Annotated in this window: 51 protein-coding genes and 2 pseudogenes (2 of these 53 running past the window's edge); 29 read left to right on the top strand and 24 right to left on the bottom strand. The window is 71.9% G+C overall.

The genetic code is table 11. The annotated features are described in order from the left end of the window. The 7 genes in view from ACUXPL_RS02405 to ACUXPL_RS02375 are tightly spaced (at most 53 nt apart) and all read left to right on the top strand, a layout consistent with a single transcriptional unit that may run on beyond the window. Positions 1–694 carry the 3' portion of a catalase family protein gene (locus ACUXPL_RS02405; protein WP_454181661.1) on the top strand. Its footprint begins 395 nt before the window's first position, so 694 of the gene's 1,089 nt are visible here — the last part of the coding sequence; its start codon lies off the left edge, out of view; it ends in the stop codon at positions 692–694. Positions 695–747: 53 nt separating this feature from the next. Then, complete coding sequence (locus tag ACUXPL_RS02400; protein ID WP_406905383.1) at positions 748–1,443, top strand: hypothetical protein; 696 nt, start codon at positions 748–750, stop codon at positions 1,441–1,443. Between the two features lies 1 nt (position 1,444). Beyond that, positions 1,445–2,851, top strand: coding sequence for a Dyp-type peroxidase (locus ACUXPL_RS02395; protein WP_454181659.1), 1,407 nt, complete (start codon positions 1,445–1,447; stop codon positions 2,849–2,851). Beyond that, positions 2,851–3,237 (top strand): hypothetical protein, encoded by a 387-nt coding sequence (locus ACUXPL_RS02390; protein ID WP_454181657.1) that lies wholly within the window; start codon positions 2,851–2,853, stop codon positions 3,235–3,237. The genes ACUXPL_RS02395 and ACUXPL_RS02390 overlap by 1 nt, the downstream gene beginning before the upstream one ends. A 31-nt stretch (positions 3,238–3,268) precedes the next feature. After that, positions 3,269–3,994: a histidine phosphatase family protein gene (locus ACUXPL_RS02385; protein ID WP_454181655.1), complete on the top strand. Its 726-nt coding sequence runs from the start codon at positions 3,269–3,271 to the stop codon at positions 3,992–3,994. Beyond that, positions 3,991–4,533, top strand: coding sequence for a DUF3090 domain-containing protein (locus ACUXPL_RS02380; protein WP_098470638.1), 543 nt, complete (start codon positions 3,991–3,993; stop codon positions 4,531–4,533). The genes ACUXPL_RS02385 and ACUXPL_RS02380 overlap by 4 nt, the downstream gene beginning before the upstream one ends. Beyond that, positions 4,533–5,315 carry an SCO1664 family protein gene (locus ACUXPL_RS02375; protein ID WP_454181653.1) on the top strand — a complete coding sequence of 261 codons (783 nt, stop codon included), beginning with the start codon at positions 4,533–4,535 and terminating at the stop codon, positions 5,313–5,315. The genes ACUXPL_RS02380 and ACUXPL_RS02375 overlap by 1 nt, the downstream gene beginning before the upstream one ends. Positions 5,316–5,338: 23 nt before the next feature. On the opposite strand, the gene nhaA is transcribed toward ACUXPL_RS02375, so the two are convergent. From nhaA to ACUXPL_RS02355, 4 genes are all read right to left on the bottom strand, one after another. Next, positions 5,339–7,183 carry a Na+/H+ antiporter NhaA gene (nhaA, locus tag ACUXPL_RS02370; protein ID WP_406905378.1) on the bottom strand — a complete coding sequence of 615 codons (1,845 nt, stop codon included), beginning with the start codon at positions 7,181–7,183 and terminating at the stop codon, positions 5,339–5,341. A gap of 86 nt (positions 7,184–7,269) precedes the next feature. Beyond that, on the bottom strand, positions 7,270–7,836 hold the full coding sequence (locus ACUXPL_RS02365) for a mismatch-specific DNA-glycosylase (protein WP_222958452.1): 567 nt from the start codon (positions 7,834–7,836) through the stop codon (positions 7,270–7,272). Between the two features lies 1 nt (position 7,837). Beyond that, positions 7,838–8,092, bottom strand: a complete 255-nt coding sequence (locus ACUXPL_RS02360; RefSeq protein ID WP_454181651.1) for a Txe/YoeB family addiction module toxin — start codon at positions 8,090–8,092, stop codon at positions 7,838–7,840. Continuing rightward, entirely contained in the window at positions 8,093–8,353 is a 261-nt protein-coding gene (locus ACUXPL_RS02355; RefSeq protein WP_002855277.1) for a type II toxin-antitoxin system Phd/YefM family antitoxin, read from the bottom strand. Positions 8,354–8,678: 325 nt separating this feature from the next. On the opposite strand from ACUXPL_RS02355, the gene ACUXPL_RS02350 reads away from it, so the two are divergent. From ACUXPL_RS02350 to ACUXPL_RS02340, 3 genes and pseudogenes are all read left to right on the top strand, one after another. After that, positions 8,679–9,594 (top strand): IS5 family transposase gene (locus tag ACUXPL_RS02350; RefSeq protein ID WP_454181649.1). Its coding sequence is split into 2 segments (ribosomal slippage): positions 8,679–9,053 and positions 9,055–9,594, totalling 915 coding nucleotides; the frame shifts between segments, so codons are not numbered across the junction. Between the two features lie 134 nt (positions 9,595–9,728). Further along, positions 9,729–10,106 (top strand): annotated as a pseudogene (locus ACUXPL_RS02345) (NAD(P)/FAD-dependent oxidoreductase); the annotation flags it as partial. A gap of 218 nt (positions 10,107–10,324) precedes the next feature. Then, a complete protein-coding gene (locus tag ACUXPL_RS02340; RefSeq protein ID WP_454181647.1) occupies positions 10,325–11,446 on the top strand; it encodes an L-dopachrome tautomerase-related protein in 1,122 nt (373 codons plus the stop codon). Between the two features lie 228 nt (positions 11,447–11,674). Here the strand turns inward: ACUXPL_RS02340 and ACUXPL_RS02335 are convergent, their stop codons facing one another. Then, positions 11,675–12,085 carry a four-helix bundle copper-binding protein gene (locus tag ACUXPL_RS02335; RefSeq protein ID WP_454181645.1) on the bottom strand — a complete coding sequence of 137 codons (411 nt, stop codon included), beginning with the start codon at positions 12,083–12,085 and terminating at the stop codon, positions 11,675–11,677. Between the two features lie 720 nt (positions 12,086–12,805). On the opposite strand from ACUXPL_RS02335, the gene ACUXPL_RS02330 reads away from it, so the two are divergent. The 4 genes and pseudogenes from ACUXPL_RS02330 to ACUXPL_RS02315 all read left to right on the top strand — a co-directional run. After that, a complete protein-coding gene (locus ACUXPL_RS02330; RefSeq protein ID WP_454181643.1) occupies positions 12,806–13,168 on the top strand; it encodes a C40 family peptidase in 363 nt (120 codons plus the stop codon). A gap of 492 nt (positions 13,169–13,660) precedes the next feature. Further along, a complete protein-coding gene (locus tag ACUXPL_RS02325; RefSeq protein ID WP_454181641.1) occupies positions 13,661–15,064 on the top strand; it encodes a GntP family permease in 1,404 nt (467 codons plus the stop codon). A 29-nt stretch (positions 15,065–15,093) separates the two neighbouring features. Continuing rightward, on the top strand, positions 15,094–16,248 hold the full coding sequence (locus ACUXPL_RS02320) for a glycerate kinase family protein (protein WP_454181639.1): 1,155 nt from the start codon (positions 15,094–15,096) through the stop codon (positions 16,246–16,248). Position 16,249: 1 nt separating this feature from the next. Further along, positions 16,250–16,678, top strand: a pseudogene (locus ACUXPL_RS02315) (SCO1664 family protein); the annotation flags it as partial. A 532-nt stretch (positions 16,679–17,210) separates the two neighbouring features. On the opposite strand, the gene ACUXPL_RS02310 reads toward ACUXPL_RS02315, so the two are convergent. The 3 genes from ACUXPL_RS02310 to ychF all read right to left on the bottom strand — a co-directional run bounded on the left by ACUXPL_RS02310 (position 17,211) and on the right by ychF (position 20,813). Next, positions 17,211–18,068, bottom strand: coding sequence for a PIN-like domain-containing protein (locus tag ACUXPL_RS02310; protein WP_454181637.1), 858 nt, complete (start codon positions 18,066–18,068; stop codon positions 17,211–17,213). Beyond that, positions 18,061–19,665 carry a DUF262 domain-containing protein gene (locus ACUXPL_RS02305; protein ID WP_454181635.1) on the bottom strand — a complete coding sequence of 535 codons (1,605 nt, stop codon included), beginning with the start codon at positions 19,663–19,665 and terminating at the stop codon, positions 18,061–18,063. The genes ACUXPL_RS02310 and ACUXPL_RS02305 overlap by 8 nt, the downstream gene beginning before the upstream one ends. Before the next feature lie 62 nt (positions 19,666–19,727). Then, positions 19,728–20,813, bottom strand: coding sequence for a redox-regulated ATPase YchF (gene ychF, locus ACUXPL_RS02300; RefSeq protein ID WP_206452118.1), 1,086 nt, complete (start codon positions 20,811–20,813; stop codon positions 19,728–19,730). A 168-nt stretch (positions 20,814–20,981) separates the two neighbouring features. On the opposite strand from ychF, the gene betT reads away from it, so the two are divergent. From betT to ACUXPL_RS02285, 3 genes are all read left to right on the top strand, one after another. Beyond that, the gene (gene betT, locus ACUXPL_RS02295; protein ID WP_454181633.1) at positions 20,982–23,108 is read left to right on the top strand and encodes a choline BCCT transporter BetT; all 2,127 of its coding nucleotides are present in this window, start codon (positions 20,982–20,984) and stop codon (positions 23,106–23,108) included. Further along, positions 23,105–24,598 (top strand): aldehyde dehydrogenase family protein, encoded by a 1,494-nt coding sequence (locus ACUXPL_RS02290; protein WP_454181631.1) that lies wholly within the window; start codon positions 23,105–23,107, stop codon positions 24,596–24,598. The genes betT and ACUXPL_RS02290 overlap by 4 nt, the downstream gene beginning before the upstream one ends. A 68-nt stretch (positions 24,599–24,666) precedes the next feature. Continuing rightward, complete coding sequence (locus tag ACUXPL_RS02285) at positions 24,667–26,262, top strand: GMC family oxidoreductase (protein WP_454181629.1); 1,596 nt, start codon at positions 24,667–24,669, stop codon at positions 26,260–26,262. 105 nt (positions 26,263–26,367) lie between these two features. On the opposite strand, the gene ACUXPL_RS02280 is transcribed toward ACUXPL_RS02285, so the two are convergent. Continuing rightward, positions 26,368–26,850, bottom strand: coding sequence for an Hsp20/alpha crystallin family protein (locus tag ACUXPL_RS02280; protein WP_454181627.1), 483 nt, complete (start codon positions 26,848–26,850; stop codon positions 26,368–26,370). Between the two features lie 227 nt (positions 26,851–27,077). Between ACUXPL_RS02280 and ACUXPL_RS02275 the strand changes: the two genes are divergently transcribed. The 4 genes from ACUXPL_RS02275 to ACUXPL_RS02260 are packed head-to-tail and all read left to right on the top strand — an operon-like array spanning position 27,078 to position 30,734. Continuing rightward, a complete protein-coding gene (locus tag ACUXPL_RS02275) occupies positions 27,078–28,049 on the top strand; it encodes an ABC transporter ATP-binding protein (RefSeq protein ID WP_454181624.1) in 972 nt (323 codons plus the stop codon). Beyond that, positions 28,046–28,840, top strand: a complete 795-nt coding sequence (locus ACUXPL_RS02270) for an ABC transporter permease (RefSeq protein WP_454181622.1) — start codon at positions 28,046–28,048, stop codon at positions 28,838–28,840. The genes ACUXPL_RS02275 and ACUXPL_RS02270 overlap by 4 nt, the downstream gene beginning before the upstream one ends. After that, positions 28,837–30,063: a sensor histidine kinase gene (locus ACUXPL_RS02265; protein WP_406926460.1), complete on the top strand. Its 1,227-nt coding sequence runs from the start codon at positions 28,837–28,839 to the stop codon at positions 30,061–30,063. The genes ACUXPL_RS02270 and ACUXPL_RS02265 overlap by 4 nt, the downstream gene beginning before the upstream one ends. Further along, positions 30,060–30,734: a response regulator gene (locus tag ACUXPL_RS02260; RefSeq protein ID WP_454181619.1), complete on the top strand. Its 675-nt coding sequence runs from the start codon at positions 30,060–30,062 to the stop codon at positions 30,732–30,734. The genes ACUXPL_RS02265 and ACUXPL_RS02260 overlap by 4 nt, the downstream gene beginning before the upstream one ends. Before the next feature lie 20 nt (positions 30,735–30,754). Here ACUXPL_RS02260 and ACUXPL_RS02255 read toward each other — a convergent pair whose 3' ends face one another. Then, complete coding sequence (locus tag ACUXPL_RS02255) at positions 30,755–31,282, bottom strand: O-acetyl-ADP-ribose deacetylase (protein ID WP_129043941.1); 528 nt, start codon at positions 31,280–31,282, stop codon at positions 30,755–30,757. A 56-nt stretch (positions 31,283–31,338) separates the two neighbouring features. Here ACUXPL_RS02255 and ACUXPL_RS02250 point away from each other — a divergent pair, with 56 nt between their 5' ends. The 3 genes from ACUXPL_RS02250 to ACUXPL_RS02240 all read left to right on the top strand — a co-directional run bounded on the left by ACUXPL_RS02250 (position 31,339) and on the right by ACUXPL_RS02240 (position 34,942). After that, complete coding sequence (locus ACUXPL_RS02250) at positions 31,339–31,776, top strand: hypothetical protein (protein WP_063190131.1); 438 nt, start codon at positions 31,339–31,341, stop codon at positions 31,774–31,776. Between the two features lie 65 nt (positions 31,777–31,841). After that, complete coding sequence (gene rmuC / locus ACUXPL_RS02245) at positions 31,842–33,101, top strand: DNA recombination protein RmuC (protein WP_454181616.1); 1,260 nt, start codon at positions 31,842–31,844, stop codon at positions 33,099–33,101. Between the two features lie 140 nt (positions 33,102–33,241). Next, positions 33,242–34,942 (top strand): SLC13 family permease, encoded by a 1,701-nt coding sequence (locus ACUXPL_RS02240; RefSeq protein ID WP_454181614.1) that lies wholly within the window; start codon positions 33,242–33,244, stop codon positions 34,940–34,942. Positions 34,943–35,063: 121 nt separating this feature from the next. Here the strand turns inward: ACUXPL_RS02240 and ACUXPL_RS02235 are convergent, their stop codons facing one another. Both ACUXPL_RS02235 and ACUXPL_RS02230 read right to left on the bottom strand, forming a co-directional pair. Continuing rightward, positions 35,064–36,170, bottom strand: coding sequence for a 4-hydroxy-3-methylbut-2-enyl diphosphate reductase (locus ACUXPL_RS02235; protein ID WP_002857848.1), 1,107 nt, complete (start codon positions 36,168–36,170; stop codon positions 35,064–35,066). Between the two features lie 53 nt (positions 36,171–36,223). Further along, positions 36,224–37,312, bottom strand: a complete 1,089-nt coding sequence (locus ACUXPL_RS02230; protein WP_454181612.1) for a hypothetical protein — start codon at positions 37,310–37,312, stop codon at positions 36,224–36,226. A 187-nt stretch (positions 37,313–37,499) separates the two neighbouring features. On the opposite strand from ACUXPL_RS02230, the gene xseA reads away from it, so the two are divergent. After that, a complete protein-coding gene (xseA, locus tag ACUXPL_RS02225; protein WP_454181610.1) occupies positions 37,500–38,813 on the top strand; it encodes an exodeoxyribonuclease VII large subunit in 1,314 nt (437 codons plus the stop codon). After that, positions 38,810–39,097 carry an exodeoxyribonuclease VII small subunit gene (locus ACUXPL_RS02220; protein ID WP_454181608.1) on the top strand — a complete coding sequence of 96 codons (288 nt, stop codon included), beginning with the start codon at positions 38,810–38,812 and terminating at the stop codon, positions 39,095–39,097. The genes xseA and ACUXPL_RS02220 overlap by 4 nt, the downstream gene beginning before the upstream one ends. A gap of 115 nt (positions 39,098–39,212) precedes the next feature. Here the strand turns inward: ACUXPL_RS02220 and ACUXPL_RS02215 are convergent, their stop codons facing one another. The 5 genes from ACUXPL_RS02215 to ACUXPL_RS02195 all read right to left on the bottom strand — a co-directional run bounded on the left by ACUXPL_RS02215 (position 39,213) and on the right by ACUXPL_RS02195 (position 43,749). Then, a complete protein-coding gene (locus ACUXPL_RS02215) occupies positions 39,213–39,797 on the bottom strand; it encodes a type 1 glutamine amidotransferase domain-containing protein (RefSeq protein WP_454181606.1) in 585 nt (194 codons plus the stop codon). Positions 39,798–39,925: 128 nt separating this feature from the next. Beyond that, entirely contained in the window at positions 39,926–40,846 is a 921-nt protein-coding gene (locus tag ACUXPL_RS02210) for a PPK2 family polyphosphate kinase (RefSeq protein WP_454181603.1), read from the bottom strand. Continuing rightward, positions 40,839–42,077, bottom strand: coding sequence for a pyridoxal phosphate-dependent aminotransferase (locus tag ACUXPL_RS02205; RefSeq protein WP_061867079.1), 1,239 nt, complete (start codon positions 42,075–42,077; stop codon positions 40,839–40,841). Before ACUXPL_RS02205 ends, ACUXPL_RS02210 begins: the two co-directional genes overlap by 8 nt. An 83-nt stretch (positions 42,078–42,160) precedes the next feature. Next, complete coding sequence (locus ACUXPL_RS02200) at positions 42,161–43,276, bottom strand: glycine betaine ABC transporter substrate-binding protein (protein ID WP_454181601.1); 1,116 nt, start codon at positions 43,274–43,276, stop codon at positions 42,161–42,163. Beyond that, positions 43,273–43,749, bottom strand: a complete 477-nt coding sequence (locus ACUXPL_RS02195) for an NUDIX hydrolase (protein ID WP_036381048.1) — start codon at positions 43,747–43,749, stop codon at positions 43,273–43,275. The genes ACUXPL_RS02200 and ACUXPL_RS02195 overlap by 4 nt, the downstream gene beginning before the upstream one ends. Positions 43,750–43,907: 158 nt before the next feature. Here ACUXPL_RS02195 and ACUXPL_RS02190 point away from each other — a divergent pair, with 158 nt between their 5' ends. Further along, positions 43,908–45,743, top strand: a complete 1,836-nt coding sequence (locus ACUXPL_RS02190) for a hypothetical protein (protein WP_454181599.1) — start codon at positions 43,908–43,910, stop codon at positions 45,741–45,743. A gap of 64 nt (positions 45,744–45,807) precedes the next feature. Here the strand turns inward: ACUXPL_RS02190 and ACUXPL_RS02185 are convergent, their stop codons facing one another. From ACUXPL_RS02185 to ACUXPL_RS02175, 3 genes are all read right to left on the bottom strand, one after another. Next, positions 45,808–47,043 carry a phosphotransferase gene (locus tag ACUXPL_RS02185; protein WP_454181597.1) on the bottom strand — a complete coding sequence of 412 codons (1,236 nt, stop codon included), beginning with the start codon at positions 47,041–47,043 and terminating at the stop codon, positions 45,808–45,810. 22 nt (positions 47,044–47,065) lie between these two features. After that, on the bottom strand, positions 47,066–47,974 hold the full coding sequence (locus tag ACUXPL_RS02180; protein ID WP_454181595.1) for a hypothetical protein: 909 nt from the start codon (positions 47,972–47,974) through the stop codon (positions 47,066–47,068). A gap of 77 nt (positions 47,975–48,051) precedes the next feature. Then, the gene (locus ACUXPL_RS02175; protein WP_135019763.1) at positions 48,052–48,678 is read right to left on the bottom strand and encodes a GNAT family N-acetyltransferase; all 627 of its coding nucleotides are present in this window, start codon (positions 48,676–48,678) and stop codon (positions 48,052–48,054) included. Positions 48,679–48,735: 57 nt separating this feature from the next. Here ACUXPL_RS02175 and ACUXPL_RS02170 point away from each other — a divergent pair, with 57 nt between their 5' ends. Continuing rightward, on the top strand, positions 48,736–49,401 hold the full coding sequence (locus ACUXPL_RS02170) for a 5-formyltetrahydrofolate cyclo-ligase (RefSeq protein ID WP_454181593.1): 666 nt from the start codon (positions 48,736–48,738) through the stop codon (positions 49,399–49,401). An 88-nt stretch (positions 49,402–49,489) separates the two neighbouring features. Next, a complete protein-coding gene (locus ACUXPL_RS02165) occupies positions 49,490–49,750 on the top strand; it encodes an FmdB family zinc ribbon protein (RefSeq protein WP_454181591.1) in 261 nt (86 codons plus the stop codon). Positions 49,751–49,770: 20 nt separating this feature from the next. On the opposite strand, the gene ACUXPL_RS02160 is transcribed toward ACUXPL_RS02165, so the two are convergent. The 4 genes from ACUXPL_RS02160 to ACUXPL_RS02145 form a co-directional block, all read right to left on the bottom strand. Next, entirely contained in the window at positions 49,771–50,001 is a 231-nt protein-coding gene (locus ACUXPL_RS02160) for a hypothetical protein (protein ID WP_336638968.1), read from the bottom strand. Next, entirely contained in the window at positions 49,991–53,749 is a 3,759-nt protein-coding gene (locus ACUXPL_RS02155) for a DUF4011 domain-containing protein (RefSeq protein ID WP_454181589.1), read from the bottom strand. The genes ACUXPL_RS02160 and ACUXPL_RS02155 overlap by 11 nt, the downstream gene beginning before the upstream one ends. A 98-nt stretch (positions 53,750–53,847) precedes the next feature. Then, positions 53,848–55,467 carry a glutamine-hydrolyzing GMP synthase gene (gene guaA, locus ACUXPL_RS02150; RefSeq protein WP_285170519.1) on the bottom strand — a complete coding sequence of 540 codons (1,620 nt, stop codon included), beginning with the start codon at positions 55,465–55,467 and terminating at the stop codon, positions 53,848–53,850. 22 nt (positions 55,468–55,489) lie between these two features. Then, on the bottom strand, positions 55,490–55,899 hold the 3' portion of the coding sequence (locus tag ACUXPL_RS02145; RefSeq protein ID WP_010080440.1) for a DUF3817 domain-containing protein. The gene runs 139 nt beyond the window's last position; 410 of the gene's 549 nt are visible here — the last part of the coding sequence; its start codon lies off the right edge, out of view; its stop codon occupies positions 55,490–55,492.

Raw genomic sequence — 55,899 nt, 5'->3', positions numbered from 1 at the left:
CCCCACGCTGGCCTTCGGCACCGTGGGCCGTTACCAGGAGATGCTGGGGCTGCTGGAGAAGAACTCCCAGAACCCGGAGCTGCTGCAGCGGCTCGCCACCGGCGCCGCCCGGGTGGTGCGGGGGGCCGTGGAGGCCGTGGGCGGGACCCCCGGCGCCACCCTGCAGGGCCTGGGGCGGGACAACGCCCACGTCCTCGGCGAGACGTACTTCACCCAGGGCGCCCTGCGCTACGGCGACCACATCGCCAAGGTCTCGCTGGCGCCGGAGTCCGCGAACGTGCGGGCCCTGACCGGTCAGGACATGGACGTGGAGGACTTCTCCTCGATCCGGGACGTGGTCGCGGACTTCTTCTCCCACGAGGGCGCGGAGTACACGCTGCGCGCCCAGCTGGCGACGGACCTGGAGCAGATGCCCGTGGAGGACGCCTCCGTGCTCTGGGACGAGGAGCAGGCCCCCCACCAGCCCGTCGCGACCCTGCGGATCGCCCCGCAGGACACCTACAGCCCTCGCCGCCGCGTCTACGGCGACGACGTCCTCACCTTCAACCCGTGGAACGGCGTGGTCGAGCACCAGCCGCTGGGCTCGATCATGCGCGTCCGCCGGCACGCCTACGAGCAGTCCACCCGCTACCGCCACGAGTTCAACGATCGCCCGGCCCCCGAGCCGGCGACGCTGGACGAGATCCCGGACTGATCCCGGCCTCGCCCCTCACCATTCATCCCGAAGGCTTCTCGAAGGAGGACCTCATGAACGACCGCCCCGACCCCCGACTGCAGGACGAGAGCCGCCTCGACGCCGTCAAGCGCGCCGTCGAGGACGTCGCCCAGGACGCCCCCACGCTGGCCAAGATCGCCCTCGAGGCGATGATCCGTGAGCACAACCCGGACCTGTCCGGCACCGCCGACTCCGCCGGCCGCGTGGGGATGCGCTCGGGCAAGGTCTCGGAGCTGACCGCGATCGCCCGCCTCAAGCCGGGCGGCGCCGAACGGCTGCAGCGCATCTTCGACCTGACCCGCGGCAACATGGACGGCGCCCAGCGCGTGTCCACGCTCCACGACATGCGCTTTGTCTTCTTCGACGACAACACCCGCATCCTCTTCGCCACGGCCTACGACGGCGACTGGGACGCGTACATCAACGACTTCGCCACCAAGATCCCCGAGCTGATGGACCTCCTCTTCCAGAACGTGGAGGGGTGGCCGGGCATCGACAGCCCGACCGTGAAGGACTTCATCGCCGAGCACCAGATCACCGCCTCCGGGTGGTTCGTGGCGAACCCGCAGGTCACCGTGGTGGACACGCGCCGACTGCAGCGCACCGAGGACGCGGTGAACACCTTCCTGGACCAGATGGCCGGGCGCACCGACCTGGACGAGGACACCGCGGCCGCCCTGAAGCAGCTCACCGACACGATCTCCACCCCCGAGGCGGTGGACTACTGAGATGGGCGTGCTCAAGGACCTGAAGGAACGTTTCGATCGGGAGCGGGTCGAGCTGGACCTGGACGACATCCAGGGCCTGGTGCTGCGGTCGCGGCCCGAGCCCTACGTCGGCGCCCACGCCATGCTGACCGTGGACGAGGCCGAAGGCGGCCGGGACTTCGTCCGTCGCCTGGCCGAGCACGTGACCTCCGCGCAGGACTGGGCCGACGACCTCCAGTCCTGGACCGGTGCGGCGATCAGCTACGCCGGCCTGCGTGCCCTCGGGCTGCCCGAGGACTCCCTGGCCAGCTTCCCGCTGCCCTACCAGCAGGGGATGGCCGCCCGCGCTCAGCAGCTCATGGACACCGGGCCGAACGCCCCGGAGCACTGGGACGAGGCGTTCACCCAGGACGCCTGCCACATCGCGCTGACGATCTACGCGGCCGACGCCGACGCCCTGGACGCCGCCCTGGACCAGGCGAAGGAGGTGCTGGAGCACTCCACCGGAGTGACCCTGGTGGCCACCCACCGGTTCGGGGTCGACGAGCTGAACAAGAACCCCTTCGGCTTCCGGGACTCCATCTCGCAGCCGACGGTGGCCGGCAGCGGGGTCCGGCCGCAGCCGGGCCAGGAGCGCTCCATCTCCGCCGGCGAGTTCATCCTGGGCGAGAACAGCGAGACCGGCTCCCCGCTGGCCGTGCCGCAGCCGGATGTGCTGGGCCGCAACGGGACCTACGTGGTGCTGCGCAAGTTCGCCAGCCGGGTGGGCGCCTTCAACGAGTACCTGGCCTCGCAGAGCCCGGACCCGGAGGAGCAGCACCGGATCGCCGCGAAGATGTTCGGTCGGTGGCGCAGCGGCGCCCCGCTCGTGCTCTCCCCGGACCACGACGACGAGGAGCTGGGCAACGACCCGGAGCGGCGCAACGACTTCACCTTCGAGGACGACCCGAAGGGCCTGATGTGCCCGCACTCCAGCCACATGCGTCGCCTCAACCCGCGGGACAGCGATCTGTCGATCATGACGGACGTGAACATCAAGCGGATCATCCGGCGCTCCTCGACCTACGGTCCCGGGTGGTCGCCGGAGGTGAGCTCGGCCGACGACGCGAAGGAGGACCGCGGGATCTACTTCATCTTCATCAGCGCCCGGGCCTTCGACACGATCGAGTTCATGCAGCAGGAGTGGATCAACGGAGGCAACTTCGTCGACCTCGGCTCCGAGCGGGATCCGATCGTCGGTCTGCACGAGGACGACCCGACGCAGGGACGGTTCACCATCCCCGCCGAGCCGGCCCGCAAGCGCATCGACGGCATCACCACCTTCAACCGGATGGCCGGAGGCGAGTACCTCTTCATGCCCTCGCTCAGCGCCCTGCGGTGGATCGGTGAGGCGGGCTGGACCTCGGACCAGTTGGACGCCGAGGCGTGATGCATTCTCCGTCCCCGGGCGGTCCCGCGGGCGCCCAGCCGTGGCAGGTGGACCTGGACTGGCTGTGGGGCACCCCGCCGGGCAACGACGGCTCCCCCGCGACCCTGCGGCTGGACGTCGTCGGCCCCGGGGCGGCCCGGGCGGCCGCCGCGTGGCTGCACTCCCTGCCCGGGGACGAGGACGGCGTGCGAGGCAGGGGCGGCTGGCGCGCCGACCCGGGCGAGCAGCCCGACGCGGACGACCACGCCGTCCTGCTGCTCACCTCGGCGGGTGAAGACGTGGCGGACGGGCTGGAGGACGCCGCGGACGACGCCCACGCGGCGCTGGCCGCCATCGGGGGCCTCACCCTGCGGTGGACTCCCCTGCCCCGTGACCCGTCCCGCTGAGGCCCTCGCGCCCCGTCGGTAGGCTGGAGTGATGGCGACGGTACTTCTCGTGCGGCACGGCCGCACCACGGCCAACGCGACCGGACTGCTGGCCGGCCGCACCCCCGGGGCCAGCCTGGACGACCACGGGCGGGAGCAGGCGGCCCGCACCGGAGACCGGATCGCGGCCGTGCCCGTGGCCGCGGTGGTGGCCAGTCCCCTGGAGCGGTGCGCGCAGACGGCCCGCGCCCTCCTCGATCGCCAGCCGGGGACGGTGCCCTCGCTGGTCGACGACGACCTCACCGAGTGCGACTACGGCCAGTGGCAGGGGCGCCCGCTCAGCGACCTGGCCACCGAGCCCCTGTGGGCGACGGTGCAGACCCAGCCGTCCGCCGTCGTCTTCCCCGGCGGGGAGTCCATGGCGGGCATGCAGGCCCGCGCGGTGGCGGCGATCCGCCGGCACGACGCCGCGGTCGAGGCCGAGCACGGGCCCGGGGCGGTGTGGGTGGCGGTGAGCCACGGGGACGTCATCAAGTCGATACTGGCCGACGCGCTCGGCACGCACCTGGATCTGTTCCAGCGGATCGAGGTGGGGCCCGCCTCCGTGTCCATCGTGAGCTACGGACCAAGCCGACCACGGGTCTGGGCGACCAACACCGACGCCGGGGACCTGTCCTGGCTCTCGAGCCTCGGCCCGTCCGACGACGCCCCGGTGGGCGGCGGCGCGGGCACCGGCCCCGGCGCGGTGGACGAGCAGACGCCTAGGATCGTGACATGACTGATGCACCTGCCCCCGCCCATGAGTTCGACTGGCCGGATCGGGTCGTGATCGGGACGCTCGGGCGTCCCGGAGCCCGCACGTTCTACCTGCAGGTGCGCACGGGGCCCCGGCTGGTGAGCCTGGCCCTGGAGAAGCAGCAGTCGGCCCTGATGGCGGAGATGATCGACGAGATCCTCGACGATCTCATGGCGCTGGAGGGCAATCCGCACAGCGTCCCGGCCAGCACGCCCGTGGAACTCGTGGACAACGATCCGCTGGACCCGGTGCAGGAGTGGTTCCGGGTGGGGGCCATCGGCCTGGGCTGGGACCCCACCACCGCGCAGGTGCTCGTCGACGCGCACCCGCTGACCGACGACGACGCCGACCCGGCGCTCGAGGCGGACGCCGAGGCCGTGCGCGTGCGGATGCCCGTCGGCGCCGCCCGGGCGTTCGCCCGGCGCACCCGGGAGGTCGTGGACGCCGGGCGTCCGATCTGCTCGGACTGCGGCCAGCCCATCGACCCCGACGGCCACGACTGCACTCTCCCCGACTCCTGATGGGCGCCGCGGACGTGCCCGCCGGCGAGCTGACGGCCGGGGAGCTGACGCTCACCGGCCGCATCACGACGGCGTCCAACGCCACGTTCCTCGGCGCGATCGGTGACACCCCGGTGGTCTACAAGCCGGTGGCCGGCGAGGCCCCGCTCTGGGACTTCCCCGCCGGAACTCTGGCCCGCCGCGAGGTGGCCGCGCACCTGGTGTCCGAGGCACTGGGGTGGGACGTCGTGCCGCGCACGTGGCTGCGCGAGGGCCCGTTCGGGGAGGGCATGGTGCAGCTGTGGCAGGAGCAGGATCCTGAGCAGGACGCGGTGGACCTGTTCCCGGCGGACGAGGTGCCGGCCTCGGGATGGCTCACGATCCTGGAGGGCGAGGACGAGGACGGGAATCGGCTGGTCCTGGCCCACGAGGACTCGGCGGCGCTGCGCCGCATGACGGTGTTCGACGTGATCGTCAACAACGCCGACCGGAAGGGCGCCCACATCCTCGCCATGCCCGGCGGGCACCGGCACGGCGTGGACCACGGGCTCACCTTCCATGTGGAGGACAAGCTGCGCACCGTGCTCTGGGGCTGGCTCGGCGAGGCGCTGAGCGAGGAGGAGCTCGACGGCGTCGCCCGGGTTCTCGAGGGGCTCGACGGTGAGCTGGGGCGGGGGCTGGCGGAGCTGCTCGGTGCCGTGGAAGTCGAAGCCCTTGCCGCACGCTGTGCCCAGTTGCTCGACGACGGCATCTTCCCTGCCCCGAGCGGCCGGACGCCGGCCGTGCCCTGGCCGCTCTTCTGACGGGCCCCGCGATGCCTGATGACTCAGGGGCGCACTTCCTGGGTTCGTGTGCCTCGGCGGCTGGCTTCAAGGGCTGAGGTGAGCGTTCGAGCGTCGTAGCTGCCCAGCAACCGTCGGCCGTCGACGAAGAACGTCGGGGTGGCGTGCGCCCCGCTTGCATCGGCGCTTTCGAGATCCCGCTCCACACGGGCACGTACGGCGGCACTATCGAGGTCAGCCGTGAACTGGGCGACATCCAGGCCCAGCTCTTCGGCGTAGCGGATCAGATCTTCGCGTTCGAGCGCATCTTGCCGCGTGAAGACGAAGTCCAGCCACGGCCAGAACATCCCCTGATTCGATGCCGCCTCCGACGCTCGTGCGGCTATGGGGCCGTGAGGGTGATGTGGCAGCTGGCGAACGACATACCGGAGATCGTCCCCGAACCGGCTGCGAAGGTCCTCCCAGGAACCCGTTGCGTGCGCGCAATAGGGGCATTCGAAGTCGATGTACTCGACGAGCGTGAGCTGGGCGTCCTCGGGTCCACGGATGTGGTCGACCTCAGGATCAACGGGTGGTGTGAGCACCATCGGCAGATCTGCCGTCTCCTCTCCCCAGCGTTTCGCAGCAACCCGGAAAATCAGCCAACCAAGCGCGGTCGCGAGCACCATCGCGACCAACACGCCGACGGTCGCCTGCCGACCCAGGTCGGACGTCGAGCCGAACGCGAGGCCGATCACCAGGAGCGACACGGTGAACCCGATCCCCGAAAGCGCCGCGCCGCCGAACACGCTGCCCATCCCGACACCCTCGGGCAGCCGACCGGCTCCAAGCTTCACAGCGACGAAGGTGGCGAGACCGATGCCGAGAAGTTTGCCGAGCACGAGACCCACGATGACTCCCCACGTCACGGAGGACTGGAAGGAATCGACGAGCACGCCGCCGCGCAGGTCGACGCCGGCGTTCGCGAGCGCGAAGATCGGGACGATGACGAGCGCGGTGGGCATGCGCAAGACCTCGTGCATGCGTTCATTGACCGAGATACCTTGTGCCAAGCCTCGATCGACTGCGCGGGCCGATGCCGCGCTCGGCGACTGCCAGAAGTCGCGGAACAGCTGACGAGCCTCGACCACCTGTTGCCGACGCGTCGGGTAGGCGGGGATGAGGAGTCCTGCGACCATGCCCGCGAGGGAGGCGTGGACTCCGGAATCAACGGTCGCGAACCAGAGCACAATGACAATCAGCACGTACGGTGTGGCACTCCCTTGCCGCGAACGGCTCAGAAGCCACAACCCGGCAAGGCAGGCGACTGCGATCAGCAGCGGAACGAGCCGGATCTCGTCGCTGTAGACGATGCCGATGATGGAGACGGCGAGGAAGTCATCGACGACGGTGAGGGTGAGGAGGAACACCCGCAACTGGCCGGAGAGCTTCGGGCCGACGAGCGCGAGGGCACCCAACAGGAATGCGGTGTCGGTACCGACCACCGCGCCCCATCCACCGAGCCCGTCGCCGCCCGCGGCGGCCACGATCAGGATGTAGAGAACTGCGGGCAGTGCCACGCCGGCGACGCCAGCGATCAACGCGAGACGCGCGCGGCTGGCGTCTCGGAGCGTCCCATGCGCGAACTCCTGTCGCACCTCGAGGCCAACGACGAGGAAGAAGACCACCATGAGGCCGTCGTTGATCCAGTGGTGCAGGTTCATGTGCAGTCCGAACCCGCCGACGTCGAACCCGATCTCGACATCCCACAGCCCGAAATAGGCCTCGGAGAGTGGCGAGTTCGCCCAGAGCAGGGCGACCGCTGTGACGACGACCAAGAGCACAGCCGAACCCGCCTCCGTGCGAATCGCTCGCCAGCTCATGCGCCGTTCCTTCTGCCCGCTCGTCATGCGGGAAGCATATCGGCGCCCAAGGGCAGCGCCCGGCGGCGAGCCTTGTCGACCGTGCAGCGCGGCCGCAGGGACGGCGGGTGCACTCAGTCCACGAGCCCCGCCGCGGCACCGGCCGCACGGTAGTCCGCGGCGAGCGAGTCCAGGGTGGCGTGAGCGTTGAGCCCGCTGGGGTTCGGCGCCACGAACAGGCGCGTGCCCGGCCACGGCGTCTCCTGCTCCCCCAGCGCCGCCTTCGGGCGTCCGAACGCCTGCCGGTAGGCCGTCACCCCCAACACGGCGACGACGGCCGGCGCATGCGCTGCCACGAGCGCGTCCAGACGGGCGGGGGCGGCGGCGAGCTCCTCCGCGGTGAGCTCGTCGGCGCGGGCGGAGGCACGCGGGACGAGGTTGGAGATCCCGATGCCGCGGGCGTGCAGCTCGGCGAGGTCCTCGGCCTTGTAGCCGTCGGAGGCGTCGATCAGGTGTCGGGTGAGCCCGGCGCGGTACAGGGCCGGGTAGAAGCGGTTGCCGCGGCGGGCGAAGTGCGCACCGGTGGCGGCGGTCCACAGGCCGGGGTTGATGCCGATGAACAGCAGCCGCAGCGGGTCCGGCAGCAGATCGGGGACGGTGCGGTCGCGGAACTGTTGGAGCTCGGCCTGGGTGAAGCGCATGTCAGTAGTGATACCTCGCCTGGAGGATGATCAGGTCCTCGCCGTCGACGAGGTAGACGAGCCTGTGCTCCTCCGTGATGCGCCGGGACCATGCCCCGGCCGCGCCGTACTTCAGCTGCTCGGGCTTGCCGATCCCCTCGAAGGGATCACGCAGGGCCGCGTCGAGGAGGGTGTTGATCCGTTTGAGGACCTTGCGGTCCGTGGTCTGCCAGTGCGTGTAGTCCTCCCAGGCGGAGCGGTCCCACACGAGGCGCACTCAGGCGTCCCCGTCCAGGCGGTCCAGAGCGTGCTCCTCAACGCTCCCTGCGCGGGCTCGCTCGTAGGCGTCCAGCAGCCGTCGGGCGTTGGCCGGGGAGCGGAACAGGTAGGCGGTCTCCTGCCAGGCGGCGTACTCGTCCGCGGGCATGAGGACGGCGTTCCCCTTGCGGGAGACGATCTCTACGGCGTCGCGGTCCGCATTCACTCGCTCGATGAGCGGGAACAGGGTCTTGCGGGCTTCACTGGCGCTGATGGACATGCTGGCCTCCTCGGGTACGATGTGGTACTTGCTTATGGTACCAGTTGGAGCTGTCGAACTCGGGGGTGCCGTGCGGGATGCAGATCTCCTTGCCCTCGTGGTCCGTGGGCGCGGCGACGGCGTCCCCTGCTCTCCCAGGAGCGCCTTGGGCTTCCCGAAGATGTCCACACCCGCTCTTCTGACGCAGGCCCCCGCGGGCCGTTCTATTGTCCTGAGGACCATCGAGACGGCCGAACCCTGTTCGCCACAACATCGCCGTTGAAGTCCCATCTGCCCTAGGGCGTGTCTCCCTTATCGGTGGTGAGGCTCGCGGCAGGCTGGTCGGGTGAGGTCGACAGGGTCGCGGTATCAGGTATTCACGGACGCGCAGTGGGAGCGGATCGAGCCGTTGCTGCCCTCGAATCAGGGCCAGCGTGGGCACCCCTTCGGGGAGCACCGCAGGGTGGTGGAGGGCATCGCCTACCGGTATCGGACCGGGGTCCCGTGGCGGGATCTGCCCCGGGAGCAGTTCGGGCCCTGGCAGACGGTGTGGAAGCGCCACCGCCGCTACGACGCGGATGGGACCTGGGATCGGGTGCTGACCCAGGTGCTGGCCGAGGCCGACGCGGCCGGGATGATTGACTGGGCCGTCTCGGTCGATGCGACCATCGCCCGGGCCCATCAGCACGCCACGAACACCACTCGTCCGGACCAGGACACAGGGGGCCGGGGCGAATCACAAGAAACTGCCGCTGGATGAGGTTGAGCCGCCCGGGCACGGCATCGGGCGTTCCCGCGGCGGGCTGACGACCAAGATTCACCACGCCGTCGATGGCCGCGGCCGGCCGCTGGCCGCGATCGTCACCGGCGGGCAGCGCAACGACGGGGCCGTGCTGGCGCAGGTGCTGGCCGAAATCCAGATTCCCCGACTCGGCGCCGGCGCCGCCCGAGGCCGCCCGGAGGCGGTGATCGCCGACCGGGCCTATGCCACCGGAGTGATTCGCAACGAGCTGCGCCGCCGCCGAATCACCGCGGTAATTCCGGAGAAACGGGACCAGATCGCGGCCCGAGCCCGTCGCGGCAGCCGCGGCGGGCGGCCGCCGGCCTTCGACGCCCAGGCCTACCGCGGGCGCAACGTCGTGGAACGCTACTTCGCCCTAGCCAAGCAATGGCGCGGCTTGGCCACTCGTTACGACAAGCTAGCGATCACCTACCGCGCCGCCGTCACCCTCTGCGCCATCTTCACCTGGCTACGCGCATAAGGGAGACGCGCCCTAGCCCAGAGAGGAGGGGTCGCTGTGCGCGGTGACTGCGGGCTTACACAGCCCGCTGACGTCGTGGCAGCGGCCCTTCTCCTGCGGCGTATCGCTCATCACCAACAGATCGAGGAACCACGATGACAGGAACTGACGACGGCGTTGCCACGACGCGTTCACCCGAGGTAGCAGTGATCGGGGGTGGGATCGTTGGTCTGTCGACGGCGTACGCGCTGCGGGAGCAGGGCGTGCCGGTGCGCTTGTACGAGGCTGGTCTGCCCGGGACGGGTCAGTCCGGAGGCGAGTCGCGGATCTTCCGACATGCCCACGACGACCCGCGACTCGTTGCTTTCGCGCGCGAAAGCCGCGGCGTCTGGGATAAGTGGGCCGAACACTTCGACGTCGAGCTGGTCTCATCAGACGGTGTCCTGGCGATCGGAGACAGCGTCCTGGCGCGGCTGCGGGTGCTCAACCAGGTCGGCGGCGTGGAAGCGCACGAGATCGACGCGGTCGCGGTCACCCTGCTCAGCGCCGTGGCCCGGACCAGCTGACCGGCGCACCACTCCCCTTACGTGACTTGGACGGGGGCTCTCCATGCACCGGGGTCCTGGGCACCGCACACCGCAACCCACTGGGACTGCCGGGCAGAACTGGTCCTGCCCGAAGGCTCCCGCCCCGGCGGCCGGGAACCCGGTGTACCGTTTCGAGCACGAGCCCGACCGACAGGAGCGATGTGATGGAGAATCGATCGGAAAGCCTGCCCGCGGAGCAGCCGGTGGGCGAGCTGGAGGAGGTGGCCCATTTCCACGGCCCCATGCTCACCGGCGTCACGGTCTCGCACCGGGGGCGGATCTTCGTCAATTACCCGAAGTGGGGCGATGACGTCGCCTTCACGGTGGCCGAAATTCGCGACGGCGAGGCGGTGGCCTACCCGAACGAGGCCATCAATCGCACCGATTCCGACGACCTGGCGAACACCCTGGTCTCGGTGCAGAGCGTGGTGGTGGACCCTGCCGACCGGCTGTGGATCCTGGACACCGGAAGCCCGCTATTCAAGCCCACGACCTACGGCGGGCCCAAGCTCGTCTGCGTCGACCTGACCAGCGACACAGTGGTCAAGACCATCCTGTTCACCCAGGATGTCGCGTTGCCCACCAGCTACCTCAACGACGTGCGCTTCGACCTGCGCCGCGGAGCCGAGGGCGTCGCCTACCTCACCGACTCCTCCGACCAGGGACCCAACGCGCTGGTGGTGGTGGACCTGGCCACCGGTCAGAGCTGGCGGCGGCTGCACGAGCACCCCTCCACGAAGGCCGAGCCGCTCACAGACTTCGTGCCGATTGTCGAGGGCCGCCCGATGGTCGCCCGCCAGGAGGACGGGACCGTGGCGCCGGCGATCGCGATGGGCGCGGACGGAATCGCCATCGGCGCCGACGGCGCCCGCCTCTACTACTGCCCGCTGGCATCCCGGCGGCTCTACAGTGTGGCTACCGACGCGCTGGTGGACCGAGCCCTGGATGAGGCGGCGGTGGCCGCGACCGTGCGTGATGAAGGCGACAAGGGCGGGGCCGGCGACGGCCTGGAGTCCGACGCACAGGGCAACGTGTATGCGACGAACTACGAGCACAACGCGGTGCTGCGGCGTCGGGTCGACACCGTCGGGGCGTGGGAGACCGTGGTCAGCGACCCTCGGTTGCTGTGGCCGGACACGCTCTCGGTCGCGGCCGACGGCTACCTCTACATCACCGCGAACCAGCTCCACCGCCAGGCCGACTACCGGCAGGGGCAGGATGAACGGGTCAAGCCCTACACCCTCTTCCGCACCCGCATCGACGCCCGACCCGTCCTGCTGCGCTGACCACAGCGGGACGGAACTGGATGCAGCCATGCACAAGTGAAGCGCCTGGGTTTCGTTCCGAGGCCAGGACGCAACGGGCGCTACAGGTCACTGCTGTGCTCTGTCTTTGACACGTCGAGTTCTCCTCCTGCGGGGATGTTCTTGTACCGCCGGGCCAGTCAGGGACAGCAGCACATGTTCCACGCCTGCTGGCCCTGACCGGCATTACGGCATGGGCCTGGACTCCGCTCAGCCCAGGGAGGCGAGCAACTCGGCGCAGGCTCGCTCGCAGCGCCGGCAAGCCTCAGCGCAGATCTTGCAGTGCTCGTGCATTTCAGCGTGGGAGGCGCACTCGTCCCCGCACGTCTTGCAGGCGGTCCGGCAGGCCTCCAGCAGGGCACGAGTGGTCTCGACGTTGTTGCCGGTCTGCCTGGACAGCACCGCCCCGGTGGTGGCGCAGATGTCGGCGCAATCCAAATCGAACCGGATGCACTGCCTCAGTTCTGCGACCATGTCCTCGGCCAGGCACGCGTCCGCGCAGGCCGTACAGGTCTGAGCGCACTCGAAACAGGCCTCGATGCACTCGGCCAGCTTCTGCCGGTCGATGTCCCCCAAGTCTTTCGGGTAGGTCTCCAGCATCGAGCTCACGTGATGGGTCATGGCTTACTCCTTCATCGGTGCGGTTCGGAAAACGAACCGGCCGGAACCGGCCCGCCATGCAACCGACCATAGACCCCCGCCCGGCCCGGAAAAAGGGCTCAACTTTGAAGATTCCGTGAAGATCCCAGCCGGCCACGGGCTCCGCCCGAGCCGTTCAAGCGGGCGGCTAGGCCCGAAATGACGGCCTTTCCGGGCCCGGCTCAACCCTGAATCGGCTCGGAACTTGGCACTCCGGTAAGTTGCGACCAGATCACGAATCCGCATTGTTGCATAACGTTCTGGTCACGGACCATTTCGACTAAGTCATAACTTGATCGACGCCGAATTAGGAGGCCGCGGAAAAAGTCCAGAAAATGTACGCCAATGTCTACCGAGGTAACCCATGTCCTACCCCACCCGCCGTGCCCGCATCGAGGCTGAAGCACAGGCCCGCCGTTCCCAGTACCGCCATTCCCTCACCATGGGTGCGATAGGCCTGACCACCGTGGTGGGAGCCACGGTGGCCGACATGGGCCCGGCCGCAGCCAACGAGGGCGCCTACTCCGCGCCCAGCGGCTCCACTGCTAATTCCTGGACGTGGGAGGGCGGTACCGCCGCCGAGACGTCCCGCTCTTCCAGGGTTCACACGCACTCGTCCGCGACCAGCAGTGAGCCGGCCCAGGATATCCAGCGGGCCTCTTACTCCACCGCTTCCTCCAGTAGTACTGGTTGGGGGCGGCCGTGCAGTGGGCTACGGCCAAGGCTGCCGATCCGGGCGTCGGTTACGTCTGGGGTGGAAATGGCCCGACCGGCTACGACTGCTCCGGCTTCATTCAGAACGCGTTCGCGCAGGCCGACATTGAGCTGCCTCTGAACTCCAAGGCCCAGTATGCGGCCGCTAGCCAATACGTCTCCCTGGACGACCTCCAGGTCGGTGACCTGGTCTTCTGGTCCAACAACGGCTCGGCCTCCGGGATCTGCCACGTGGCCATGTACATCGGCGACGGCCAGATCGCCCACGCCCGCAACCCGCAAATGGGCGTGGCCGTGACCGCTGTCGACTACAGCCCCTGGAACATGATGGGCACCGCCGCCCGCTACTGAACGGCACGCCACCACTCCGGGACGGCCCCGCAAGACGAAAGCCTCGGGGCCGTTCGATCTCAGGAGACCTCAGCCACCGTGCCCACCCCGCTGTCCCGCCGACCGAACCCCACCGGACACGCCAGCAGCTCACGTGGACGAACGTCGACATGCCTTGGGCCGCGTCCCGTCGGCCCCGTCCCGTGGTCCTCCCGGTGATGGGGCGTCATATGACACAAGTCTGGATGGCCCCCCCTCCCCTGTTGTCGCTTGCAGACGATGGGGCAGCGCCAAGAGCGCTAATTTGCAGCAGGTACGGCGCGGATGCGTCGGTAGAGGGTGGCTCGGGACATGCCCTAGCCAAGCAATGGCGCGGCTTGGCCACTCGTTACGACAAGCTAGCGATCACCTACCGCGCCGCCGTCACCCTCTGCGCCATCTTCACCTGGCTACGCGCATAAGGGAGACACGCCCTAGTCTGGCTGGAATCCCCTGCCGCACAAAGGACTTCCGATGACTGGAATACCGTTTCTGCTCGTCTTCATCCTCGCCGTCGCCCTGATGATCGTCATGATCTCCAGATGGAAGATCCACCCCTTCCTCTCGATCATGGTCGTCGCCTTCGCCTTGGGGATCATCGGTGGGATCCCGCTGGTGAAGTCGACCGGCGCCGAAGGGGAAGCGCCCGTCAAGGGCATCGCCGACGTGATCGGGGAGGGATTCTCCGGGATCTTCACGTCGATCGGCATCGTCATCATCCTGGGCACGCTCATCGGTCTCATCTTGGAGCGCACCGGCGGCGCCTTCAGGATCGCCGATGCGCTCGTGAGGGTCGTCGGCAAGCGCTACCCCGTCCTGGCTATGCAGCTCATGGGCTGGGTGGTCTCCATCCCCGTGTTCTGCGACTCCGGATTCGTCATTCTCAACCCCATCCGCAAGGCCCTGGCCCGTCGCACCGGGGCGTCACCCGTGGCGATGACCGTTGCCCTGGCGGCAGGCCTGTACACCTCGCACGTCTTCATCCCGCCGACCCCGGGGCCCATCGCAGCCGCCCAGAACCTCGGCATCGGTGACCACCTTCTGTTGGTGATCGGCCTCGGCGTCCTCGTCTCGATCCCCGCACTCCTCGTCGCGTACCTGTACGCCCTTTACATCGGCAAGAGGGTGAGCTCCCCTGAGGAGACCGGCACGGAGGACGCGGATGAGCTGGAAGCGGCCTACGACGCGCTTCGCCGGTCCTACGGGCGGATGCCTGGGACCGCTGCGTCCTTCGCGCCCATCATCGCCCCCATCCTGCTGATGGCTCTCGGCTCGCTCGCATCCGTCCTGAAGTGGACCGGCCCCACGGGTGACTTCGCCCGATTCCTCGGCACGCCGATGATCGCGCTCGCCGTCGGCACCCTCTGTGCAGTCGGCGTGCTGTTCAGCGTGCGCCGTGGCGAGACGTTCTACGACCTGACAGAGGAGACCCTCCGGGTCGTCGGCCCCATTCTGTTCATCACGGCGGCCGGCGGTGTGCTGGGGCGCGTCATCGCCGCCACCGACCTCGTCACCTTCATCGAGAGCAACGCTGCACAGTTGTCGGTCATCGGACTGTTCTTCCCCTTCCTCGTCTCCGCCGTCCTGAAGACCGCGCAGGGCTCCTCCACCGTGGCACTCACGACCACGTCGGCCATGGTCTTCCCGATGATGCCTGCCTTGGGCTTCGAGACTCCGGTGGCCAGCGCGCTCGTGGTCATGGCCATTGCGGCCGGCGCCATGACCGTCTCCCACGCCAACGACTCGTACTTCTGGGTGGTCACCAATTTCAGCGGCATGACGCCCTCGCAGGGTTACCGCACCCAGACGATGGTCACGCTCCTGATGGGACTCACCTCCATCGTGTTCATCTGGCTCCTCGGCCTCGTCCTCGTCTGACCCTGTCACCTGACTCAGGAGATCCACGCGTGCAGCGCATCATCGTCATCCCAGACTCGTTCAAGGGGGCCCTGTCGTCGCGTGAGGCGGGCTCCGCGATCGCGACGGGTCTCGCGTCGGTCACCGACGCCGAGGTCCTCGTGGTGCCCATCGCCGACGGCGGGGAGGGCACCGTCGAGGCCTTCGTGGCTGCCGCAGGGGGCGCCTTGCGATCCGCGACCGTCTGCGGGGTGTTCTACGGCGAGCGCGTGCCCGTCCACTACGGACTGATCGACCCGGACGTGGCGGTGGTGGAGACAGCCTCATGTGCCGGGCTCCCGCTCGCCTCCGGACGCGAGGACACGGGACGGGCCACGACGTTCGGGGTCGGCGAGCAGATCCTCGACGCGGTGTCCGCTGGCACGCGCAAAGTCATCGTCGGGGCCGGCGGGAGCGCCACGACGGACGGCGGCACGGGCGCTGCCGCAGCCCTCGGCGTCCGGTTCCTCGACGCCGCAGGTGAGGAGTTCGTCCCGACCGGCGACACCCTCACCCGGATTGCGCGGATCGACTCCACCCCGGCACGAGAGCGGCTCCGCGACGTCGACGTGGAGGTGATGTGCGACATCAGCAACCCCCTCACGGGATCGCAGGGTGCAGCCCACGTGTTCGGCCCCCAGAAGGGGGCGGATCCTGCATCAGTGGCGAGCCTCGACACCGGACTGGTCCATCTCGCGGGCATCGTCGAGCGAGACCTCGGGGTCGCGATCGATGCGCTCCCCGGTTCGGGGGCGGCGGGGGGACTGGCCGGTGGCCTGCACGCCTTCATCGGAGCCACCTTGAAGCCGGGTATCGACGTCGTCCTCGAGACGGCGGGTTTCCACGACCTCGTGAAGACCGCTGACCTCGTCATCACCGGGGAGGGGCGCATCGACGGTCAGTCCTTGGCCGGGAAAGTGCCGATCGGGGTGGCCCAGGCCGTGCGCGCAGCCGGCCGTGCGATCCCGGTGATCGTCCTCGCCGGCTCCGTGGGACAGGACGCGGACACCCTCTACGACGAGGGCATCACCGCGATCGTGCCCATTGGCCGCGGTCCCCAGGACTTGGCGACAGCGATCCGCCGTACAGCAGAGGACCTGACCGCGACCGCCCGCGACATCGGGCGGCTGGTGATGGCCTGCTCCCCCACCGGGCTCACACGCTGAGGAGGGTGAGGACAGGCAGACGCTCGTCCTGGCCCACGAGGACTCGGCGGCGCTGCGCCGCATGGCGGTGCCCGAGGTGCTCGTCAATCACGCCGACCGCGAGGGTGCCCACATCCTCACCGTGCCCAGCAGACACCGCCCCGGCGTGGAGCGCGGGCTCACCTTCCATCATGAGGAGAAGCTGCGCACGGTCCTGTGGGGATGGCTGGGCGAGACGCTGAGCGAGGAGGAGCGCGACGGCGTCGGCCGGATAGTCGCGGGGCTCGACCGTGAGCTGGGGCGCGGGCTGGTGGGGTTGCTGGGCGCCGAGGAAGTCGAAGCCCTCGCCGAACGCTGCACCCCGTTGCTCGACGGCGGACGGTTCCCCGCCCCGAGCGGCCGGACGCCGGCCGTGCCTTGGCCGCTGTTTGAAACCCGTAGCCATAAATAACCACACAGCCCGCCAGGGTCACTGTGCCTCAGCTTTGAAGCACCTCCTGACGCCAGCAGCGCATAAAGCACTCGCAGCAACTCCTAAGAACACCTACGCCCGTCGTCCCGATCCTGAAGGTTCCTCGAGTGATCAAGAGAAGTTGCCGTTAGATCCCCAATGAAGCCGCGGTGCACCCCCACCAAGTTGCAGCGACTACCTACCGGAGACGCCAGTGACTGCACCCAGATATATCCTGAGCCTGCTTCCGCCACTCCCATTGAAGCAGGAGCGCTAATTAAAACAAGTTAGAAGATCTATAATCGACTTCGGGCAGTCTCATGAGGAAGTAAACCCTACTATAGTGTTCGAATCTATACTCCGTCATGGTCATGCACGCCATGGGCACCCTCTAATAGAAAACAAATTAGACACAGCTACCGCGATCACAATATTCACCCCTAACCATTCGCGCCCAAAACTTAGACAGGCGCACATATAACACCGAGTAAGAGATGGGCCTAAGTTAACACGGCCCCCAGCTATGCAATGTTTACGGTTTGTCAACCATCGACATGCTCTTGATATCCCCGCTGATCATGTCGGTAAGCCACTTCCAGCTCACCGTAGTAAATGAACAGTTGGCAGTAGCCCGGGCTTCTGCGACCAGAACTGGATGTACAGATCCCTTCAGGCTCCAGTCTGATTTCTTGTCATCGGTGACCAAGATCGCATGCTGAAAATTCACCCCTCTATTTGCTGCCATCTTGAGGCCCAATAGAAAGTCACACCAAACCAAAAAGTCGCCGGAACCGTCGTCCTTAAATCCAGGCGGGGTCTTAGCCAACTTTCGCTGACGTTCGATCCCATGAAGAGACGCGCGGCGCATTTCCGGAACGATCCCCCGCTTATCAATCACCTCCAGGAGTGACTCAATGTCGCCACCAGTGCCCTTTTGAATTACGTGTCCGTATTCATCTTCAAATTCTTCCACTAGGGGACGCAGTTTTTCTCCAAACCCCTGGAAGTTTGATTCGATCGCCTTGATCGCCTTTTCCAGACGCTCGAATGCTTGCCTCACGTCGTCAACGACCCCGGAAACAGATTGGATACTATTGTTCCAAAACTCCTGAACCACCTGGGACGGAAGAATCAATGGACCTTTGTGTTGGCTGGACAGATAGTCAATGACTTCTGTACCCCTCCTACCCTTTGCAAGATTAAGGAGAACATTTGAGTCAAATCCAATAGCAAATTGTTTCAATTCACCTTCGACTCGCGGCGCACTTGACCCTTCGCCTCCTGCCACCCTTAGGGAAGAGCGGAGAAAGGGAAGGAGCGGCGTAGACACCGTCCGATCGAGAACCTTCAGAATGTCCCATTGAGCACTCTCGAGCTGGCGCTCATTCATACCAAAGACCTGTCAACTCGTCGGCGATGCTCTTACCTCGCAGCTGCACATCGCGCGCCGTCCAGGAATCGAGCTTTTCAAGCTCCTCCTTATCCTGATCACACACTAATGGAAGCGCAATTTTCTTGAACGCTTCCCAATTGACGGCACCGTTTGGCCTCTTATTTTGCTCAATCAAAACGGTATTACCCACGGTGGATCCCCAGAATGTGAAATCAGCTGGCGGAAAATCGGTCCAGTCATTTGCCTGCCGTGGACGAATGAGGTGAAGCGTGCTGACGGATGCTGGAGAAATCGTACCTTCCACTTGAGAGCGCCGAAGAAATGACAGAGTTCCACGATTAAAAGAACGCTCAGCTACACGGTCACGGAAGTCATCCGCGGACGGATTCAGGTCCCCCAGGCTTCGGAGCGGAGTTTCCCAAGAACCTTCCTGAGTTACCTGCCTAGCACACTCCGCGAATCGACGCTCTACATTACCTGTACCAAGATTCCCAACGACTATTCGTCGAACAACGATTCGGAGAACGCTGGCAAGCCCCTCCGTTGCATTAGGCGTGCGGGTGATCGCCATCAGCAGAGGTCGCACCGTAATGACACCTAGATCATTAAATGCGTTAAATATGTTGATCCATTCGCCTTCAGACGGCCCCTCATTCGCCGGATCCAGGATCTGCATGTAAAGTGGGAAATATTCGTCCATCTTTTCGACAAGAGCATCGACGGAGGGAGGCCTTCTTTCATCACTTCCCGCGCCCTGCCCTTTATCGGCCAAGAATGAATACAATTCTTTCGCTTGAATAAACCCCGCGTCCATCATGGTAATATGACGGATGAATTGGACTAGAGCAGCATCACTGGCCTGATTGAGTGGAATCGCAATTTCTTGCCATCTAGCATATCGGTCATCGCGGTCGCTTTCAGAGGTCTCGCTCAAGATGTAGCTCTTTAGTAAATCAGCTGTTGTTAATCCCCGACCGCGATTGTTGATAACCTCGAACACGCCATAAGCCGCAGAGCGATCCGGATGGACAAAGAGTGCGACCATCAGCTTCTCGATAAGAAACTCTGCCCACGCCCCGAGCCGGCCGAATGGATCAGGTTCTATGTCCTGAGATACCCAACGGCTGAAACGTGCGTATGCCTGGGCGAGCTTCGATTCACTGGCTCCTTCTGCGTGGCCAACGGACACAAGGTCGCGCAGCACCTGGTCATCATGGGCATTAGAGAGGCGAACTCTCGGCACATCCTCATCCGTAGCATAGTCAATGCTGGTGAGGAAGGTGGACGTCAAACGATTAAAGAGCGCGATACGACCCAGATCCTTGGCAGCTTTGCGGATTGCCGCGGCGAGTAGGGTAACAGCAAGAATTCGCTGTTGGCCGTCGACTACGCTGTACCTCCGTCCGTCCTTGGTTAGGACAATGAGCCCTAGGAAGTACTCTTTTTGATGGAGAGCGTCTCGGAGATCACCCCAAAGCTGTTCGAGATTCTCGTCGGTCCAGGCGAACTCGCGCTGGTATGGTGGAATCAGAAATGTAGAATTCGAAAACAACTCACCTGCGGAAACCGCTGATGCACTCAGACTAGATTCCATAAATCCTACCCCTATCGCTGATTAGGACACCTTGAAATACGCGGTACCGAGGTGCACCCAAGTCACACGTTGAACCGGAACTCCACCACGTCGCCGTCCTTCATGACGTAGTCCTTGCCCTCCATGCGCACCTTACCGGCGGCCTTGGCATCGGCCATAGAGCCGGCGGCGACCAGATCGTCGAAACTCACGATCTCCGCCTTGATGAAGCCGCGCTGGAAGTCGGTGTGGATCACGCCGGCAGCCTCGGGCGCCGTCGCACCGACCGGAATGGTCCACGCACGCGTCTCCTTCGGACCAGCCGTCAGGTACGTCTGCAGGCCGAGGGTTGAGAAGCCCACACGGGCCAGCTGGTCCAGCCCGGACTCGTCCTGCCCGGCCATCTCCAGCATCTCGGCGGCCTCCTCCTCGGAGAGCTCCACGAGGTCGGACTCAAGTTTGGCATCCAGGAACACGGCGTCGGCGGGGGCCACCAGATCACGCAGCTCCTGCTGCTTGGCCTCGTCCCCCAGCACGCCCTCGTCGGAGTTGAACACGTAGATGAACGGCTTGGCGGTGAGCAGGCTCAGCTCGCGCAGCCGGTCCATGTCCAGCTTGTCCTTGTCCTTGGCGGCGAAGATGGTCTCGCCCCGCTCCAGCACCGCGAGCGCGGCCTTGAGCGCCTCGAGGTCTGCGGGCTCCTTCTTCTTGCCCTTGACCTCCTTCTCGACGCGCGGGATCGCCTTCTCCACGGTCTGCATGTCCGCGATGATCAGCTCGGTGTTGATGGTCTCCATGTCCGAGGCCGGGTCCACCTTGCCGTCCACGTGGACGACGTCGCCGTCGTCGAACGCGCGCACCACCTGGGCGATCGCGTGGGCCTCGCGGATGTTCGCCAGGAACTGATTGCCCAGGCCCTCCCCCTCGGAGGCGCCCTTCACGATGCCGGCGATGTCCACGAAGGACACGGTCGCCGGCAGGATGCGCTCGGAGCCGAAGATCTCGGCCAGCTGGGGCAGCCGCTCGTCCGGCAGGTTCACCACGCCCACGTTCGGCTCGATCGTCGCGAACGGGTAGTTCGCCGCGAGCACGGTCTGGCGCGTCAGCGCGTTGAACAGGGTCGACTTGCCCACGTTGGGCAGTCCCACGAATCCGATAGTCAAAGCCACAGTCCGGCAGTCTACCGGCGGGCCCGTCCGGAGCCGTATGGCTAGGGTGGTCGGGCCGCCCAGACCCCGACGAGAGGACGCACACCTGTGTCTGCCGAACAGAGGACGACAGCCGAGACCGCAGGGCCACCGGGTCCTCCCGACGCCGGAGGAGCCTCCCACTCCCCGGTGAACTGGCCGGTGTTCGCCGGCACCGCGGGCATCGTCGTCGGCTTCGCCCTCTGGGCCATGCTCCTGCCCGCCCAGGCAGACTCCGTCATCTCCGCCACGGTGAGCTGGATCGCCGAGAGCTTCGGCTGGTACTACGTGCTCACGGCGGGCGTCGTCGTCGTCTTCGTCGTGGTCGTGGCGCTCAGCCGCCTGGGCCGCGTGCGGCTCGGCCCGGACCACGCCGTCCCGCAGTTCAGCATGTTCACATGGTCGGCCATGCTCTTCGCCGCGGGCATCGGGGTGGACCTGATGTTCTTCGCCACCTCCGGCCCGGCCACCAATTTGCTCACCCCGCCTGACCTCGAGCCGATGTCCGACGAGGCCGCCCGCATGGCCCCGCTGTGGACCATCTTCCACTACGGCATCCCCGGGTGGGCCATGTACGCCCTGATGGGCATGGCCTTCGGACTGTTCGCCTACCGGTACCACATGCCGCTCAGCATCCGATCGGCCATCGCCCCCATCTTCGGCCGCCGCGTCCACGGCGGCATCGGCCACGCCGCGGAGATCGGCGCCACCGTCGGCACGATCTTCGGCATCGCCGTCTCCCTGGGCATCGGCGTCGTCTTCCTGAACGCCGGACTCGCCCTGATCCTGGACGTGCCCGTGACCACCGGTGTGCAGATCGCCCTCATGGCCCTGGCGGTCGGGATCACGATCATCTCCACCGTCTCCGGCGTGGACAAGGGCATCCGCCGGCTCTCTGAGCTCAACGTGTACCTGGCCGTCGTCATCCTGCTGTGGGTGCTGGTCACCGGCCGCACCACGGACCTGCTCAACGCCCTGGTGCAGAACATCGGCGACTTCTTCGCCTCGTTCCCCTCGATGATGATGCGCACCTTCGCCTACACCGACGGCACGGCGGCCTACCCGGCGGAGCAGTGGATGTCCGACTGGACGCTGTTCTTCTGGGCCTGGTGGATCGCCTGGTCGCCCTTCGTGTCCCTCTTCCTGGCCCGCATCTCCCGGGGGCGCACCCTGCGGGAGTTCGTGCTGGGCGTGCTGCTGATCCCCTTCGCGTTCATCATGCTGTGGGTGTCCATCATGGGCAACGCGGCCATCGGCCTGTTCCGGGGCGGCGACGACGCGCTGCTGCAGGAGGCCGTGAACTCCCCGGAGGCCGGCTTCTTCAGCCTCCTGCAGCAGTTCCCCGGCGCCACGTTCCTGATCGGCCTGGCCGTGTTCACCGGCCTGTTCTTCTACGTGACCAGCGCCGACTCCGGCTCCCTGATCATGGCCAACATGACGTCCAAGGGCTCGGTGGAGGACTCCGACGGCGCCCCCTGGCTGCGCATCACCTGGGCCGTCATCACGGGGCTGCTGACGCTGTCCATGCTGTTCATCGACGGCGTCTACACGCTGCAGAAAGCCACCGTGATCGTCGGACTGCCGCTGTCCGTGCTGGTGTACCTGGTGATGATCAGCCTGTGGCGGGTGCTCCACTCCGAGGCCCTCGCGATGGACTCCCGCACCGCGTCCCTGCCGCACGTGCTCTCCGGCCGGGTCCGGGACGCGAACAGCCGGGCCACGTGGCGGCAGCGCCTGGCCCGCCGCATGAACTTCGCGACCGCCAAGCAGGCCGCGGCCTACGTCGACCGCGAGGTGTCCCCCGCGCTGAGCGAGGTCGCCGCGGAGCTGCGCGAGCACGGGGCGGACGTGGACGTCACCCGCGGCACGCATCCCGAATCGGGCGTGCCCTGGGTGGACCTCACCGTCCGGTTCCCGGGACAGACCGACTTCAAGTACCAGGTGTACCCGGTGGCTTACCCCGTGCCCAGCTTCGCGGGCAGCCTGTCCGCGGCGCAGGACACCTACGTCCAGTTGGAGGTGTTCTCGGCCAAGGGCTCCCGTGGGCGCGACGTCATGGGCTACAGCCGCGAACAGCTGTGCGCCAACATCCTCGACGACTACGAGGCGCACCTGGCCTTCATGACCATGACGGGCGACGACTCCCTCCTGGCCGCACGGATCGACGCCGAAGCACCCGAGGTCTGGACCGACGCCGATCACTCCCCCGCCACGGACGCCCTGCCGACTGTGGCCCTGCAGACCACCAACCCCGAGACCGAAGGAGCACGACCGTGACCCCCACCCCCGACCCCACCGCGACCCAGTACATCGACGGGGCCTGGGTGCCCTCGTCCGACGGAGGCACCCGCACCATCTTCTGCCCCGCCGACGGCACCGAAGTCGGCGTCGTCGCAGAGGGCACCCGCGAGGACACCCTCGCGGCGATTGCCGCCGCCCGCCGCGCGTTCGACAGCGGCGTCTGGTCCTCCACCCCCGCCGCCGAGCGCGGTGACCTGCTCATCCGCCTCGCCGACCACATCGTCGAGCACAAGGACGAGTTCGCTCGCGCCGAGGCCCTGGACACCGGCAAGCGCCTCGTGGAGGCGGAGGCCGACATGGACGACATCGCGGCCTGCTTCCGCTACTTCGGCAAGATCGCCGATCAGCACCCCGGCCGGCTCGTCGACGCCGGCGACCCGACCGTGCTCTCCCGCGTGGTCAACGAGCCGATCGGGGTCTGCGGCATGATCACCCCCTGGAACTTCCCGCTGCTGCAGGCCTCCTGGAAGATCGCCCCCGCCCTCGCGGCCGGCTGCACCTTCGTGCTCAAGCCCGCCGAGCTCACCCCCCACACCGCCATCCTCACCATGCGGGCCCTCGAGCAGCTCGGCCTCCCCGCCGGCGTCGGGAACCTCGTGCTGGGCGCCGGGGCGGAGGTGGGCGCCCCGCTGTCCTCGCATCCCGACGTCGACCTCATCTCCTTCACCGGAGGCCTGGCCACCGGCCGCAAGATCGCCGAGGCCGCCGCGGCGTCCCTGAAGAAGACGGCCCTCGAGCTGGGCGGGAAGAACCCCAACGTGATCTTCCCCGACGCCGACTACGAGGCGGCCCTGGACAACGCCCTGAACGCGGCGTTCACCGACTCCGGGCTGGTCTGCTCCGCCGGCACCCGGCTGATCGTCCATGAGTCGATCGCCGAGCGCTTCGTGGACGACCTCGTCGAGCGCGCCGGGCACATCGTGATGGGCGGCCCCTTCGACGAGAACGCCGAGACCGGCCCGCTGATCTCCGCGGCCCACCGGGACAAGGTGACGGACTACGTCCAGCGAGGCATCGACGCCGGCGCCCGCCTGCGGGTGGGCGGCCACTGGGGCGGCGAGGAGCACAAGGACGGCTACTTCTACGCCCCCACCGTGCTGGACCGCTGCGACCGGGACAACCCGGCCGTCGTCGAGGAGGGCTTCGGCCCGGTGCTCACCGTGGAGACGTTCTCCACCGAGGCCGAGGCCGTCGAGATCGCCAACCACACCGAGTACGGCCTCGCCGGGGCTGTGTGGAGCTCCGACGCCGGCACGTGCCACCGGGTCTCCCGCGCCCTGCGCCACGGCACCGTGTGGATCAACGACTACCACCCCTACCTGCCGCAGGCGGAATGGGGCGGCTTCAAGGCCTCCGGCATCGGCCGCGAGCTCGGCCCCACCGGGCTGGGTGAATACGTGGAGCACAAGCACATCTACCAGAACACCGAGCCCGCGGTGACCGGCTGGTTCGCCGACCGCCGCTGAGCCCCCTCCCCGTGGGCGCGGGGCCAGACCCCGCGCCCACCCGTGACCACCGAAAGGATCCCCGGATCGTGACCACCACCACCCCCGACGCCTCGACCCCGCAGCCCGACACGCCCGTCTACGACTACATCGTGGTCGGCGGCGGCTCCTCTGGCGCCGCCCTCGCGGCCCGCCTGTCCGAGGACCCCCAGATCAGCGTCGCCCTGCTGGAGGCCGGCCCCACCGACGTGGACCTCGACGAGGTCCTCGAGCTGCGCCGGTGGCCCGAGCTGCTCGAGTCCGGCCTGGACTGGGACTACCCCATCGAGCCGCAGGAGAACGGCAACTCCTTCATGCGCCACTCCCGGGCCAAGGTGCTCGGCGGCTGCTCCTCCCACAACTCCTGCATCGCCTTCTGGCCTCCCCGCGAAGACCTGGACCAGTGGGAGGCGATGGGCGCCACCGGCTGGGGCGCCGAGCACACCCTGCCGCTGGTGAAGAAGCTCGAGAACAACCGGGCCGAGGGCGATCACCACGGCCACGACGGCCCCGTCGAGCTGATGGACGTGCCCGCCGACGACCCGACCGGCGTCGCCCTGCTCGAGGCCGCCGCCCAGGCCGGCATCCCGACGACGGCGTTCAACACCGGCGAGACCGTCGTGAAGGGAGCCAACTGGTTCCAGATCAACCGCAAGCAGGACGGCACCCGCGCGTCGTCGTCGGTGTCCTATCTCCACCCGATCCTCGACCGCGAGAACCTGGACATCCTCACGGACCACTGGGTGAGCGAGGTGCTCTTCGACGAGGACCGCCGCGCCTACGGCGTCCGGCACGTCGCGGACCGGCACGGCCGGCAGGCCGAGATCCACGCCCGCGCCGAGGTCATCCTCTCCGCTGGGGCGATCAACACGCCCAAGCTGCTGATGCTCTCCGGGATCGGCCCCGCCGAGCACCTGGCCGAGCACGGCCTCGACGTGCGCGTGGACGCCCCCGGCGTCGGCTCCCACCTGCAGGATCACCCCGAGGCGGTCATCTCCTGGGAGTCCAAGCAGCCCATGTACCGCGACGCCACGCAGTACTGGGAGATCGGGATCTTCTCGCCGACCAAGGAGGGGCTGGACCGCCCCGACCTGATGATGCACTACGGCTCCGTGCCGTTCGACATGCACACCTACCGGCAGGGGTACCCGACGGCGGACGAGACGTTCTGCCTGACCCCCAACGTCACCCACGCCAAGTCCCGTGGCACCGTGCGCCTGCGCTCCAACGACTACCGGGACAAGCCGGCCGTGGACCCGCGCTACTTCACCGACCCGGAGGGCCATGACATGGCCGTCGCGGTGGCCGGGATCCGACTGGCCCGGGAGATCGTCTCCCAGCCGGCGATGGCGGAGTGGGCGGGGCGCGAACTGGCCCCGGGCGAGCAGGCGCAGACGGACGAGGAGATCGCCGACTACGTGCGCCGCACCCACAACACCGTGTACCACCCGGTGGGCTCGGTGCGCATGGGCGCCGACGACGACGCCATGAGCCCCCTGGACGCCCGCCTGCGCGTCAAGGGCGTGACGGGGCTGCGCGTGGCCGACGCCTCCGTGATGCCCGAGCACGTGACCGTGAACCCCAACATCACGTGCTTCATGATCGGTGAGAAGGCGGCGCAGCTGATCCTGGCCGATCGCGCCTGACCACCACGCGGATGCGGCGGGCCCCCGGTGGGGGCCCGCCGCATCTGCGTTCGGGGGCGGACCGCGCGCCGGTCACGCCGGCCGCGCGGCTCCGTCAGAGGGCGATCACTCGCCGGAGGCCTCGGCGGCGGAGCCCTCCACGGTCTGCGTGGCCGCGGGGGCGGCACCGCCGTGGGTGACGGAGATCTTGCGGGGCTTGGCCTGCTCCGCCACCGGGATGGTGAGGGTCAGGACGCCGTCGCTGTAGTCGGCCTGGATGCGGTCGAGGGCCAGGCCCTCGCCCAGGGTGAGCTGGCGGGCGAAGGTGCCGGCGGAGCGCTCACGGGTGAGCCAGCGGCGGTCCTCGCGGGCCGGGTCCTCCTTGCGCTCGGCGCGGACGGTGAGCGTACGCTCCTCCACGTCCACGTCGATGGAGGCCGGGTCGACGCCGGGCAGCTCGACCTCGGCGACGAAGGCGTCGCCCTCGCGGTACAGGTTCATGGGCATGGACGCGGTGCCGGTCGCGCGGGTCGTCAGACCGTTCACCAGGCGCTCCATCTCACGGAAGGGACGCTCCATCTCGCGGAACGGATCGATGGGACGGGCCATGTCGGTTCACTCTCCTCGGGAGTCGGGTGGGCGCCGCTGACACCGCGGCGTCTGATCACCACAACAGCACGCCCGGCGAACCTATTCCAGAAATCTGCGTGAACTCCGCTCAACTTTCTGGAGGACGGCCCGCCCGCCGCGGCGCGGCCCCACCCATGACATTCGTCATGGCGCATTCCTGACGTCTGCCGCTCCCGCGGGGCGCGCCCCGTGGCGAGGCTGGAGCCATGAGCAACGCACCCGCACTCGCAACCCGGGGACTCACCCGCCGCTTCGGACCGGTCCGGGCCGTCGACGGCGTGGACCTCACCGTCCCCACCGGCGAAGTCCTCGCCCTCCTCGGGCCCAACGGCGCCGGCAAGACCACGCTGCTGGACATGGCCCTGGGCTTCAGCCCGCCCTCGGACGGCACGGTCCGCGTCCTCGGCTCCGACCCCGTCGCCGCCGTCCGCCAGGGCCGGGTGGGCGCGGTGCTGCAGACGGGCGGCCTGCTGGAGGATCTGAGCGTCCGCGAGACCGTGGCCATGGTGGCCGGCTGCCACCGCCGCCACATCGGCGTGCCCGCCGCCCTCGAGCGCGCCGGCCTCACCGGGCTGGCCGGCCGCCGGGTGAAGAAGTGCTCCGGAGGCGAGCGCCAGCGGCTGCGCTTCGCCCTGGCCCTGCTCACCGACCCCGAGCTGCTGATCCTGGATGAGCCCACCGCGGGCATGGACGTCCGCGCCCGCCACGACTTCTGGGACACCATGCACGCCGAGGCGGACCGGGGCCGCACCATCGTGTTCGCCACCCACTTCCTCCCTGAGGCCGAGGACTTCGCGGACCGGATCGTCCTGATGCGCGAGGGCCGGATCCACGCGGACAGCACGCCCGCCGAGCTCGCCACCGGTGGGTCCGTCACCCTCACGGGCCGCTGGGCCGGCGGCGGAGACGATCCGGACGCGCCCGCCCGCCTCGCCGCCGCCCTGGGCCTGCCGCAGGACGCCGTCCAGCTCGAACCACAGCACCCCTCCCCCGGCCGCCTGCGCGTGCGCGTCCCCGCCGGGGGCTCGGTCACCGGCGACGACGTCGCCCGCCACCTGCTGAACGAGCGCCTCGTCGAGGACCTCGCGATCACCCACGCCTCCCTCGACGACGTGTTCCTCTCCCTGACCGACGCCGGCCAGCCGGCACTCTCCGAGCCGCAGGAGTCCCTCGCATGAGCACGACCACCACCGCCCCCGGCCGCCTGGTCGGCTACGCACGCCGCGAGTTCGTCCGCAACGTGCGGATGATCGAGAGCTCGTTCTTCATCGTCGTCCTCCCCGTGGCGCTCTACCTCATGTTCGGCGCGCTCTCCGACTGGGGTGACCTCCCCGTCGGCCACGGGAACGTGTCTGCGTACACCATGACCGGCATGGCCGTGTACGGGGCGGTCATGGCCACCACCTCGATCGCCGGCTCGGCCGCCGTCGAGCGCCAGTCCGGCTGGGGCCGCCAGCTCTCCCTGACCGCGCTCACCCCGGGCGCCTACCTCGCCGGCAAGTGCCTCGTGGCCCTGGCCATGGCCGCCCTGCCCGTGCTCGCCGTGCTCGCCGCGGGCGCGCTCACGGGCGCGGAGCTCGACGGCCCGCTGCGCTGGCTCACGACGGGCGCCCTCGCCCTGGTGTCCTCGCTGCCGTTCGCGCTGTTCGGCCTGGCGGCCGCCCTGCTCTTCCGTTCGGAGGGCGCCGTGTCCGCGGCGTCGGGCATCCTGGTGGTGTTCGGCTTCCTCGGGAACCTCTTCGTCCCGCTCTCGGGGATCATGTTGGACATCGGGCGCTTCACTCCGGTGTACGGGGCCGGCGCCCTCGCCCGGTGGCCGCAGATGGAGGGAGAGAGGGCACCGATGGGAACGGAACCCGCCGCCGCCGCGGACCCGCTGTGGCTGCCGCTCGTGAACCTGCTGGCCTGGACGGCCGTGTTCGCGGTGGTCTGCCTGCTCGCCTCCCGCTCCCGGACGGCCCGCGCATGAGCCCCGACGGAGGATCCCCGGCTCCGGCCCGCCCGGCGGTCGGCACGGCGGAGCACGACCCCGCCGTCCTGCCGCTGCACCTGTGGCCGTCCACGCTGGGGTTCGCCGGGGTGTGGCTCATCAGCTTCGGCTTCGTCCTCGTCGAACTCCTCCGCCGGGCGTTCACGCCCGGGGACGGGCGGGGCGAGGCGATCCTGGGGGTGGCGGCCATCGCGGTCTTCGTCCTCGTCTACCTGGCCGCGTTCGTGGTGCCTCGCCCGGTGCGCGCGTGGCCTGCCTGGGCCAACACGATCCTCACCTGGCTCGTGCTCGCCGCGTGCGTGGCCGTGCTGACCCGGATCCTGGGCGTCCACGCCCTGCTCTACTCCCCCTTCCTCGTGGCCGCATGGCTCTTCCCCCACCGGCTCCGCGTGGGCCTGATCGGCGCCGGTGTCACGGTGGCCGCGGTGCTGGCGGCCGGGCTGCTGTTCTTCCCCGGCGATCCGGCGCTGCCCGTCGTGCTGGGCAACCTCGCCGTCGTCCTGGTGGTGCTGGTGGGCATGCGCCTGGCCATCGGCCGGGACGACCGGGTCATGGAGATGACGCATGAACTCGACCTCGCCGGCCAGCGGGAACGGCTCGGCCGGGATCTGCACGACATCCTGGGCCACTCCCTGACCACCATCAACGTCAAGACCCAGCTCGTGCACCGACTGATCGACGCGGACCCCGCCCGGGCCAAGCAGGAGGCCGCCGAGGTGATCGCCCTCTCCCGCACGGCCCTCGCCGAGGCGCGGGCCGCCGTCGCCGAGCTCGCCGCCCCGGAGCTGGGCGGGCAGCTCTCCCTCTCCGTGGGGGCGCTGCGGGACGCCGGGACGGCCGTCGAGGCCCCGCCGCCCGGCGCCGTCACCGAGGTGCCGGAGCGTCGCCGCGCCCTGGCCGCCTGGATCGTGCGCGAGGCCGTGACCAACGTGCTCCGCCACGCCGGGGCCCGCCGGGTGCGCATCAGCCTGGACGCCCACCACGTGGCGGTGCTCGACGACGGCGCCGGGTTGCCGGCCTCCGTCGCGGCGGGTGTGGGCCCCCGCACCCTCGCCGAGCGGGCGGCCGCGGAGGGCGCACGCCTCGAGGTGGGGCCGGGGCTGGGCGGAGCCGGCACCGGCGTGGCCGTGCACTGGGGCGGGAGCGCGACGGAGGCCGCACGCGGGGTGCTGCCCGCCGCCGAGGGCAGGATGGACGCATGAGAGAGGCAGCCGACTCGACCTCATCCCCGGCGACGCCGCCCTCGACCGGTCGCGGGCCCGGGGCTCCGCTGCGCCTGCTGCTGGCCGACGACCAGGCGCTCGTGCGCGGCGCCCTGGCCGCCCTCCTGGACACCGAGCCGGACCTGACCGTCGTCGCCCAGGCCGCCTCCGGGGACGAGGTGGCGGATGCCGTCGAGGCCCATGACGTGGACGTCGCCCTGCTGGACATCGAGATGCCCGGCGTGGACGGGCTCGAGGCCCTGCGCCGGATCCGGGACCGCGGCCTGGACTGCGCCGTGCTGATGGTGACGACCTTCGGCCGCCCCGGCTACCTGGAGCGGGCCCTGGCCGCCGGGGCCCGGGGATTCGTGGTCAAGGACACCCCGGCCGAGCAGCTCGCCGACGCCGTGCGCGCGGTGGCCCGCGGTGAGCGCGTGGTGGATCCCTCGCTCGCGGTGGACACCCTCGCGGCGGGGCCGAGCCCGCTGACCCCGCGGGAGGTCGACGTGCTGCGCGAAGCGCTCACGGGGGCCTCCGTCCGGGCGATCGCCGCGCGCCTGCACCTCTCGGCGGGCACGGTGCGCAACCATCTGAGCGCGGCGATCGGCAAGACGGCCACCAGCACGCGCGGCGAGGCCGCGACGGTCGCGCGCGACCGCGGGTGGTTGTAGGGGCGGCTCAGCGGAGGAGCTCAGGTGAGATGCGCGAGCGCCGCACGGAACGCGGCCTCCGCCGTCTCGCCGTACGGCACGAACAACACCTCGTCCACGGTGCCGCCCACCTCGTCCGCCATCGCGTGGCAGGTCTCGACGGCGATCCGCGCGGCGTCCTCCATGGGCCAGCCGTAGATCCCCGCGGAGATCGCTGGGAACGCGACCGTCCGGGCGCCAAGCCCGGCCGCCACCTTCAGGGACTCGCGGTAGCACGAGGCCAGCGTGTCGGACTTGTCGATCGTCTTGGCCCACACCGGGCCCACCGTGTGGATGACCCAGCGCGCCGGCAGGCGCCCCGCCGTCGTCGCCACGGCCTGCCCGGCGGGCAGCCCCTCCGGCAGGTCGGTCTCGCGCAGGCGGCGGCATTCGGCCAGGATCTCGGGGCCGCCGCGCCGGTGGATGGCGCCGTCCACGCCTCCGCCGCCGAGCAGGGTGGAGTTGGCGGCGTTGACGACGGCGTCCGCGTGCGTGGCCGTGATGTCCCCGGGGGCGATGGTGAGCTGCATGGGTTCACGCTAGGCGCGGGTGGGCGCCGTCGGACAGGGCCGGTAGCCTCGGCCCCATGAGCACCCCGACGCCCACCGGACCGACCCCCACGCCTCCCGGCGGCGAGCTGCTGCCGCTGATCAGCCTCGCGGTGGAGCACGTGTTCGACACGCTCGGCCGGCAGTCCGTGTTCGCCCCCACGATCCTCGCCGTCACCGCCGACGGCCAGCGCGGCATGTGGGAGCACCCGGACCTCGAGCCCGAGCAGGCGGCCGCCACGGTCGCGAAGATCAGCCCGCGCCCCACGCGGGCGGTGGCCGTGTTCGACGGCGAGATCGAGACGGCGGACGGACCCCGCCCGGCCGTCGCGGTGGAGGCCTTCGACGCCGCCGCCCTGGCCTCGACCCGCATGGTCTTCCCCTATCTGCCCGGCGTCGCCGCGGCGGGCATCGCCGCCCGCGTCGACGGCGACCCGCAGGTCGTGGCCAACGGCCCCAACCCGCTCTTCGGCTGAGCCGCCCACCACGACGACGGCGCGCCGCCGCCTAACGTGTCCCTGCGGCCTGCGAGGGTGGGGGCATGGAGATCCTCAGCCTGCTGCTCGCCCTCATCCTCGGACTCGTGTTGGGCGCCCTGGTGGGCGCGTGGCTCATGTGGCGCCGGGCGGCCGGCGGCGGTGAGGAGGCCCGCCGGGCCCAGGCCGAGCTGGCCGCGCTGCGCACCGAGCACCAGGGGGTGCGAGAGGAGCTCGCGGCCGCCCGGGCGGAGCAGCGGGCGCTCACGGCCGCTCGCGCCGAGGACGCCGAACGCCAGCGCGCGGAGTCCCAGGTGATGTCCACGCTCGCGCCGCTGGGCCAGCGGCTGGCGGCGCTCCAGGAGCAGGTGAGCGTGCTGGAACGGGATCGGGCGTCCCAGTTCGGCCGGCTCGGGGAGCAGCTCCGCGCCGCCGCGGCCACCGACCGTGACCTGCTGAACCAGACCACGTCGCTCATGGCCACGCTCAAGTCCACCTCCGCGCGGGGCCACTGGGGCGAGGCGCAGCTGCGGCGGGTCGTCGAGGCGGCGGGCATGCTCCACCACGTCGACTTCACCGAGCAGGCCACGCTGTCCGGCAAGGACGGCGAGCGCCTCCGCCCGGACCTCGTGGTGTCCCTGCCCGGCGGCAAGGCCATGGCCGTGGACGCCAAGGCCCCCATCGGGGACGCGCTGGCCGCCGAGGCCCTCGCGGACGAGCCCGGCGAGGAGGCGTACGAGCGGCGCCAGGCGCTGGCCGCCCAGCACGCCGCGGCCGTGCGCCGCCACGTGGATCAGCTCTCCGCGAAGTCCTACTGGGCCGGCCTCGAGCACTCCCCCGAGCTGGTCCTGTGCTTCCTGCCCGCCGAGTCGCTCCTGGCCGCGGCGCTGGACGCGGACCCCGGGCTGCTGGACCACGCGTTCTCCCGAAACGTCGCCCTCGTCGCCCCCGTCTCCCTCCTGACCGCCCTGAAGTCCGTGGCCTACGCGTGGCGGCAGGACACCCTGGCCGAGAACGCCCACACCGTGGTGGCCAGCGCGAAGGACCTCTACGAGCGTCTCGGCACGCTCGGCACCCACCTGGACCGCATGGGCGGCTCCCTCAAGACCGCCGTGGACCGCTACAACCAGCTCGTCGGCAACGTCGAGTCGCGCGTGCTCCCCGCCGCCCGGCGCCTCCGCGACGCCGACCCGGGCCTGGCCCCCACGCCGGACATCCGCACGCTCGAGTCCGCGCCCCGACCCCTGGCCGCCCCGGAACTGGTCGCGGGTGTGGAGGAGGACGAGCTGCGCCGTCGTCGGCAGGAGTCGGCGCGGGAGGCGTGAGCGGGGCCGGGTCGGTGGGCCGGGCGGATGGGCCGTCGCGGCCCGGAGGTCGTCTTTCCGTGTCCCAGGCCACTTGCTACCGTGAAACTCCCAGAGAATTGCCAGGCCGCGCCAAGGGCCTGACCTGAGGAGGAGGCCCCGTGGAGTCCCGATCGATCCCCCCGCCGAGCAACGTCAACGAGCACGTCTCCCGCTTCGACCCCCGGGCGGCCGCCCAGGAGTTCGAACACGAGCTCTCCCCGGGCATGCGTGACGAGCCGCTGACCGGCGGCGAGAACGTCAAGCGCATCATCGGCCTCGTGGCCGGCCCCCTGCTGGCCGTCGCCCTGTTCCTGCTGATGCCGGGCGACCTCGGCGTCTGGCCCCGCCTCGTCGCCGCCACCGCCGTGCTCATGGCCGTGTGGTGGATGACCGAGGCCCTGCCCATCCCCGCCACCGCCCTGCTGCCGCTCGTCGTCTTCCCGCTCGGCGTGCCCGCCGAGGAGTCCGACGGCGGCATCACCTTCGACGCCGTCGGCGCGAGCTACGGCAACAACGTCATCTTCCTGTTCATGGGCGGCTTCATGCTCGCCCTGGCCATGCAGCGCTGGAACCTGCACCGGCGCATCGCGCTCGGCGTCCTGAAGTTCATGGGCGCCAGGACCGTGAACCTCGTCCTGGGCTTCATGATCGCCACCGGGTTCATCTCCATGTGGGTGTCCAACACCGCCACCGCCGTGATGATGCTCCCCATCGGCGTGTCCATCCTCGTGCTCGTCCAGCGCTACGGCACGGACGGCGCCCTGACCGCGGACGAGGCAGCGGACCGGGCCGACCGCCCCGCCGCGCCCGCATCCGCGCCCGGCGAGGCCCCCACGCAGGCCGAGATCCGCTCCCTCACGAAGACGAACTTCGGCACCGCGCTCATGCTCGGCATCGCCTACGCCGCGTCCATCGGCTCGCTCGGCACCATCATCGGCACCCCGCCCAACACCCTGCTCGCGGGCCACATGGCCGCCGAGCACGGCGTGGAGATCGGCTTCGGCCAGTGGATGCTGGTCGGCGTGCCGATCGCCGTCGTGCTGCTCTTCGCGTGCTGGTTCCTGCTCACCCGCGTGCTGTTCCGCCCCGAGATCGACGAGGTCCCCGGCGGCCGCGACCTGATCGCCACCGAGCTGGCCCGCCTCGGCCGCATGAGCGCCCCCGAGGCCAAGGTCCTCGCCGTCTTCGTCCTCGCCGCACTGGCCTGGATCACCGTGCCGCTGATCTCCGAGTACGTCCTGGACCTGACGTCCCCGCTGCTCTCGGACGCGGCCATCGCCATGGTCGTCGGGCTCGTCCTGTTCCTCCTGCCGGCCGGCGGCGGGGCCGGGCGCGGCGTGCGCCTGCTCGACTGGGAGGCCGCGAAGGAGCTGCCGTGGGGCGTGCTCCTGCTGTTCGGCGGCGGCCTGGCCCTGTCCGGTCAGTTCTCGAAGTCGGGCCTGTCCACGTGGCTCGGTGAGCAGGTCAAGGGCCTCGGCGACATCCCCGTGTGGGTGCTCGTGGTGATCGCCGCCGTCGGCATCCTGCTGCTGACCGAGATGACCTCGAACACGGCCACCGCGGCCACGTTCCTGCCCGTCGCCTCCGGCGTGGCCCTGGGCACCGGCGTCGCCCCGCTCATGCTGGCCGCGCCCGTCGCCCTCGCCGCAACCTGCGCGTTCATGCTGCCCGTGGCCACCCCGCCGAACGCCATCGCGTACGGCTCCGGCTACGTGACCATCGGCCAGATGGTGAAGGGCGGGGTGTGGCTGAACATCATCGCCGCCGTGCTGATCTCCATCGCGTCGATGACCCTGCTCGTCTGGGTCTTCGGACTCTGAGTCCCTGACCACCCGCCGGCCCGGAACGCCGAGGCCCGGGCACACTGAGGCCCGCAGACTCGCCGCTACGCCGGCGTCGTGACGGCGAGTCTGCGGGCCTCAGCGAGGAGACGGGGCGCGGTCAGGCCTCGGCGTCGCGGCGGCGTCCGCCGAGCGAGCGGGACTCGTCACCCACCCGCTTGAGCTCGGCGCGCAGCTCCTTGGGCAGGGAGAAGATGATGTCCTCCTCGGCGGTCACCACCTCGTCCACCTGCCCGTAGCCGTACTCGGCCAGCAGCGCGAGCACCTCCTGGACCAGCACCTCGGGCACGGACGCGCCCGAGGACAGGCCCACGGTGGCCACGCCCTCGAACCAGGACTCGTCCACCTGGTTGGCGAAGTCCACGCGCTCGGCGCGGGAGGCCCCGTACTCCGCGGCGACCTCCTTGAGGCGCACCGAGTTCGAGGAGTTCGCCGAGCCCACGATGATCACCAGGTCGCACTCCGGCGAGATCGACTTGATGGCCGCCTGCCGGTTGGAGGTGGCGTAGCAGATGTCGTCCGAGGGCGGGTCCTGCAGGTTCGGGAACCGCTCGCGCAGCACGGAGACGATCTCGAGGGTCTCGTCCACGGAGAGCGTGGTCTGGGAGAGCCAGATCAGGTTGTCCGGGTCCTCCACCTGGACGGTGCGGGCCTCGGCAACGTCGTTGATCACCGTGGTGTGCTCGGGCGCCTCGCCGAATGTGCCCTCGACCTCCTCGTGACCGTCGTGGCCGATCAACAGGATCCGCTTGTCCTGCTTCGCGAAGCGCACGGCCTCGCGGTGCACCTTGGTCACGAGCGGGCACGTGGCGTCGATGGTGCGCAGGTTGCGCTGGGCGGCCTCCTCGACGACGGCCGGGGACACGCCGTGCGCGGAGAACACGGTCAGGGCGCCCTCGGGCACCTCGTCCAGCTCGTCGACGAACACCACGCCGCGCTCGGTCAGGGTGTCCACGACGTGCCGGTTGTGGACGATCTCCTTGCGCACGTACACGGGGGCGCCGTGGTGCTCGAGGGCCTTCTCGACGGCGACCACGGCGCGGTCCACACCGGCGCAGTAGCCACGGGGGGCGGCCAGCAGCACGCGCTTCTCACCGGACACGGGCGCGGCCGCCTCCACCTCCTCACGGGAACGACGAACGCGCGGGACCTGCGGCATCCCGAGGCCGACGGCGGACGGACGGGCGGAGACGGAGGGAGCGGACATGCCCTCCATGCTATCGGCCGGGACGCAGACCGGCCCCGGGCTTCGCCGCGGGCTCAGCGCGACGTGACGTCGGCCGCGGTGTGAGAGCGGCCCACCGTGGAGGAACCGCCCGCCCGGGCGGCACGGACCCGGCCACGCCGAGCGACCCACAGCTCCGCCAGGGCCAGCAGCAGGCCCGCGGCCAGCACGATCCAGCCCAGGGTGGTCAGGGTCTGGGGGTAGGGGGCGACGGCGGCCGCGAACGCCGGGCCCGCGGCGTCCTCCATCTGCTGGACGAACGCGGCCACCCCCGGGGAGGCCCCCTCGGGCGCCGTGAGGTGGACCGCGTCCGGACCCAGACGGGCGCCGCCGATCAGCCCGCCGGTCAGGGCGACCGCACCCGCCACGGCCACGGCGAGGCCCCGCCGCCGTCGGGGGGCGAGCAGCAGGGCGCCCACGAGCGCCAGCACGGAGGCCGCGGCGGCCCAGCGCCAGTGCGTGGAGGCGTCCACCCAGCGGTGCACGGTGGCCCGGTCCGTGCCGGCCAGGGCGTCGATGCGCGCGTCCATGCGCAGCGCGGTGCTGTCCCGCAGGTTCGCGGCGCGGTCGTACAGGGGCGCCAGCAGGGTATCCGCGGCCCAGTCGCCGACGTCCGCGCCCACGATCCTCTCCAGCAGCGCCTGCGCGGGCAGGTCGAACCGGTCCTCGCGCAGGTCACGTTCGATGTCGCCCAGGGCGGCGGTGATCCCGGACTGCGCGACGGGACCGAACGGGATGGTCACGTCCGCGCCCGAGCCGGGCTCGTCCGCGCCCTCCGGGTCCTCGAGCTGGGCGAGCCAGGCGCGCCGGGCCTCGTCGGCGGTGTCGGACCAGCCCTGCACCACCTGCGGGTCGTCCGCCACGCGCTGGGCCAGCGGGCGCAGCAGGTCCTCGGCCGTCTGGGCCAGCGGGCCCGGCACCTGCTCGGGGATGGCGTCGTGCACGACGTCGTCGATCACCCCCGGCACGGCGGCGCGGACCTCGGGGTCCACCGCGACCTGCTCCGTCACCCCGCGCAGCAGCTCCGGGCGGTGCGTCGCCTCGTCGACGAGGGCGCCGGCCGTCGCGAGCACCGCCAGCAGGCCCGCCAGGGCCGCGACGAGGAAGCTGAGGGTGGTGCGCATGAGGTCCTTTCCGTTCCGTTCCGACCCCGTCGAGCGTACTGATCCTGGCCGGAGGTTCCCCGGTCTGAGCGCCCCGACCGGGCCGGCGGCGGGTCCGGGGACGCCGGGGCGCCGTCTTGCGCGTCCGGCGAGGGCGGTACGGTGGGCCCGTGCCCGGGCGGACCGGGCGCGGACAGGAGGGACCCGGATGGACCAGCCCGTGACCGAGGGCGCCTCGGCGGCGCCGGACGTGCCCGTCTCGGCACCCGCCCGCGCGGGCGAGACCTCCGCCGAGCGGCCGTGGCCCCTGCGCCGGCTCTCCGAGAACCTTAAGGCCCACATCGAGCGTGCCCCCGCCACGTGGATCGAGGGCCAGCTCATCGAGTTCAAGAACAACCGCGGCAACGTCTACATGACCATGCGGGACCTCGAGGAGGAGGTCTCCCTGCCGCTCACCGCGTGGCGGAACGTCGCCATGACCCTGGACGGGACCGTCCAGCAGGGCTCCCGCGTGGTGGCGCGCGTGAAGCCGAACTTCTGGCTCAAGGCCGGGCGCCTGTCCATGAACGTGCAGGAGATGCGCCCGGTCGGCCTCGGCGATCTGCTGGCCCGCGTGGAGCTGCTGCGCCGGGCCCTCGCCGAGGAGGGGCTGACCTCCCCCGCACGCAAACGGCCGCTGCCCCTGCTCCCCCACCGAATCGGGCTCATCACCGGCCGCGACTCGGACGCGAAGAAGGACGTGCTGCGCAACACCCTGCTGCGCTGGCCCGCCGCCGAGTTCGAGATCCGTGAGGTCGCCGTGCAGGGCGCCGAGGCCCCGCGGCAGGTGGCCGCCGCGCTCGCCGATCTCGACGCCGACCCGGCCGTGGACGTCATCGTCATCGCCCGCGGCGGCGGCGCGCTCGAGGAGGTCGTGCTCCCCTTCTCGGACGAGTCGCTGGTGCGCGCCGTGGCGGCGGCGCGCACGCCCGTCGTCTCGGCGATCGGCCACGAGGCGGACCGCCCGGTCCTCGACGACGTCGCCGACCTGCGCGCCTCCACGCCCACGGACGCGGCCAAGCGGATCGTCCCGGACGCGGCCCAGGAGGCCGCGGGACTCGCCGACGCGCGCCTGCGGCTGGCCGCGGCCGTCGAGCGCCGCGTGCGCGCCGAGGCCGAGGGGCTCGCGGCCCTGCGCTCCCGGCCCGTGCTGGCGCGCCCGCACGTGATGGTGGACACCCGGCAGGAGGAGACGGACCGGTGGCGCGAGCGCGGCCGGTCCGCCCTGGGCCACCGGCTCGTCCGCGAGGAGGACGCCCTCACGCAGCTGCGCGCCCGCGTGCGCGCCCTGTCCCCGCAGCGCACCCTGGACCGCGGCTACGCCGTGGTCCAGCACGCCGGACAGGTCGTGCGCGACGCGGACCAGGTCGCCCCGGACGACCGGCTCGACATCCTCGTGGCGGCCGGACGGATCTCCGCGGACGTCGTCGCGACGCATCGGACCACCCCGACCCCATCCCACGAGAGGACACGACAGGCATGAGTGAACAGGGCATGGAGCAGACGCAGGACGCGGGCCGCCCCAGCGGCGTGGAGGGCTTCACCTCCGCGGACGTCTCGGACGTGGCCCGGATGAGCTACGAGCAGGCGCGCGCCGAGCTGGTGGAGACCGTGGGGAGGCTGGAGGCCGGTGGCGCCGGCCTCGAGGAGTCCCTGGCCCTGTGGGAGCGCGGGGAGGCGCTGGCCGACCGCTGCCAGACCTGGCTCGACGGCGCCCGCGCCCGCCTCGACCAGGTGCGCGGCGAGGCTGCCCCCGACGCAGACTGACCCCGCCCCCCGCTTTCGTTCGGGAAACGGCGGCCTCCGGGGCGCTTTCGTTCGGGAAACGGCGGGGGCGGGGGCCGTCGGCCCCCGCCCCCACGCGGCTCGCTCCCGACGTCGGTCAGGCGGTCTGGTCCTCGTGCTTGCCCTCGCCCAGCTCCTCCACGAGCTTGGCGTTGAAGGCGTCGAGGTCGTCCGGGGTGCGCGAGGTGGTCAGCCCGTTGTCCACGACGACCTCCTCGTCCACCCACTGGGCGCCCGCGTTCTTCAGGTCAGACTCCAGGGACGCGTAGCTGGTCAGACGGCGACCGTCCACGACGCCGGCCTCAATCAGGGTCCACGGGGCGTGGCAGATGGCCGCCACCGGCTTGTGCTGGTCGAAGAAGGCACGCACGAACGCCTGGGCGTCCGTGTCGATGCGCAGGGCGTCCGCGTTCAGGGTGCCGCCCGGCATCACGAGGCCGTGGAAGTCCTCGGCCTTGGCGTCCTTCACCGTGGTGTTCACCTCGAAGGACTCGCCGTGCTCCCAGTCGGACTTCATCGCGGTGATGGTGCCGGACTTCGGGGAGACGAGCACGGGGGTCGCACCCGCGGCGATCACGGCCTCCCACGGGGAGGTCAGCTCGACCTGCTCGACACCGTCGGTCGCGAGGAACGCGACGGTCTTGCCGGTCAGCGGGGCGTTCTGGACAGCGTTCTCAGTCATGAGTCCACCTTTCGGATCGGGTCCGGCACGCCTCTGCGGCGCCCGGTGTTCCCCCATCCACTCACTGCGGCCCCGGGCCTGGCAAGGTCCGACCACCACTGCCCCGCCCACCGCGACGACGGCGGCGCTCAGCCCGCCAGCAGGCGACGGCGGGCCGCCGCGACGTCGAAGTCCGCCTCCGGCCAGTCCAGCCCCATCCCCTGCAGGGTCTCGATGATCAGCTGCTGCACCGCCAGCCGCGCGAACCACTTGCGGTCCGCCGGCACGATGAACCACGGCGCGTCCTCGGTGTCCGTCCGCTCGATCGCGATCCGGTACGCGTCCGTGTACTGGTCCCAGTACGCGCGGTCGTCGAGGTCTCCCTCGCTGAACTTCCAGTGCTTCGTGGGGTCGTCCAGGCGGGCCAGCAGGCGCTCGGCCTGCTCCTCCGGCGAGATCCGCAGCATCACCTTGACGATCCGCGTCCCCGCGGCGCGCACGGCCGCCTCGAACTCGCGGATCGCCCCGTAGCGCTCCTCCACCTCGGCCAGCGGGGAGAGCCCGCGCACGCGGTGCACGAGCACGTCCTCGTAGTGCGAGCGGTCGAACACGGAGACCAGGCCGGGCCGCGGCAGATGCGGTCGGATGCGCCACAGGAAGTCGTGGGCGCGCTCCTCCGGGGTCGGCGCCTTGAACGCGTGCAGGTGGACGCCCTGCGGGTCCATCGCCCCGATCACGTGGCGCATGATCCCGCCCTTGCCGGCGGTGTCCATGCCCTGCAGGATCACCAGCAGGGACGGCACCTCCCCCACGGGCGCGTCGCGCACCGACTGGGCGAACAGCAGCTCCTGCAGGTCGGCGAGCGCCCGGCCGCGCGCGGCCAGGTCCTTCTTGCCCTTCGCCTTGTCCCCGCCGTAGCCGGGCGTCGCGGCGGCGTCGACGTCGGCCGGGCCCCGGACCTCGTCCCCGCGGCGGGCGGCGAACAGCTTCCGCGCGGGGGCGTCGAAGACGCCGTCGTCCTCGGTGGCGCGGGCGGGCCGGCCCGCCTCGGCGGCCGGGGTGTCAGCCATGGCGCTCCCTCCAGTCCTCGAGGAAGTCCTCGAGGCGGTCCAGGGCCACGCTCAGGTCCTTCACACTGGGCAGCGTGACGAGCCGGAAATGGTCGCTGTGCGGGTAGTTGAACGCCCCGCCGTGCGAGACGAGGATCTTCTTCGCCCGCAGCAGCTCGATGACGAACGCCTCGTCGTCGTCGATCGCGTAGACCTCCGGGTCCAGCCGCGGGAACAGGTAGAGGGCGCCGTGGGCCGGCTGCACGGACACGCCGGGGATGGCGTTCAGGCGGTCCTGGGCGAGGTTGCGCTGCTCGAGCAGCCGACCGCCGGGCAGGACGAGGTCGTTGATGGACTGGTAGCCGCCCAGTGCCACCTGGATGGCGTGCTGCGCGGGCACGTTGGCGCACATCCGCATGTTGGACAGCAGGGTCAGGCCCTCGAGGAAGTCGGCGGCCCGGTGCTTCGGCCCGGACACGGCCACCCAGCCGGAGCGGTAGCCCGCCACCCGGTACGCCTTGGATAGGCCGGAGAACGTCAGGGTGAGCACGTCGTCGGACAGGCCGGCGGCGTTGATGTGGCGGGCGCCGTCGTAGGTGATCTTCTCGTAGATCTCGTCCGCCATGAGGACGAGGTTGTGGCGGCGGGCCACGTCCACGATGCCCTGCAGCACGGCGCGGGAGTAGACCGCGCCGGTGGGGTTGTTCGGGTTGATCAGGACGATGCCCTTGGTGCGCTCCGTGATGAGGGACTCGATGTGCTCGAGGTCGGGCTCCCAGCCCTCCTCCTCGACGCAGCGGTAGTGCACCGCCCGGCCCCCGGCCAGGGTGGTGGCGCCGGTCCACAGCGGGTAGTCGGGCGAGGGGACGAGGATCTCGTCGCCGTCGTCGACCAGGGCCTGCAGGACCATCGTGATCATCTCGGACACGCCGTTGCCGATGAACACGTCGTCCACGCCGATGTCCCGGATGCCCCGGGACTCGTAGTACTGCGAGACGGCGGTGCGCGCCGAGTAGATGCCCTTGGAGTCCGAGTAGCCCTGCGCGTGCGGCAGGTGCTGGTGCATCGCCGCCAGGACGGCGTCCGGCGCCTCGAAGCCGAACGGGGCCGGGTTGCCGATGTTCAGCCTCATGATCCGGTGGCCCGCGGCCTCCATCCGCTGCGCCTCCTCCAGGATGGGGCCGCGCACGTCGTAGCGGACGTTCAGCAGCTTGGCGGACTGGCGGATCTGGCGGGGATGCGGGGTCGGCATGCCCCCATCATGGCACCCCCCGGGCGGTGTGCATCACAGTCGCGCTCGTGCGACGCGGGCCGGCGCCCCTCCCTCGCGCGGGCTCAGAACCAGGAGCCGCGGGGCACGAACCAGTCCTCGGGCGCGTCCTCCAGGCCATGGTCCACCAGCCAGTACTGCGCGGCCTCGGCGGGCGGGAGCGGGTCGTCGCCCGTGGTGAGCCGTTCGAGCTCCCGCAGGCCGTCGCCGTCGAGGGCGGACATCACCTCGGCGATGCGCCGTTCGGCGTCGTCGTCCAGCATCGCGGCGGAGCCGACGGCGGTCAGTCGCCCCTCGGGGAGCACGCGGCCGTCGTCCTCGAGCGGGACGAGCGTGCTCGCGTCGATCTCCGGATCCGTGCTGGTCAGCAGCGCGACCTGGGCCTCGTCCGCGACGACGGCGGCGGCCGGGTCCTCGGTGTCGGCCAGCCAGGTCTCGGGACGACAGCCGGCGAGCCGGTCCAGGCGGACGCGCAGGGCCGCGGCCGCGGCCGCGTCCGCCGCGGAGGTCAGGGCCGGGGGTGCGACGGCGGCGAGTGACTCGCACCGGCCGTTGAGGTCCGTGATCGACTCGAGCTCGAGCCGGGCCGCGGTCGTCTGGGTGACGACCGCGGTCAGGCGCAGCACGCCCGCCGACGAGGACAGCGCCGCCGGGGCCTCGTCCTGCGGTGTCCCCGCCGCGGCCGTCTCCTCGGCGAGCAGCGTCTCGAGGACGCGCCCGGCCGCCGGGGCGTCCGCCGCGGGGTCGCCGACGGGCAGCGCGGTGGGGCTCGGGGCGGCGGTGGAGGCGGTGGCCGAGGGGGTGGGCACGGTGCCCGTGGACGTGCCGGCCTCCGTCCCGGTCGGCGTCGGCGTGGGCGGGGACGGCAGCGCCGCTGTGGGGTCGGCGGCGGCGGCCAGGGCCAGGGTGTCCACGACGGCGACCGTGTCCCCGCCGGCGGCGGACCACGCGGGCTGTTCCACGGCGACGCCGTCCTCGTCCGCCACGGCGTGGCCGTGCAGGCGCAGGTGACGGGCCAGGACCGCCGCGACGGCGGCCTCCAGGCCCTCGCCGCCGTGCACGACCGTGATCGGCGCGCCTGACGCCGAGGGCGTCGGCGGGGCGTCCGCCTGCGTCGCGCACGCCCCCAGGGCCAGCGACAGCACGAGGGCGGAGGCGGCGAGGGCCGCGGGGCGGCTCACGCGGCCACCCCGGCACGGGCGAGCGCCTCGGTGACCCAGGAGGCGGTGCGCAGCCCGCTGAGCTCCGCGAGGTCGAACCAGCGCGCGTCCGTCGAGGATCCCCCGACCTCAGGGCGCAGGACGCCGCCCGTGATGCGGGCGGTGTAGAGGACCTGCACGGTGAGCAGCGGCAGCGGCTCGCCCCGCAGGCGCTTCTCCACCGGGATCGTCCCGGTCGTGACGCCCAGCAGGCCCGTGAGCTCGGCGGTGTGGCCGGTCTCCTCCCAGACCTCGCGCAGGCACGCCTCCTCCGGGCTCTCGCCGAGCTCGATGCCGCCGCCGGGCAGCGTCCACTGCAGGAACTCGGGCCCCTGCCACGAGCTGAGCAGGACGCGGCCGCCGTCCACGATCAGGGCGTAGGCGCCGGCGCGCGTCTGGAACGGGCCGGCGGGGTGCGCTCCGGCGGCGTCCGGGGCGGCGGGGGTGGTGCTCATGGCTGCGGGCTCCTGGCGGCGGTGGGACGGCCCGCGGCGGGCGACGCCGGGGCCCGGCCAGTCTACGAGCACCGCCCACCGCGAACAGCGGCACGGCCCACCGACCCGCGCCCTAGGCTGGAGGACCACCCGTCCCGCCCCCGGAAGGAGCAGCGCCCGTGGACACCCCGCAGGACCCGCCCCGCCGGGACGACCCCTCCGGCGGCTCCGTGGAGCCGGCCGTCGACGCCGCCCTGGACCGGGTGCGCGCCCTGCTCCGGCAGGCCCGCGGCACTGCGGCGCCCGACGCCCCGACCGCCCTGGACGCCCGCGGCTGGTGGGAGCTCTCCCTCGAGGCCGCGCTGCGCGACGAGCCCCGGGAGTCCGCCCGCCTCGCCGACTCCGGCCTCGCCGCGCTCGTGCCCGGTCAGGACGACGTCCGCCTCGCCCTGCTGCGGGCGCTCGCCGTCGCCGCAGGCCAGGTCGGGGACGAGGCCGCCCTGACCCGCTGGGTGGAGGCCCGGGCGGCGCTGCTGCGCCACCTCGGCCGGCCCCGGCAGGCGGGGCTCGAGTCCCAGCTCGGTGCCGCCCTCGTGCGCGATCCGGACACGGTCGAGGCGGCGGTGCTGGCCGGCGTCGTGGAGGACGAGCCGGGCGCTCCCGGCGAGGACCCCGGGGACACCGTCCTGCCCGAGGCCGCCCTGGCGCTGGCCGTGCATCGCGTGCACACCGGGGACCTGGACGCCGCACTCGAGCTGGCCCGCCGCGTCATCGCCGTCCTGGGCGGGCTGCGCGCGGCCGGTGCCCTGCTGCCCACCGGCTCGTGGTCCAGCGCGCATCTGCTGCTCGCCCGCCTGCACCTGTGGCGGGGCGAGCACGCTGAGGCGGACGCGGCGGCCGCCGTCGTCACCGCGCTGCCCGCCGCCCGGGCCGTCCTCGCCTCCGCCACCACGGTGCGGGCGATCGCCGCCCACGAGCTGGACCGTCCGACGGCCGCCCTCGACCTGGCGCTCGAGGCGGCGGAGCGGATGGCCTCGGTCGGGCTGCGGCGCGGCGCCGCCTCCGCGGCGGCCCTGGCCGGGCGCGTGGCCGGCGACCTCGACGGGCACGAGGAGGTCGCCGTGGCCGCGTGGGAGCTGGCCTCCGTGCACGCGGAGAAGGCCGAGGCGCCGGAGGCCTCGAGCCTGAGCTACTGGTGGGCGCACCAGCTCGTGCTCGCCGGCCGCGCCGACGAGGCCGAGCCCCTGCTCGCCCGGCTGGTGCGCCGCGAGGCCACCCACGGCCGGGACGTCGAGCAGGCCCGCGCCCTCGTGGACCTCGGCCACGCCCACCACGACCAGGACCGCGCCGAGAACGCGCTGCCCCTGTGGCGGGAGGCGGCCGGCCTGTTCGAGGCCCACGGCCAGTGGGAGGACGCCGCGCGCACGCTCCTGGCCGCCGGCGCCCTTGTGAACCGCGAGCGCGACGAACGCACCCGGCCCTCCGCCCTCGACCTGTTCGAGCGGGCGGTCGCGGCCGCGCGTCAGGCGGTGGACGAGGACCCGGCGGTGCTGCCGGCCGCGCTGCATGCGCACGGGTACCTGCTGTGCGAGTCCGGCCAGGAGGAGGGCCTCGACCTCCTCGAGGAGGCGCTCGCCCTCGTGCGGGACGCCGGCGCCGACTGGCAGGTGGCCGACTACACGGACACCCGCGCCCGGGCCCTGTGGTCGCTCGAGCGGGGGCCGGAGGCGATCGCCGCCGCGCTGCAGGCCGCCGACCTGTTCACCGCCGCCGGGGACCGCGAGGGCGCCGCGCAGGCCGAGCTCTTCGCCGCCTACGTGGTGGCCGAGGACGGCAGCCCCGAGCAGGCCGCGACGCTCTTCCGCCTGGTGTGCGACTCCACCGACTCCACGCTCGTGCGCCTCGGGGCGCTCACGGGCCTGCACCAGTGCCTGTCCGCCCTCGGGGACCACGACGGCGCCGCGCGCGTCCGGGACGAGCTCGACGCGCTCCGCGAGGGGCTCGGCGCGAACTGACCGCCGCTCGAGGGGGTGGCCCGGCCCTGCGGCCCGGCCCGACGGCGGCGGCAGCCGTCGCGGGTCAGAGGCCGACGCGGGCCAGGGCGGCGTCGGCGGCGGCACGGCGGGCGGACCGTACGGCGCGGGGCGCGGTCGGCTGGGCCGCGAGGGCGGCGAGGACGATCGCGACGCGGGCGGCCAGCGCCACCTCGTCGACCTGGGTGCGGGCGTGGCGCCGGAACCGTGCGGCCACGGCGCGCAGCGCGGCGCCGCCGGCGCCGAGGTCCACGGCGCCCGCCTCGAGGTGGGCGATCAGGACGGCCCAGTCGTCCACGCGGTGTCCCATGCCCAGGTCGTCGGCGTCCAGCACGCCGGTGATCCGCTCCCCCGCCGCGTCCACGTGCAGGTTCCCCGGGTGCAGGTCGCCGTGCACGGGCACGCGCGGGCCGGGATCCCCGGCCGCGAGCGCCCCGCGGAGCCGGTCCGCCCGGGCGGCGGTCTCGTCCTGGGCCTCGGGGTCCAGCACGGCGGCGGCCCACGTGGCGTGCTCGAGCAGGACGGCGGGTCCGCCGTCGCCCGCGTCGGCGCCCCCGGCCGCCCCGGCCGTGGGGCCCGCCGGGCCGGGGGGCTCTTCGGGCACCGGCGGCAGCCGGTCCAGCAGCGCGGCGACCCCCGCGGGGTCGAGCGCGGCGGCCTCGGGCCCGGCCAACAGCGCCCGCCAGGGCAGGCCCGGCACGCTCGCGAGCGGGAGCACCCCGCGCTCCGGCGCCGCGAGGACGGCGGGCACCGGCACCCCGGCCGCCCCCGCCGCGGCCATGCACCGGGCGACCCGTGCGGCGCGCGCGGGCGGGAGCACCTTCAGGAACGTGCGGGCCACGACGCCGTCGTCGCCGGTCGCCTCGACGGCCAGGACCGCGCGGTCCCGCGGCCGGTAGCCGCGCCACGTGAGGCAGGCCCGGCCCGGCGCCGTGCCGAGCAGGGCCGCGAGCGCGTCCGGGTCGGCGGTCAGCGTGAGGCCCGGCAGGACGGGGTCGGCGGGGGCCCACCACCACAGGGTGCCGTCCTCCAGGATCCCGCGCTCGCCCGGGACGGGCGGGCACGCCGCGGCAGGGGCGGCGGGGTGCCGGGGGTCGCGGGCGAGGACGAGGGTGCGGGAGCGCACGCGGGCGTCGCCCGCGCGTCCGGTCATCACGTCCAGGTCCAGGACGCGCGCGAGCCGACGTCCCCGCTGCAGGTGGAGGGCGTCGGCACGGGTGCGCAGCCAGCGCTCGCCCGACGCGCGGACGGCCTGGCGCGCGGCGGCTCGGTCGATGCTCACGGGCGCGGCCGCCCGGCGGGGCTCAGCAGGCCCGGCGCCGCGCCAGGACGTTGTCCAGGTCCAGGGCGGCGATGTCCTGCTCGGCGGCGGCGCTGATCTGATCGTCCGCCGTGCGCGCGGCGTCCTGGAGCCGGGTGTCCGCGCCGGTGGGGGCGGGGGTCTCGAGCGGCACCGGCAGGGGGCGGGCCATCTCCGGGGCGTCCAGGTAGGTGGGGCGCGGCACCGCGGGGATGGTCACGGCGCGGTCCGCTGCGGGGGCGACGGCGGAGGCGGTCACCACCACGGGCTCGACCCGGGGCACGGCGGGCGCGGCCGGACGCGGCGCCTCGGTCTCGAAGGCCAGCACGGTCTCCAGCACACGGCGGTCCCGCTCGGGGTCCGCGGGCGGGGCCTGCCGCTCCTCGGCCGCCGGGGCGGCGGGGCGCTCCGGAACGACGACGGCGGCGGGCCGGGCGCGACGGGAGCGGTCGCGGACCGCGAGGGCCCGCAGGCCGGCCAGCCCGGCCACGGCGAACAGGAGGGACCAGCCGGCCAGGGACAGCGTGCCCGCGCCGAACGCCGCGGCGACCCCGGCCACGAGGAACACGAGCAGGGCCACGAGGGCGGCGAGGAACAGCGCCGTGCGCCCCCACCGGATGCGCAGGCCGGTCCGGCCGCGGGCGGCGCGCGCCGCGTCGGCGGCGGCACTCAGGCGGCCCGAGAACCGGGCGGTCAGGGCACGGACGGCGGGCGAGCTCTGCAGGCGGTGCATGAAGGACCTCGGCATTGACGGGCGGGCGGGGGCGGACGCGAGACGATGGCGGCGCAGCACGAGCCGCCAGGCCAGGAAGGCCACGAGGGCCACGATGACCAGCGACGCGCTCACCCGGGCGTCGGCCAGCGCGTCGAGCGCGGCCTGCACGGCCCTCGTCGGCGCGGTGGTCTCGTCCATGCGGTCAGCCTAGCGCCGCGGGCGGACCGGCCCGGCCATCGGGGCGTGTCCGCACTCGGCGTGTCCCGCCGGGCCGCTCAGGGGCGCGGCCGGGTGGCCAGCCACCGGGCCAGCAGGCCGTCGGGGACCTCCTCGGCGGTCACCGCGAACGTCCGGTGGTCCCGCCAGGCGCCGTCCACGTGCAGATACGCGCGCCGCAGGCCCTCGTCGCGCAGGCCGAGCTTCGCCACGACCCGCAGGCTGGCCGCGTTCTCCGGGCGGATGTTGACCTCGACCCGGTGCAGACCGGCGCTGCGGAACGCCCAGTCCGTCGCCATGGCCACGGCCGTCGGCGTCAGCCCCCGGCCGGCCTCGCGACGGTCGATCCAGTAGCCGATCGAGCCGGAGAGCACCGAGCCGTACTGGACCCCGCCCAGGGACAGCAGCCCCACCAGACGGTCCCGGTCCGGGCGGTCGTCGTCGAGGACCATGCCCCACGTGTAGGCGCTGCCGTCCCGGCCCTGGCGGCCGTGCCAGCGGACCATCTGCCCGAACGACGCCGGGCCCGCGCCCGGCACGGGGCTCGTGGCGTCCCACGGCGTCAGCCACTCCCGGTTGTGCGCCCGCTGCTCCTCCCACGCCTCCCGGTCCCGCCGCCGCAGCGGCCGCAGGGCGAGGGTGCCGTGCCGCAGGGTCACGGGCCAGGGGGAACGCTGCCAGGACATGGCGTCGATCCTATGCGCGGCCGGGCGCGGCACCGGTGCGGCGGGCATCATGGGGACATGCGCACTCCCCCTCCCGTGCCCGAGCCCGCCGCCACGGGCCCCGTCGCCGGCGTCGACGACGTCGTGGACGCCAAGGCCGCCCTGCGTGCCCGCCTGCGCGCCGCCCGCCGCGACCGCTCCCCCGCGCGCCGAGCCGCCGAGTCCGCGGCCGCCGTCGGGCACCTGTGGGCGTGGCTGGGTCCGCGCGTGGCCGCGGCGACCGCGGACGGGACCGCCCCGGTGGTGGCCACCGTGCTGCCGATGGCCACCGAGCCGGACACCGGTGTGCTGCGCACCCGCCTGCTGGCCGCGGGGGCGCGGGTGCTCGTCCCCGTGATCGAGCCGGAACGACGCCTGAGCTGGGCTCCGTGGCACCCGGACGTCGCGACGACGCGCGCGGCGAACGCCCCCGTGGACGAGCCCGTGGGCGAACGGCTCGGGACCGACGCGCTGGCGGCGGCGACCGCGGTGGTCATGCCGGCGCTCGCGGTGGCCGAGGACGGGATGCGCCTGGGCCAGGGTGGGGGCTACTACGACCGCGTCCTCGCCGAGCTGCCGCAGGCCGTGCCCACCGTGGCCCTCGTGTTCCAGGACGAGCTGCTGCCGGCGGGCGCCATCCCCGCCGAGCCCACGGACCGGCCCGTGGACGGCGTCGTCACCGCGGCCGGGCTGCGCTGGGTCTGAGCCCGCCCCACGGCGCGGAGTAGCATCGGGGGTCGGATCCCCCCAGAACCGCGCGCCCCGGCGCGCCCCGAGCGAGCTGGAGCTGAGCATGCCCACCTACGCCTACCGCTGCAAGGACTGCGGCCACGCCTTCGACGTCGTCCAGGCCTTCACCGACGACGCCCTCACCGAGTGCCCCGCGTGCGGCGGCGTCCTGCGCAAGCAGTACGGCTCGGTCGGCGTGAGCTTCAAGGGCTCGGGGTTCTACCGGACCGACTCGCGCTCCGGCACCGGCCCGGCCGGCGGATCGACCTCGGACTCGGCCGCCGGGTCGTCGACGTCGTCCTCGTCCTCCGCCGCCGCGGACTGACCCGGCCGGATCGGGCCGGCTCAGCCCCAGTGGGGCGGGCGCTGCTCGCGCAGCCAGCGGTCGCGCTCGGCCTCGGCCGGGCCGGACTCGACCCCGGCCCCATGTCCGGTCGGTGTGGTCGCCGGCGACGTCCCGGCCAGCCGGGGCATCCCGGGCAGGCGCGGCTCGCGACCGTCGGCGGCGGCCGGGCCGGTGCCCGGGGCGTCCGCCCGGCGCGGGCCGCGGCGGCGCGGCGCGCCGTCAGCGGACATCGTCGTCGGTCTCGTCCGTCTCGTCCGCCGGCTCCACGCCCAGCCGATCGGCCAGCTCGCGGGCCACGGACTCCGGGTCCGCGAACACGTCGATCGCCCACAGGGTCCGGGGCTCCCAGCCGCGGGCTTCGAGCCCCTCGGGCAGGGTCCGCGAGCGCTGCCGCACCGTGAGGGCGCGGTACACCTCGCCGCCGTCGCCGGCCAGGGCCAGCGGGCGGGGCGCCTCGTCCGCGCGCGGATCGAGCACGGCCAGGTCCATGACGCCGCCGCAGCGGGGCAGGACGCGGGCGCCGTGCTCCTCGAGGCGGTCGCGCAGATCGGCCAGCAGCGGATCGCCCACCATGCCCACCGGGTCCGCGGCGTCGTCGCCCAGGTAGGCCTCGAGCAGCCGCAGGAACCAGAGGGCGCCGCCGTCGAGCCGGTCCTCGTCCAGGTCCGCGGCGCGCAGCGCGGAGACGAGGTGCAGGCGCCGGCGGGCGCGGGTGAGCGCGACCGTGACCATACGCTCGCCGTCCGGGTCGGAGAAGGCGCCGAAGTGGTGCACCACGCGGCCGTGCGGGGTGCGGCCGTAGCCGGGGGTGAGGATCACGGCGTCGCGCACCACGGAGGCGGCGCGCACGACCGGCACGATCACGAACGGCTCGGCGTCGGCGGCGTCCTCGCCGCGGCCCCGGGCGAGGAACTCGTGGGCCCACGGCGCCTGCGCGGCCGTGGCCTGCACGGCGGCGGCCACCCGGCGGGCGTGCTGCTCGGACACCGTGACCACGGCCAGGGACTGCTCGGGCCGGTCGCGGATGTGCTCGAACACGCGCTCCACGGTGCGGGCGACCTCGGCGTTCGTGGACTCGACCACGTCGCCGCCGGTCATCGGGATGCCGGTGCCCTCGGGCAGGTACTCGGCCGTGACGGCACGATCCCGGCCGGTGGCCTCGCCCGCGGTGGGCAGCGCGTCCAGGGCGCCGTCATAGGCGAGCGCGGAGAGCAGGCGCACGAGGCGCCGCTCGAGGGGGCGGTGCACGGTGCGCAGCGGCAGGGTGGGCAGCACCTCGTCCAGCGCGTCGTGGGCCGAGCGCAGCGGGCGCAGGGGCCCGGCGGTCGCCGTCGGGTCCACGGACACCTGGAACGACTGCGGCCGCCCGATCACCGGGTCGCCGAGGGCCACCACCTGGGGGGCACGGGTGAGCGCGCCCATCGCGGTGGCCAGGGCGGTCGCGTCGGCCTCCAGCAGCACGACGACGTCGGCGCGCCACTCCGGGGGGAACTCGGACAGGGCCATGGGCGAGGTGGTGACCACCGGCACGAGCGGCTGCAGGAGCTCGGGGGTGATCGTGGCCAGGGACTCGACCGTGGGGCTGCCCTGCTTGAGCAGGGTGCGCAGCACGGCCGCGTCCGCGCGATAGGTGCGCAGCGCCTCCCGCCAGCGCGCGGCCAGCGCGGCGGAGAGCCGGGCGCCGCCGCGCTCGAGATGGGCGCGGTCCAGGTCGCGGAACCCGCGCTCGACCTCGGCCAGGTCCGTGCCGCTCATCATGGCCAGGAAGTCGTCCCCGGAGATCATCGCCTCGAGCGCGGACTGCCACCACGCCAGCTCGAGCTCGGCGGTCAGGGCCTCGGTGGGCACCTCGCGCTCGCGCAGGTCCTCGAGCAGCTCCGCCAGGCCGTGGTCGCGCAGGCTGTCCAGCACGAGGGTGCGTTCGGGCAGCGTGGCCAGGGTGTCGCGGTCCGCCACCAGCCCGTCGACGGCGGCCACGAGATCGTCCACGTCGCGCTCGTCCAGCGGCCCCTCGGCCACGGCCTCCGGGGCGAGGACGCCCTCGAGCCGGCGCAGGTGCTCGCGCACCTGGCCGACATGGCCCATCACGTGCTCGCCCTGGTCCGGCACCTGCGGGGGCGTGCCCGGCTCGGCGGCGTGGCGGTTCCAGTCCTCCAGGACGGCGGCGGCGTCCACGAGGGCGCCGTGCAGGTCCGTGGGCTGCACGCCCGGGCGGACCGCGTCCTTCGCCGCGCGGCGCAGGCGGGACCGGGCCACCGAGGACATCTCGACCAGGTGGAGGCGCCGCCACGCGCTGGTGGCGGTCGCCGCGACCAGCTGCGGCACGTCGAGGGAGAACACCTCGGGGGTGAACTCGGTGAGGGTGCGGGCCACGCGGCGGTAGAGGTCCGCCTGCTCCGCCCAGCCGGCCACCGTGCGCTCGGGGCGCAGGCCGGCCTGGGCGGCGGCGGTGTCCACGGCGCGCCGGGTGGTGTGCAGGGCGGCCGCCAGCTCGTCGGCCAGCTCCGAGGCGGCCTCGGTCTCCTGCACGTTGCGCACGCGGGCGCCGAACCAGCGGCTCTCGGTGGCGGCGGCGGAGAACGCGCCGAGCTCCCCGGCGCGCACGAGCTGCTCGCCCACGGCCTGCCGATTCACGGTGGAGTCCAGCACGGAGCGCTTGAGGCGCACGGTGGTGGCCGGCGGCGTCTCGAGCCCGGTCAGGGCGGCCAGGGCCTGCATCGCCTGGAACGGCGAGCAACCCCAGCGGGGGCGGACGTGGTGCAGCGAGCCGACGTGCTCCTGCAGCCGGCGCCGCCGTTCGGTCAGTGCGGCCTCGTCCCGGGCGGTGTCGGGGTCCACGGCCCGCTCGGAGCGCAGGACGGCCTGCACGAGCTGGCGGCGGAGCAGCTCGGGGTCCGCGTTGGCGGGCACATCCAGCGCGATCGAGCGCAGGTCCGCCTCCTCGAGGCGGTCGAGCACATCGGCCAGGGCGGCGGAGCGCTCGGCCACGACCAGCACGCGCCGGCCCTCCCAGGCCAGGCGTGCGGCCAGGGCGGCGGCGGTCTGGGTCTGACCCGTGCCGGGGGCGGCCGCCACCACGAGGGACTCCCCCGCCGCGGCGTGCTCGAGCACACGCGCCTGGGCGGCGTCGACGTCCAGGACGAGGTGCTCGCCGGCCGGGGCGACGTCGTCCTCCGCGGGCGCGCCCGTGGGCTGCAGTGCCGCCGGGCGCGGCACCATGCCGGTGCCGGCGTCGTACAGGGCCTGCACGACGGGCAGATCCTCGAGGGAGGCGGGCAGCGAGGCGGTCTCCCCGAGGTCCGCGAACGTGGAGACGAGCAGGCAGTCCTCGATGTGCAGGTCCGCGATCGCGGCGGTCTCCTCGCGCAGGCGGGCGAACGCGGGGGCGGGCTCGAGGCGCGCCGTGGCGTAGGCGGCCTGCTGGTACGCCTCGGGGTCCAGGGCGATGCCGTGGTGCCGGCGCAGATTCCGCACGAGCGCCGGGTTCAGGCGGGCCGGCTCGGTGATCTGGACCTCCAGCTCGTCCCGGCCCCGGGCGCCGCGGCGCACCGTCAGGGCCACGCGGGCCAGCAGCACGGGGGCGGAGCGGCGCTCCCGCCGGCCGTCCTCCTCAGCCGTCCACGTGGCCACGCCCACGGCGAGCGCCCCGACGTCGATGCCGCGTTCCTCCGCCAGCTCGCGGACCTTGGCGCGCAGGCCGAGGGAGACCTCGTGCGCCGCGTCCAGCTCCGGGCCGGCCGGCAGCAGGGTGGACAGGCGGGTGCGCCGCCCCAGCAGCAGCTGCGAGACGCCGGAGGAGTTCGCCTCCGTGAGGTCGATGCTGTTGGCCGCCGAGGGCGCGAACCGCAGCATCGTGTCGTTCTCGGCGCCCGAGCCCAGGGAGGACACCCAGGCGGCCGGGTCGGGGCGGGTCTGCCCCTCGTCGGGGCGTGCGGCGGCGCGGGCGCGGGCCAGGCGCGGGAACTCCTGCTCGGTCACGTGCGTGCGGTCCTTCCTCCGTCGCCTGGGTCCAGGCGGTCTTCGTGCGGACGGCCGCCCCGGTCAGGGGCGGCCGGATGCGGCGCCGGACGCGCCGCTCACTCCCACTCGATGGTGCCCGGCGGCTTGCTGGTCACGTCGAGCACGACGCGGTTGACGCCGTCGACCTCGTTGGTGATGCGGTTCGAGATGCGGGACAGGACGTCGTCCGGGATCCGCGCCCAGTCCGCCGTCATGGCGTCCTCGCTGGTGACGGGGCGCAGGACGACCGGGTGGCCGTAGGTGCGGCCGTCACCCTGCACGCCCACGGAGCGCACGTCCGCGAGCAGCACCACCGGGCACTGCCAGATCTGGCGGTCCAGCCCGGCCGCGGTGAGCTCGGCGCGCACGATCGCGTCCGCGCGGCGCAACAGGTCCAGGCGCTCCTGGGTGACCTCGCCGATGATGCGGATGCCCAGACCCGGGCCCGGGAACGGCTGGCGGTGCACGATGCCCTCGGGCAGGCCGAGCTCGGCGCCCACGGCGCGGACCTCGTCCTTGAACAGCTCGCGCAGCGGCTCGCACAGCTCGAACTCGATGTCGTCCGGCAGGCCGCCCACGTTGTGGTGGGACTTGATGTTGGCCGCCCCGTCCCCGCCGCCGGACTCGACGACGTCCGGGTAGAGCGTGCCCTGCACGAGGAAGCGGACCTCGGTGGCGTCCGGGTCGTGCTCGGACTCGAGGACGATGTCCGCCTGCGCCTTCTCGAAGGTGCGGATGAACCGCTCGCCGATGATCTTGCGCTTGGCCTCGGGGTCGGTGACGCCGGCCAGCGCGGACAGGAAGTCCTCGCGCGCGTCCACCATCACGAGGCGGGCGCCGCCGTGGGCCTCGCCGAAGGCCTGCTCGATCTCGGCGGACTCGCCCTCGCGCATGAGGCCGTGGTCCACGTAGACGCAGGTGAGGCGGTCGCCGATGGCGCGCTGCACGAGGGCCGCGGCCACGGCGGAGTCCACGCCGCCGGACAGGCCGCAGATGGCCCGCTTGTCCCCGATCTGCTCACGGATGCGCTCGACCTGCTCCTCGATCACGCCGCTGGCCGTCCAGTCCGCGCCCAGGCCCGCACCCACGTGCAGGAACTGCTCGAGCACCCGCTGGCCGCGGGAGGAGTGGCCCACCTCGGGATGCCACTGCACGCCGTAGATGCGGCGCTCGCGGTCCTCGAACGCGGCGACGGGGGCGCCCGCGGTGGAGGCCGTCACGGCGAAACCCTCGGGCGCCTGCGTCACGGCGTCCCCGTGGGACATCCACACGACCTGCTCGAGGTCCTGGTCCGCGAACAGCACGGAGTCGGCATCCACCGAGTCCAGGCGGGTGGAGCCGTACTCCCGGGTGCCGGTCTTGGCCACGGTGCCGCCGAGGGCGTGCGCGATCGACTGGAAGCCGTAGCACAGGCCCAGCACGGGCACCCCGGCCTCGAGCAGCGCCGGGTCCAGCTGCGGGGCGCCGGGCTCGTACACCGACGACGGCCCGCCCGAGAGGATCAGCGCCGCGGGTTCGCGCTCCAGGATCTGCGCCGCCGGGGTGGAGGCGGGCACGACCTCGGAGTAGACGTTGGCCTCGCGCACACGACGTGCGATGAGCTGCGCGTACTGGGCGCCGAAGTCCAGCACCAGCACCGTGGGCATCACGTCGCTGAGCGGGGCGGGGGTGTCGGGGTGGGGGGCGTTCTGCGTCACCCGTCCAGGATAGTCGAGGCGCTCAGTAGCGCCGCGCGGCGTCGGGGAAGCGGTGCAGCTCGTCCCGGACCACGCGGGTCATGCGCTTCTCCACCACGAAGGACAGGAACGGCACGACGCCGCCGCCGGCCATCGCCAGCAGGCGCAGCGGCTCCCAGCGCATCAGGGACCACAGGCGGAACGAGGCGAGCAGGTACACCACGTACATCCAGCCGTGGGCGATGAGGATGAACAGGGACAGGTTCACTCCCCCGGTCACGCTGTCCGTGGGGTGCAGCCCCAGGCCGTTGGCGTCCCCGTCCAGGGTGGTGCCGCCCGCGTAGAGCTCCACGTGCATGCCGTACTTCAGCACCATCTCCGCCACGAGCAGCAGGAGCATGATGCCGGTGATCCACGCGCACACCACGTAGAGGCGGGTGGCGGAGCGGATCT

Source organism: Micrococcus sp. 140720015-1 (genome assembly GCF_053627595.1).
The sequence above is the reverse complement of the archived record's forward strand: the minus strand, read 5'-3'. Positions and strand labels throughout refer to the sequence as shown.

Bases quoted from the DNA above. Each gene is read 5' to 3' on its own strand.
- ACUXPL_RS02400 (WP_406905383.1), top strand. From the start codon at position 748: ATGAACGACCGCCCCGACCCCCGACTGCAGGACGAGAGCCGCCTCGAC.
- ACUXPL_RS02395 (WP_454181659.1), top strand. From the start codon at position 1,445: ATGGGCGTGCTCAAGGACCTGAAGGAACGTTTCGATCGGGAGCGGGTC.
- ACUXPL_RS02390 (WP_454181657.1), top strand. From the start codon at position 2,851: ATGCATTCTCCGTCCCCGGGCGGTCCCGCGGGCGCCCAGCCGTGGCAG.
- ACUXPL_RS02385 (WP_454181655.1), top strand. From the start codon at position 3,269: ATGGCGACGGTACTTCTCGTGCGGCACGGCCGCACCACGGCCAACGCG.
- ACUXPL_RS02380 (WP_098470638.1), top strand. From the start codon at position 3,991: ATGACTGATGCACCTGCCCCCGCCCATGAGTTCGACTGGCCGGATCGG.
- ACUXPL_RS02375 (WP_454181653.1), top strand. From the start codon at position 4,533: ATGGGCGCCGCGGACGTGCCCGCCGGCGAGCTGACGGCCGGGGAGCTG.
- nhaA (WP_406905378.1), bottom strand. From the start codon at position 7,183: ATGACGAGCGGGCAGAAGGAACGGCGCATGAGCTGGCGAGCGATTCGC.
- ACUXPL_RS02365 (WP_222958452.1), bottom strand. From the start codon at position 7,836: ATGCGCTTCACCCAGGCCGAGCTCCAACAGTTCCGCGACCGCACCGTC.
- ACUXPL_RS02355 (WP_002855277.1), bottom strand. From the start codon at position 8,353: ATGTCCATCAGCGCCAGTGAAGCCCGCAAGACCCTGTTCCCGCTCATC.
- ACUXPL_RS02340 (WP_454181647.1), top strand. From the start codon at position 10,325: ATGGAGAATCGATCGGAAAGCCTGCCCGCGGAGCAGCCGGTGGGCGAG.
- ACUXPL_RS02335 (WP_454181645.1), bottom strand. From the start codon at position 12,085: ATGACCCATCACGTGAGCTCGATGCTGGAGACCTACCCGAAAGACTTG.
- ACUXPL_RS02325 (WP_454181641.1), top strand. From the start codon at position 13,661: ATGACTGGAATACCGTTTCTGCTCGTCTTCATCCTCGCCGTCGCCCTG.
- ACUXPL_RS02310 (WP_454181637.1), bottom strand. From the start codon at position 18,068: ATGAATGAGCGCCAGCTCGAGAGTGCTCAATGGGACATTCTGAAGGTT.
- ACUXPL_RS02305 (WP_454181635.1), bottom strand. From the start codon at position 19,665: ATGGAATCTAGTCTGAGTGCATCAGCGGTTTCCGCAGGTGAGTTGTTT.
- ACUXPL_RS02280 (WP_454181627.1), bottom strand. From the start codon at position 26,850: ATGGCCCGTCCCATCGATCCGTTCCGCGAGATGGAGCGTCCCTTCCGT.
- ACUXPL_RS02275 (WP_454181624.1), top strand. From the start codon at position 27,078: ATGAGCAACGCACCCGCACTCGCAACCCGGGGACTCACCCGCCGCTTC.
- ACUXPL_RS02270 (WP_454181622.1), top strand. From the start codon at position 28,046: ATGAGCACGACCACCACCGCCCCCGGCCGCCTGGTCGGCTACGCACGC.
- ACUXPL_RS02265 (WP_406926460.1), top strand. From the start codon at position 28,837: ATGAGCCCCGACGGAGGATCCCCGGCTCCGGCCCGCCCGGCGGTCGGC.
- ACUXPL_RS02260 (WP_454181619.1), top strand. From the start codon at position 30,060: ATGAGAGAGGCAGCCGACTCGACCTCATCCCCGGCGACGCCGCCCTCG.
- ACUXPL_RS02255 (WP_129043941.1), bottom strand. From the start codon at position 31,282: ATGCAGCTCACCATCGCCCCCGGGGACATCACGGCCACGCACGCGGAC.
- ACUXPL_RS02250 (WP_063190131.1), top strand. From the start codon at position 31,339: ATGAGCACCCCGACGCCCACCGGACCGACCCCCACGCCTCCCGGCGGC.
- rmuC (WP_454181616.1), top strand. From the start codon at position 31,842: ATGGAGATCCTCAGCCTGCTGCTCGCCCTCATCCTCGGACTCGTGTTG.
- ACUXPL_RS02235 (WP_002857848.1), bottom strand. From the start codon at position 36,170: ATGTCCGCTCCCTCCGTCTCCGCCCGTCCGTCCGCCGTCGGCCTCGGG.
- ACUXPL_RS02230 (WP_454181612.1), bottom strand. From the start codon at position 37,312: ATGCGCACCACCCTCAGCTTCCTCGTCGCGGCCCTGGCGGGCCTGCTG.
- xseA (WP_454181610.1), top strand. From the start codon at position 37,500: ATGGACCAGCCCGTGACCGAGGGCGCCTCGGCGGCGCCGGACGTGCCC.
- ACUXPL_RS02220 (WP_454181608.1), top strand. From the start codon at position 38,810: ATGAGTGAACAGGGCATGGAGCAGACGCAGGACGCGGGCCGCCCCAGC.
- ACUXPL_RS02215 (WP_454181606.1), bottom strand. From the start codon at position 39,797: ATGACTGAGAACGCTGTCCAGAACGCCCCGCTGACCGGCAAGACCGTC.
- ACUXPL_RS02210 (WP_454181603.1), bottom strand. From the start codon at position 40,846: ATGGCTGACACCCCGGCCGCCGAGGCGGGCCGGCCCGCCCGCGCCACC.
- ACUXPL_RS02205 (WP_061867079.1), bottom strand. From the start codon at position 42,077: ATGCCGACCCCGCATCCCCGCCAGATCCGCCAGTCCGCCAAGCTGCTG.
- ACUXPL_RS02195 (WP_036381048.1), bottom strand. From the start codon at position 43,749: ATGAGCACCACCCCCGCCGCCCCGGACGCCGCCGGAGCGCACCCCGCC.
- ACUXPL_RS02180 (WP_454181595.1), bottom strand. From the start codon at position 47,974: ATGGACGAGACCACCGCGCCGACGAGGGCCGTGCAGGCCGCGCTCGAC.
- ACUXPL_RS02175 (WP_135019763.1), bottom strand. From the start codon at position 48,678: ATGTCCTGGCAGCGTTCCCCCTGGCCCGTGACCCTGCGGCACGGCACC.
- ACUXPL_RS02170 (WP_454181593.1), top strand. From the start codon at position 48,736: ATGCGCACTCCCCCTCCCGTGCCCGAGCCCGCCGCCACGGGCCCCGTC.
- ACUXPL_RS02165 (WP_454181591.1), top strand. From the start codon at position 49,490: ATGCCCACCTACGCCTACCGCTGCAAGGACTGCGGCCACGCCTTCGAC.
- ACUXPL_RS02160 (WP_336638968.1), bottom strand. From the start codon at position 50,001: ATGTCCGCTGACGGCGCGCCGCGCCGCCGCGGCCCGCGCCGGGCGGAC.